Here is a 56,297-nt window from a genome sequence, read left to right as displayed (position 1 = left end):
GCGACCGCGCGGATGTGGCGCGCTTGCGGGCGCACGTCGTGTACGTATCGCCGGAGGACCCGATGGCCAGGCACCTGTCGGCCCGGGACGAGGCGGCGCACGACGGGCCGCCGCTGTCGGGCGAGATCTTCCCATGGCTGGCCCAGGCGCTGCACCAGCATGCCACCGCACCCGGGCGGGACGGCCGCACGCCTATCGTCTGGCTGCGCCCGCCGATGGACCCGGCCAACCGGCTGTTCCTGTACACGCCCGTGGATATCGACGGCGTCGAGGGCACCTGGGTCGGACTGGAGGTCGGGGGCCTAGGCGCGGTGGTCGGCCGGGCAGAGTGCGCCAGCGGCGGCGCCAGCTATGCGTTGTACGACGGCAATGGCGTGATGGCGTTGCACAGCGGCAACCTGCCGGCGCACGTGGACGAGACGGCCGCGCACCTGTCGCACGACGCGTTTCGATTGCAGGGCGACGGCTGGTGGCCGCAGACGCTGGTGCTGGTGAAGTCGGTGGGCGAGGCGGGCTGGCGGCTGGCCTACTACGTGCCGATCAGCGATCTGCTGGAGGACGGCGCGCGCTCGTTCTGGACGGCGGGCGGCGTGGCGGCGCTGCTGATCGCCATCGTGCTGCTGGCGGTGCGCCATATCAGGAACCGGCTGGTCAGGCCCGCCTTGCGTCAGTACGAGGCCCTGGTCGACAGCGTGGCGCTGAACCAGAAGATCGTGGAAGTGGCGCCCGTGGGCCTGTGCCTGTTGCGGCGCGCGGATGGGGCCTTGCTGCTGTCCAACGCGGCAGCGCGGCAGTGGCTGGGTGAGCAGGACCAGTGGCGTGACACGCTGCGCCAGGCGGGCGCCGAGACCGGCGGCAAGGAATACGCGTTGGCCGACGGCCGCAGCGCCTACCTGACGTTTGCCGCCACCACGTACCAGTCCGAAGACGTGGTGCTGTGCGGCATCAGCGACATCACGGCGCAGAAAGGGGTTGAACGCGCCCTGCGCAGCGCCAAGCTGGCCACCGACCAGGCCAGCGAGTCCAAGGCCATGTTCTTTGCCACCATCAGCCACGAGATCCGCACGCCGCTGTACGGCATCCTGGGCACGCTGGAACTGCTGGCGCTGACCGGCCTGTCCGGCCAGCAGGAGCAATACCTGCGGACCATCCAGCAATCGTCGTCGACCTTGCTGCGCACCATCAACGGCACGCTGGATCTGTCGCGCATCGAGGCGGGGAGGGAAGAACTTGAGATCGGTGCGTTCTCGCCGGCGGAGGTGGTGGAGCAGGTGGTGGCCAACTACCTGGCTCGGGCGCAGGCCAAGGGGCTGGACCTGTACGCCATCACCGACGTCGGCATGCCGTTGGCGACGATGGGCGATGCGATCCGCATCCTGCAGATCCTGAACAACCTGGTCAGCAATGCCATCAAGTTCACCGAGTCGGGCCGGGTGGTGCTGCGTGCCCGCGCCGAGCCCGATGGGCCGGGGCGCGTGCGGTTGCGCTTTCAGGTGGCCGACACCGGGCCGGGCATCCGCGAGAGCCATCGCGCGCGGCTGTTCGAACCGTATTTTCGGGCGCCAGCGGGCCAGGATGGCGATGTCGCGGGCACGGGCCTGGGCTTGACGATATGTCGACGCCTGTCGGACCTGATGGGCGGCACCCTGTCCGTGATCAGCGAGGAAGGCTTGGGCACCAGCATTTCGTTTTGCCTGACGTTGCCGACAGCGACGGGCGGTGCCCCGGCCGCCGTTCCGGTCATGCTGCAGCCGCGCGCGGTCTATGTGGATGGCGCGGTGCCCGAGGTGGTGGCCAATGTGTGCAGCTGGCTGAATGCCTGCGGCGCGATCGCGCTGCCCTATCGCAAGCAGGTGGATGCGGCCGACCTGGCGGGCGCCGTGCTGGTGCAGGCGTGGCCACCCGCCGCGGCGCAGCCGCGCTGGCGCCTGCCGCGGGTGTGCGTGTCGGCGCCGGGGGCGGGTCAGGATGCGTTCCTGGCCTCGACGGGTCGCCTGGGCCTGGCCAGCGCCTGCAATCCGGCCAGCATCTGCCGCGCGGTGCGGATGGCGCAGGATGGCGAGGAAAGCGGCGAGCAGGATCAGGACGGCGCCCGCCCGCGGCATCTGGGGCTGCGGGTGCTGGTCGTTGAAGACAACGCCATCAACCAGCTGATTCTGCAGGAACAACTGGAACACCTGGGCTGCACGGTCACGCTGGCCTCCGATGGCGGTGAGGCGCTGCGGCGCTGGGACGCCGAGCGCTTCGACCTGGTGCTGACCGATCTGAACATGCCCATCGTCAATGGCTTCGAACTGGCGCGGTCGCTGCGGGACGGCGGCTATGGCGGCCCGCTCATCGGCCTGACGTCGAGTTCGGCGGCCGAGGTCGCCCAGCGCGCGCTGGCGGCGGGCATGACGCTGGTGTTGTCCAAGCCGCTGCCGTTCATGGCATTGGCGCAAACCTTGCATGGCATCGCAAAGGAATTGAAGTGAACAGGCTGTCCGATTACAAAGTGCTGGTCCTGGACGATCATGCCTTGCACTGCATGCAGTTGAAAGACCTGCTGCAAGACGCCGGCTTTGGCCGGGTGGATACCCTGGAGAGCGCGCCCGACGCGCTGGTGCGGATACGCGACGAGGGCTATCACCTGGTGGTGATGGACGTGAGCATGCCCGGGATGGACGGGGCCCAGTTCATCCACGAACTGGCCCGCCTGAACCTGCGGCCCATCCTGGCGATTGCCACGGCATGTTCCCGCCGGATCGCCAACAGCATCGGCCTGATGGCCAAGGAAAACGGCTTTGCGATGCTGGGGGCGTTCGTCAAGCCCGTGACCCGCGAGCAGATCGCCGGCCTGGCAGACCGCCTGCGGCACCGGCCGCTTGAAGCGGCGCCAACCCCGCCGGGCGATGAGGACGACGCGAGCAGCCTGCTGGACCGCCAGAGTGTGGTGGCCGCTCTGCGCGACGGCAGCATCCAGGCCTGGTTCCAGCCCAAGAAATCGCTCGCCACGGGCACCATCGTCGGGGCCGAGGCGCTGGTGCGCTGGCGCCACCGCGGGCTGGGGCTGATGATGCCCGGATCGTTCCTGCGCACCGTGCGCGACTATGGGCTGGACCTGGAACTGCTGATGCGCATGCTCGAGGACAGCCTGGCGGCCAGCCGCGCCTGGCGCCGCCTGGGGCATCGCATTCCGGTGTCGGTGAATCTGCCGGTCAGCCTGCTGGACCGGCCGCAGTTGCCGGACGAACTGTACGAGCAGGTCACCCATAGCGGCATCCCGGCCGAAGACGTAACATTCGAGCTTCTCGAGGACGACATGACCGTGACGCCCGGCAACTACTATATGGGCGCCAGCCGCTTGCGGTTGAAGGGGTTTGGCCTGTCGCAAGACGACTTCGGCAAGGGATATAGTTCGATGTACAGCCTGATCTCGACCCCATTCACCGAGCTGAAGATAGATCGCGCCTTTGTCCATGGCGCCGCGGGCGACGAGGTCCGCGCGGCCGCGCTGGTGTCGTCCGTGCAACTGGGCCGACAGCTGGGCCTGCAAGTCACGGCGGAAGGCGTCGAAACGCTCGAAGACCTGCAATTCCTGCGCCGCATCGGCTGCGATTGCGTCCAAGGCTTCCTGATCTCGGCGGCGGTCGACCTGGCGGCATTCAATGCCCTGCTGGCCCATGAACCCGGCCACGAGGCGGCGCCCGCACCGGGGCTGCCGCAGGCGATACCCTATTAGGCAAGGCCGCCCATGAAACTGGATACGCCGCTCATCAAGGTCATACGCGCGTCGCGCCGGCTCAATATCGCGCTGTTCGGCGTGTTGCCGCTGCTGCTGGTGCTGGGGGGGGTGCTGTATTGGGGCGGCCAGCGCATCCTGCAGCAGGAAGAGGAAAAGCTGCGGATCGATTTCTCGATCCTGACGGGCTACATCCGCGCCCATGAAGCCATTCTGCAGGGCCTGCTTGCGCAGGGCCAGAATCCGGATGGCCACCGGCTCGTGTCCACGACGCCGGTCAGCGAGACCTCGGGTTTCGAGCGGGCGTCTTGGGAATTTTTCGATGGCCAGCATGCGATCGCGGCCATGCCTTTTACGCTGCTGTGCCAAAGCCCGGATGCCTGTCCGGTGGTCAAGGGCGTGTTCACCGGCATCGGCGGCTACATGTCGGATTTCTATTCCACCCGCTGGGCGGCGTCGGTGTATCCGGCGGCGCCGCTGTTCGTCATTTCGCCGGGCCAGCAACTGAGCCTGAGTGTGCCGGCGATTTCGGCCGTCTCCGGCTACGAGCCGCTGACGCGGGCGACCTTCCTGTCGGTGGTGGATGCGGTGCAGGCGGCATCCGGCGGCACTGATCCCGACGATCGCGCCATTGGCGACGGCGCCAATGTGACCTGGCTGCGCGATCCGGATCTGCCGCATGCCATGATCGCCATGCTGCCGGTGATGCTGCCGCTCAATGCCAGGGACGGCACGGTGACCCAGCGGCGTAACGTCTATGCCGTGTCCTTGCTCAACCGCAGCCGCGTCAGCGTGGCCGAACAGGTGTTGAATGTGCCGCTATACGACCAGTTCTGGTTGCAGCGCCAGGACGGTACGGTGCTGATCGGCGATGGCTCGCCGCCGCCCGTGGCAAAGGCCGGGTTCCATTTCACGACGCAAGGCCTGATCCTGCGTATCGCGGACCGCACCGCAACCTGGACCGCCTACTACCGCGTGGGCTATGGCGGTTTCTTTCGCGCCAACATGTGGCTGCCGGTGGCGGTGCTGCTGATGTTCGGCGTGGGCCTGGCCGCGGGCGCCGGCTATCTGTTCTGGTACAACCGGCGCGTGATCCAGCCCGCCGAGCTCGCGCACCTGGACATGGTCGAAAGCGAGGAATTCAGCCGCACCGTGCTGGATACGGCGCCGGTCGCCTTATGCGTGCTGTCGCGCCCCGAGGGGCGGGTGGTGTTCGGCAATGCGCTGGCGGCGCAATGGCTGGGCATCGGCGTGGGCGAACAGCTGCACGATTCGCCGGATGCCGACAAGCTGCTGCGCCAGGTGCTGGGGGCGACGGGGCCGGGCACGATCGAAACCTTTCGCACGCATGAAGACCGGCCCCTGTTCGTTGCCTTCGCGCCCACCCGCTACAAGAAGCAGGACGTTGTGCTGTGCGCGTTTGCCGATATCAGCGCCCGCGCTGAAATGGAACACACGCTGGCCCGGGCCAAGCAGCAGGCCGACCGCGCCAACGAGGCCAAGTCGACCTTCCTGGCCACGATGAGCCATGAAATCCGTACGCCGCTCTATGGCGTACTGGGCACGCTGGAAGTGCTGTCCCTGACGCAGCTGGACGACGCGCAGCGCCGCCACGTGGATCGCATCCAGGATTCGTCGGTGATCCTGCAGCAGTTGATCAGCGACATCCTGGACATCACCAAGATCGAATCGGGCCAGTTGGCGCTGGAAATGGACCGTTTCGATCCGCGCGAGCTGGTGCAGGCCTGCGTGGCCTCGTACGCCGGCATGGCCGAACAGAAGGGCCTGGTGATCTACAGTTGCGTCGATACGGCGGTGCCGGCCTGCGTCATGGGCGACGGCGGACGCGTCAGGCAGATCCTGAACAACCTGGTCAACAACGCGATCAAGTTCACCGATTCCGGCCATGTCGTGACGCGGCTGCGGGCCGAAGACCTGCCGGGCGGCCGGGTGCGGCTGCACATGCAGGTGGTCGATAGCGGCGTGGGCATCAGCGCCGAAAACCAGGTCCGCCTGTTCGAGCCGTTCTATCAGATCGACAGTGGTTCGCATCTGGTGCGCGGCGCCGGCATCGGCTTGTCGATCTGCGCCCGCCTGGCCGAGCTGATGGACAGCAACATCCAGGTCACCAGCGAACCCGGCCTGGGCAGCAGCTTTTCGCTGGCCATCGACCTGGACGTGGCCGAGGCGCGGCCGGCGCCCGCGCCGCAACTGGCGGGCGTTCGCGCCTATGTGCGCAGTTCGCGCAAGGAACTTAGCGAGAACATCTGCCTGTGGTTGGCGCACTGGGGCGCCTCAGCCTGCCTGGCGCCGGCGGAGGCGCCTCGCGACGACGCGCGCGACGGCGTGCTGGTCGACGTGCATATCGCCGGCGACGTGACGCCCGCCATGCCGTGGCCCGGGCCGGTGGTGTCGGCAGGGGGCGGCGATGCCCGGGCCGAAACGCCTTACCCGGCGGACCGGCACGACCTGTTCAGCATCGGCTTCGCCGTGGCCCGCTGTGCGGCAGGCGATGCCGACGTGGCCCGCGAAACTGTCGCGGTACGTTATGCGCCGCTGAACCTGCGGGTGCTGGTCGCCGAAGACAATCCGATCAACCAGGTCACCATGCGCGACCAGCTCGAGCAGCTGGGCTGCCAGGTGACGGTGGCGCCCGACGGCGCCGAGGCGCTGTCACAGTGGCACATCGCGCCCTTCGACGTGGTGTTGACCGACGTGAACATGCCCCGCATGAACGGCTACGAACTGGCGGCCGCCTTGCGCGCGCTGGACGCGGCGGTGCCCATCATCGGCGTGACGGCCAACGCCTTGAAAGACGAAGAGACCCGCTGCAAGGCGGCGGGCATGAACCACTGGCTGGTCAAGCCGATCAAGCTGAGCCTGTTGTGGCATCAGTTGCGGGTCTATCGAGGCGTGGCCGATGCGGCCCAGGCAGGCATGGCCGACAGCAGTCAGTCGCCGGCCGCTTCCTTGCCCACGGCGCCCGCCGTGCCGACGATACCCGCCAAGTACCGCGAGGTCTTCCTGCAGACCATGGGCCAGGACCTGGCCCGGCTCGAGCGCGCGCTGGCCGCGGGCGATGCGCCGGATCTGCGCAAAGTGCTGCACCGCATGCGGGGCGGCTTCGCGGCGGTGCTGGCGCGTGATCTGCAGCAACTGACCCAGCATGCCGAAGACCAACTGGTGGCGGGTGGGATCAATGATGCCACCCGCACGAGCCTGGCCACCCTGACGGCGGCGCTGGGCAAAGCGCTTGCCGAGGTATGACCCCGGCACGGCGCCACCCCGGCGCCTACCAGCGGTAGCTGACATTGAACATGCCGCCGTAGCCGCGCTGGTCGTGGTTGCCGGCCTGGCCGAACACGTGGCCGGACACCTGCACCTGCTTGCCGATGCGGCCTTCGGCGCCCAACTTCAGTTCCAGCGCGTTGCGGGCGGGCAGGGCCGCCAGCGTGTTCTCGCCCATGCGCACCTTGGGGTTGCCGCCGTTATGCAGCCAGTTGGTCTCGAGGAACGGGCGCACCGCCGGCTTGTCGGCCTGGGGCGCGGCGCGCGGATATACGCGCACGCCCACGCGGGAATTCCAGGCGTTGTCGCTGTCGCTGCGCATGCGGGTGCCTTGCAGCGTGGCGTCCTTGGCGTCGTAGCGGGTGTGGATCACCTGCGCATTCGGTTCGACCACGAGCGCTTGCAACGCCGTGCCGCCCGCGAAGGGCTGTATCGCGTAGCCGGCTTCGAGCGAGGCGCTCCAGACGTTGGAGCGGTAGCGGACATCCCCCAGTTCGCTGCTGATCTGGTTGGTGTAGCGGCCATACTGCAGCCAGGTATCGACATAGGCGCCCAGGCGGGTGAGATCGTTTTCATAGTAGGTGCCATAAATGCCCACGGCGTAGCCAGAGACCTTGCCGCGTGCGCGGGCACGGGTCTGCGCCGTGGCGCCGGGCAGCATCAGCGTGGACATGGCGCGCGAGCGTGCATCGCCGTAGCCGCCCATCAGGCCCGCGTAGGCGGCGCCGTCCTGGCCGACGGCCGCCTTGATCACGTCGCCACCCAGCTGCACCATGGCGCTGTCGGTATCGACATCGACGCGGCCTTCGGACATGCGCAAGCCGCTGTCATGGCGGCCCTGCACGCGGGCCCACAGGCCGCGGCCGGTCGCGGCCGTCGTGTCGCCATCGGCATAGGCCGGCACGCGGTCGTGCAGGCTGTGCGTGAACAGGCGCGTGCTGGCCAGGCGGTTGCCGGCATAGGCGCCGCTTTCAGGCGATACGTTCTTCCCGCCATTGCCGGGCAGCACCGGATCGGGCGGTGCAATGGGCGGGGCGGGCGTACCGGGGTCGATCGGGTCGGTCGGGTCCGTGGGGCCCGGCGGCGCCGTGGGCGGGGTGTAGTCGGACGTCAGGTACCAGTCGGGCGCCACGCCGCCGTTGCCGCCGCGCACCAGGCTGTAGTCGTAGCCGTTCAGTGACACCGTGGCGGCGCTGGCGCGGTAGCCGGTCGACCCGCTGTCCAGGCGGAACGCGTCGGCGGTGGTGGTGCCGCCGTTGACGGTCTCGACGACCCGGATGCCGTATTGGGTCTGGCCGCCATTGCCGCCCGCGTTGACGACGCGCAGCGACGTATTGCCCGACGTGGTGCCGCCATCGATGACGAGCTTGTCGGTGGGCGAGGCGTCATCACCCAGCTGCGTGTTGAGCACCAGGGTGCCGCCGCCGATGTAGTTGTTGACCGTCAGCGTCTTGAAGCCCGTGCCGCCCGCCGGCGCGGCGAAGGCGACGGTGCCGCCGTTGTTCAGCGTGCCCAGGCTGGAATCATTGCGCACGGTCCAGGCGCTGGCGTTGTCCAGCGTCAGGCTGTCGATGCGGCCGGGGCCGCGCTGCACCAGGGCGCCGGTCAGGGTCGAGCCATTCTTGAGCGATACGTCCACGGTGCCGCTGTCGGCCAGCACGTCGCCGATCAGCACGGCGTTGGAGGCGTCCAGGCTGACCTGTTCGCTTTCGATCACGGTCGACACGCCGCCGCTGGTCACGGTGACCGAGCGCGAATGCAGCAACACGCCGCTATCGATATCGCCGCCCGTGCGCGTCGTGATGTTCGAATCCGACACCAGGAAGGTATGGCCGCCGCCCGAAGCAAGCAGGCCCACGCCGTCGTGGGTGCTGATCTGGCTGCCGTTGCGCAGGACCACGCTGTTGCTCAGCCCGGCCCCGGTCAGGTAGCTCCAGATGCCGTTGGCGCCCGCGCCTTGCATCGTGAAGCGGGTGTTGTCCAGCGTGACCGCCGCGCGGTTGCTCATCGACAGGCCGGAGGCGTTGGCGCCGGACGTGTTGACGACGGTGTTGCGCGCCGACAGGCTGGCGCCGGTGCCGCTGGCAAACAGGCCGTAGGCGCTGGCGCCGCGGGTGGTGATGTTGACATCTTCCAGGGTGACGGCGGCGCCGCCCACGCGGGCCAGCGCGCCGACGGCACCGTCGCCCTGGGTGTCGATGTTGACCCGGGTGGCCTGGATGGTGGCCGAGCTGCCGTATTCGCGCGAGACATACAGGCCATGGGCGTTGTTGCCCAGGGTCTTGACGGTGCCGTCGGTCAGTGTGGCCACGCCGGCGCGGTTGTCGATGCCCACGTGCGACGATGCGATGTCGAAGCGCGTGGCGGTGAAGGCCGTGCCGGTGGACGGCAGCCACACGCCGGTGCCCAGGTAGCCCAGCGCCGAGATAGAGACGTTGTCCACGGTGGCGGACGTGTCCTTGGCATTGATGTTGATGCCGTAGCTGACGTCGCCGGTGGACGTCAGCGTGGCGTTGCGGATGTCGGCGACGGCGGCCGGGCCGGTGCCCGAGCTGAGCATGACCGCGGCGCCGCTCGACGTGATACTGCCGCCGTCCATCTCGAAGCGGCCGCCTTGTACGCTGGCGCCGGCGCCGTTGGCCGCGTTGACCACGGTGCCGCGCAAGGTCACGAGGGAATTCTGGCCATTCACGTTCACACCAGGCGCAATATTGCCGGTGACGGTGATGGCGCCGCCTTCCATGGCGATGCGGCCGCCGCTGTCGACGTAGGCGCCGCCCGCGTTGTACAGCGACGTGGCGATGGTGACGTCCTTGGCGGTGATGATGGCGTTGGCACCTTCGGCGCGCAGGGCGCTGCTGCCGCCGCCCGACGTGGTGACGCTGCCGCCGTCCAGGTCGACGTGGCCGCCGTTCTGCGCGTAGACGCCATGGGAATATGAGCCCAGCGTGGAAACATCGGTTTGCCCGGCGGTGATCAGGCTGCCGGCGCCGATCGCGGCCAGGCCATGGGCGCCCTGGCCGTCGCCCAGCGTCTTGACCGTGCTGCCTGTCAAGGTGACGCTGCCGCCCGCGCTGGCGCGCACGCCCAGGGTGGTCCGGGCCGAAGCCGAGCCGGCGCTGACGGTCACGCCGTCGCCGCGCACGGCATTGCCGGCAACGGAAACATCGATGGCGGCGCCGGTGCCGGCATGCGTGACGGTGTCGCCGTTGTTCAGCGTGACCTGGGTGCTGCCGGTGGCGTCATTGACGAAGACCTGGCCCAGGTCCGCGGCAGAGGTCGCGGCGGGAAAAACGGGCAGCGTGGCGGCCAGCAGGCCGAGCATGATGGGGTTCAGAGGGGTGCGCATGAAGGGCTCCTTGGCCCTTGGCCTTGGCGCACCCATACACATCAAACAGGACCTGGTCGGAGAACCCCCGCGTCGTTCAAGCGTACTGGCACGTCTCGGACAAAGGCGATGACGTAGCGGTAGCCTTCATGTTGCGTTGCGGCAGGACACTAAAAAACAGGACGATTCTTAAAAGCGCCGCATTGATTTGCAGGACTGGTAAGCGAGTGAAAACCAGAAAATTCTCACCCCCGCGCCGGCGATTCCATGCCTGGGCGAAGCCCCGTCCGCCACCGGGCCGCGCGTTCAGCCCAGTGTGTCGAGCAGGGCGCGCGCTTGCGTCACGACGTCGGCGTCGTTGGGCCGGAAGACCCACGGCAAGGCCTGCGCAAGCTGCGTGAAATGGGCGTGGCTGCTGCGCGCGTAGGTGGGGTCGTAGTGACGTTCGATCAGCTCGTGCGCGAGCTCGGTGCGGCGGCCTTCGTCGATCATGCGATGCCATGCCGCAATGGTGTCGCGGCTGTGCAGGCCGACCAGGCGTTGCAGCTGGGATTTGAACCAATCGGGATGGGCGAACAGCTGTGCGTAGTCCTGTTGCAGAAAGGCCGCACGGTCAGCGCCGCTGGCGGTGACCGCGATGCAGGCGCCCTGATGCATGGCCGCCAACAGGGCGGCCGGCAGCGCCACCGCGCCGATCTTGCGGCTTTCGGCTTCGACGAATACGGGCCGGGCGGCGTCCAGTTGACGCAGACGGGCGGCCAGATGGGTGTCGAAGCCCTTTTGCGTGGGCTGCGCCATGCCGGGCCAGGCGCCGAGCAACGAGCCGCGGTGCGCCGCCAGCGCTTCCAGGTCCAGCGTTTGCGCGCCGGCTTGCGTCAAGGCGTCCAGCAGCCGCGTCTTGCCGCTGCCGGTGGGGCCGGTCAGCACGATGAGGCGCAGCGTGGGCGGCAGCGTGTCCAGCAGGTCGAGCGTGGCGCGCCGATAGGTCTTGTAGCCGCCGTCCAGTTGCCGCGCGCGCCAGCCGATCATGTTGAACATCACCGTCATCGAACCCGACCGCTTGCCGCCGCGCCAGCAGTAGATCAGCGGGCGCCAGCCTTGCGGACGGTCGGCAAAGGTGGTGTCCAGGTGGGCGGCAATGTTGCGCGCCGCCAGCGCGGCACCCAGGCGGGTCGCGTCGAACGGCGACTGGCGATACAGCGTACCCACGCGGGCGCGTTCGTCGTTGCTGAACACCGGCGCATTCACGGCGCCGGGGATGTGGTCGTCGGCGAATTCCAGCGGCGAGCGCACGTCGATGATTTCGTCGAAATCATCCAGTCTGTCCAGGCCGGCGAGCAGGTGTTTCAAGGGGGCACCATCCAGTGGGGGATGGCGAATTCTCGCACGGCCATGGAAGACCGATCATTCGATCGTCTCTTCTGCCGGCTGTTCGCGGCGCCTAATTGCCCCAGGGGCTACCGCGTTTGGTTCCAGGCTGGCCCGTATACGGATTGGTGTTGCCCTTGGTGGACCAGTTGTTGTTCAAGGAACTGTCGGGCGTGGAGCGCTGGTGTGGTGCGACGTAGGTGCCGTTGTTGTTGGTGTAGCCATGCACGCCGGTGCTGCTTGATTTGGATCCGGTGCCGTAGCTGGGCATGGTTGACCGGGGCGCGGACGGTGCATGGTAGCTTTGCGATGAACCATGGCTGCTGCTGTAGCCGCTACCGCGTGCTGCGGATGTCTGAGGAACGCTGATGAGCGTGAGCCCCAGCAGTGCACCCGCACAGAGCGGCACGCAGGAGCGTGGGATGAGTCGAAGGAACGAGCGGCGCTGGGGGTTGTTCATTTTTCTTTGCGAACGCCTTTGAATGGGGTTTTGTCTGACTTCACGTCCATGAAGCGCCCGGTGTTGGTGTCGCGCTTCACGTAGTTGCCAGAAGGCGTTTGGGTCTGGCTGCGTTCTCGTACCTGGCCTTTGCGTTGACCATCGCCTACAGGGGGGTTCTTCGCCATGTCCGCTCCTGATGCGTTGAAGAGACAAAACAATTCTCAATGTATCTGGTAGTGACGATAACGAGCGGCGGCAAAGAATGGGAATTGGTGATTTCCCGAGGCAGGCCCACTGGGATTGGAATGTGCTGAGTTGACCGCCATGCAAGACGGCCGATATTGACGTCGCAATGCATGCGTCGGCGTCAGCGGCGAACGATGCCGTTGACGCCTGCGCTTGCAACCTTACGCGCTGAACGTCAGCGCGTTGGTCAGGTCGCCCATGGGCTGCTGGCCGCGTGCCTTCATGGCGTCGTCGCGGGCCTTCAGGCCGTCAAGCGTGGGCAGGTCGAACAGGCGCGTGGCCAGGCGCAGGATCGAGCCGGTGTCGTAGAGGGTGTGGTCCACGGTGCCCTTCTTGGCGAAGGGCGACACGACGATGGCCGGAATGCGCGTGCCGGGGCCCCAGCGGTCGCCCTGGGGCGGCGCCACGTGATCCCACCAGCCGCCGTTTTCGTCGACGGTGATGACCACCACCATGTTCTGCCATTGCGCGCTCTTGCGCAGGCTGTCGACGATGTGGGCGATGTGGCGGTCGCCCGAGTCCACATCGGCGTAGCCCGCGTGCATGTTCAGGTTGCCTTGCGGCTTGTAGAACGTCAGCGGGGGCAGCGTGCCAGCTTCGGCGTCGGCCAGGAACTTGTTGGTCGACGACAGGTCGCCCAGGCCGCCGTCGCGCAGGTGCGACGAGCGGGCGGCTGTGCCGGGGCCGGTGGTCTTGAAGTAGTTGAACGGCTGGTGGTGCGCCTGGAAGTTGGGCGACGACGGAAAGCCGGTGTTGGCCGTCGAGTCGACCGCCGCTTGCCAGCCGCCCGCGTACCAGGCCCAGTCAAGGCCCTTGGCCGTCATCAGGTCGCCGATGTTGTTGTGATCCTGCGGCACCATGGTCTGCGGGCTGGTGGCGTCGGCCAGCTCGGGGTGCGTGGCATCGCGGGAGAACGACGGCCAGTAGGGCGGGGCCATGGTGTTGACGCCATAGCCGTCCGGGGTCAGCGCGCTGGCGCCGAATTGCGGAATGCCGGTAAGCGCGCTGGCAGGCGAGGTGGGCTTGGGCTGCAGGCGCGGATCGGTGGGGTCGCTGCTTTGCAGCTGCGCGATCTGGGTGCTGGCGGGCGAGGTCGTGGCGTTGGGATAGAACGGCGGACGGCCGGCCACCAGGTACTGGTGGTTCAGGAACGAACCGCCGAACGCGCCCTGGAAGAAGTTGTCGCACAGCACGAATTCCTGGGCCAGCTTCCACAGGCGCAGGTTGTAGGCGGAATCGCTGTAGTGGCCCATGACGAGCGCACCCGAGTCGGCCCAGGCGACGAAGCGGTCGTTCTTGCCGCCATTGATCTGCATCTGGTTCTGGTAGAACACGTGCCAGAGGTCGCGCGTGACCACGCCTTGCGGCAGCGGCTCGCCCTGCGGTCCGCGCAGGTCGAACGGCGCGTTGGCCAGGTTGTTCATGTAGGGCGCGGCCTGGTCGACCTGATAGGTCACGTGGTTGGCCTGTTGCGAGGTCGGCACCATGCCGCCCCACACGGGCGGCAGCACCGACAGCGGCGTGCCGTCGCGGTCGTTCTGCGTGTAGTCGGCAGCGGTCAGCGCGGACAGCGGCTTTTCCACGCCGGGGAAATTGGCGAACAGGTTGTTGAAGCTGCGGTTCTCCGCGAAGATCACGACCACCGTCTTGACGTTCTTGCGCAGCAGCGTGGTGACGTCGGGTGCGGCGGGAGGCGGTGCGGGCGGGGCTGGCGTGTCATTGTTGTCGTCATCGCTATCGCTCGAACACCCGGCCAGCGCGCCCAGGGTGGCGGCGCTGGCGCCGAGCGCGGCGATGCCGGTCAGGAAGCCCCGGCGGGTGGCGCGGATCGGCGAATCGGCGCCCACGGGATCGGCGGCCGTCGGCGTCGTGGCAGCCTGCGCGTTCGCGCTCTTTTCTTTTTCAGACATGGTTGTAGACCTTGCGGAGAGGGCGGCGCCCTGTCATTGCGCCACGGGATCGCCGGATGACAGCCGGCATCGTTAACGGGCGCTAGGCTAGAGACGCAAGGTTCTATCGATGTGACGTTCTGCTGTCAGCAAGCTGTACGCCGGGGAGCGCCGCGCAGATTTCCCTTAGACTGGTGGAATTGGTGAAACCCGAGTGAAAGCAATGACCGACAATTCCGCAGCCGAATCGGCACGCAAGGCGGCGCCGTCCCGCACCAAGCCGCCGGAAGTGCGGCTGGAAGAACTGATGGGCGCGGCCGAAGCGCTGTTCCTGGAAAAGGGCGTGGACGCCACCACCATCAGCGAGATCACGGAAGCAGCCGGCGTGGCCAAGGGCACGTTCTACGTCTATTTCCTGTCCAAGCAGGAAATGCTGGACGCGCTGGCGGAGCGTTATGTGGGGCAGTTCGTTCAGGCGCTGGACGAGGCCATTGGCGCCTGCGCCGACGACGATTGGGTGGGGCGGCTGCGCGCCTGGATCCACGCCAACGTGACGACGTATCTGCGCACCTATCGGGTGCACGACATTGTGTTCACGCACACGCATCACCATGCGCGCGAAGGCCACACCGAAAACGCCGTGATCCGGCAACTGATCGGTATCCTGCAGGCCGGCATGCAGGCCGGCGCCTGGAAGCTCGACAACCCCCGCATGACCGCGCTGTTGATCTATGCCGGCGTGCATTGCGCAACGGACGACGCCATCCTGGCCAAGCTGCCGGATGCCACGGATTTCGCGGATGGCATTGCCGATGCGTACTTGCGCATGCTGGGCGTGCCGCTGCGGGGGTGACGAGTCTGACGGGGCGCGCCGCCTGATCTGGCGCCGTTGCCGGTTGGTCGTTCGGATCACCCTGCGTGGGGAGTCAAGGCGGCGCAGACGTCATGTCGATACGGCGCGCCCGCAGCGGGTCGCGCAGCTCATCGGGCGTACCGATGGCCACCAGGCGCCCCTGCCGCAGCACCAACAGCTTGTCGGCGGCCTGCGTCAGGCCCACCTGTTCGAGACTGGCGCCGACCGCCTGGATTTCATGCGCGCCCACGGCCCAGCGATCGCCTTGCTTATGCGCCAATAGCAGCGCTATATTTCATGACTGACCGTCAGTCAATAAAAATGAGACGTGTTGTCGATACCCGATGTGGAGGCTTGGGGGGCGACGCCTCGGGGGCCATGCGGAGGGGGGCTGCGAGCGGTGGGGCAGGGTGCGGACAACGTGGCGCCGTCTGTCGCTGTCATCCGCCCCCGACTTGCACGCTTTGCGAAACAACGCTATGATTCAAGGCTTGCTTTTGCACGCGCCCGTAGCTCAGCTGGATAGAGTACCTGGCTACGAACCAGGGGGTCGTAGGTTCGAATCCTGCCGGGCGCACCATTGAAATCAATACGTTGAATTCAATGAAAAAATAGTGGAAAAGCAGATTGCAGTGCAGCGGTAAAATTATTCTGATATAATTTTGCCTCTTTGCCGGAGCGCCCGTAGCTCAGCTGGATAGAGTACCTGGCTACGAACCAGGGGGTCGTAGGTTCGAATCCTGCCGGGCGCGCCAAAAAACCGCAAAGAAAGCAGCAGTAAAAATGGAAAGGCCTTTGATCTCGCATCGAAGGCCTTTTTGTTTTGCGTGTTGGTTTTGCGCGTTAAGTGCGATCAATGCAGCGTGCGATCAATGCAGCGATGATCTATCCATCCTGCAATGATCAGTCCAGCAACAATCCATCTAGCGATGACCCATCAGGCAGCCCCATCAAGCTGCGCGGGTCTGCGCCACGGTCTCTTCTTCGCTGTCATCCAGGCCCCAGTTTCCGACGGTGTACCAATCGTCGCCCAGCAGTTCGGCGGGATGCATGGTGCGGTCCGAGCCATTGCCACAGGCCAATGCGTCGGTCGCGCAGTAGCGGTCGCAACCCCAGCAGACGCGCTCGGGGTGTTTGGGATGCAATGGAAATTTCTTGGCCATGTCAGTCGCTTCGTGACGGCGTGCGAGCCGTTCAGTCCAGCGTACTGCGGCGTGCCCGCGCGCAATTTGATGTTGCGCAACCCTGCATGCCGACGCCCATCGCAGGATGGGCCCGGCTGATTTGCGGACCCTTCCGGCTTCATGTTATAAACACGCCTCTTTAGCGCGCCCGTAGCTCAGCTGGATAGAGTACCTGGCTACGAACCAGGGGGTCGTAGGTTCGAATCCTGCCGGGCGCGCCACCTTATTTGAACGGCCTGACGGTTTTCCGTCAGGCCGTTTGCTTTGGTGGCGATGTATCTATCGGCAATGCCTATTTCTGGATGTCCTGTCGCTGGCGCTGGTAGGTGTCGTAGGACGTAGACGCCGAGCCCATGCAGCGCTGGCGCTCTTGCATGTCGGGAATCTTGCCGCATTCGTTCTGCTGCCATGCTTGCCCCGTGCCATAGGCTTGCCGTGACGAGCAGGCGGAGGACAGGGCGGCGGCGGCCAGGCACGTCAGGATCAGGGCGTTGCGCATGCGGTTCTCCCGGAAGAGCGAAAAGTGTACATTTTTCTCTTTACACCGCTACCGCGATTTTCGCTTTCAAGGCGTCGTCTGCATTGACCTTGCGCGGCCCCTGGCAGGCATCGATCTCCACCCCGTCACTTCGCGACGTGCGGCTTACCAGACCCGGTACGTCTGGCCCGTCTGGACGCCTTCGACACTGCGGCTGTACGCCAGCGCCACGCGCTTGGCGGGGGCCGCTTCGAAGCCCGGGAAGTAGGGGCCATAGCCTTCCCACGATTCCTGCAGCACCGTCGGGCTGACCGAGTTGATGCGCGCGCCGGCCAGTTCCACGGCGGCGCCGCGCACGAAACCATCGATGGCCGAATTGACTGCCGACGCGTTGGCGCCGAAGCGGATCGGTTCGTCGCTGACGATGCCGCTGGTCAACGTGATCGAGCCGCCCTGGTTCAGGTAGTGCTGGCCGATCAGGGCCAGGTCGACCTGGCCCAGCAACTTGTCGTGCAGGCCGATCTTGAATTGTTCGGCGCTCATTTCCGCCAGCGGGCCGAAGTGCAGGGCGCCGGCGGTGGAGACGATGGCGTCCACTTTACCCACTCGTTCGAACAGGGCGCGGATGCTGTCGCTGCGGGTGATGTCCACCTGGTGTTGGCCCTGGGTCTTGCCTACGGTGATGATCTCGTGGCGCTGGCCGAGTTCTTGAGCGACCGCGCGGCCGATGGTGCCGGTGGCGCCGATAAGGATGATTTTCATGAGGGTTTCCTGATAAGCCGTGAATGGGGCGCGGCGGACGGTCCGCCAGCGCATGAAAGCATTCTGCCGGTTGCATTCCTATGGAAAAATCCAGGAATGGTTGGAACACTTCACACTCAGGGTGCGTAATTCATGGATCGTCTGCTCAGCATGGAGATCTTCGTGGCGGTGGTCGAGCTGGGCAGCCTGACGGCTGCCGCCGCCCGCTACGAGATGTCGCCCGCCATGGCGGCCAAGCACATCAAGGCGCTGGAGGCGCGGCTGGGGCTGCGCCTGATGAACCGCACCACTCGCCGCCAGAGCCTGACCGAGGCGGGCCAGGCCTACTATGCGCGCAGCAAGGCCATCCTGGCCGACATCCGCGATGCGGAGCAGGGCGCCGAAGCGCTGCGCGTCGCGCCGCGCGGCACGCTGCGGATCACGTCGACGGTGTCGTTCGGGTCGGTGGCCCTGGCGCCGGCCGTGGCCGACTACCTGGACCTTTATCCGGACGTCAGCGTCGAACTGGCATTGAGCGACGTCGTCGAGGACATGGTGGCCTCGCGCTACGACCTGGCCGTGCGCATTGGCGAACCCCAAGATTCCGGCCTGGTGGCACGGCGCATCGGCAGCTACCAGATGATCATTTGCGCCGCGCCGGCCTACCTGGCGCGCCATGGCACCCCGGATACGCCCGCCGACCTGGCGCGGCACCAATGCCTGGACTTTTCCTATTGGGGACGCCGCACGGGCTGGCGCCTGGCCGACGGCATGGGGGGCGATGCCGACTATCCGCCGACCAGCCGCTTCATTTCCAATAACGGCCAGGCGCTGCGCCAGGCTGCCCTGGCCGGCTTCGGCATCGTGCTGCAACCGGAAATCCTGTTGGCCGAGGACGTGCGCGCGGGCAGGCTGACGCCGATCCTGCAGCCCCATTGGCCCGCTGCCCGACCGATCACCTTGCTGTACGCAAAAGACAGGCAGGCGCTGCCCAAGCTCACGACGTTCGTGGACTTTGTCGTGGCCCGTTTCACGGGGAAGGCGGGCGCACGCGCCCGGGGCGGATAGGGGCTTGCGGGCATCAGCCGCGTCGTCGGTCGACCGCCGTCAGGCAGGTGCCGTTCTTGATCAGCTGATAGACCTGTCCGCCCAGCCACGAGACCTTCTCGCCTGAACTGGTGCGGCAGACGCAGTGCGTCTTGGGATCGAAGCGGGACGTGCCCAGCGCCGAATAGGCGTCCGGGTCCGACACGAAGCGCTCGATGCGGTAAAGCGTGCCGTCCGGCGCGGTGGCCAGGACGTCGGTCAATCGTCTTGCGGTTCCGAGCATTTGAAATACCTCCGATGCGCGGGCCGTCTTTCACGCGGCGCCAAGGTTGCTCGAACAGTGTCATCAAGCCAGGCAGAAAGGTCACGATGCCCCCGGCCTGGCGTCAATGAACATGTCCTCCTAACGATGAATCATCGAGTTGGTCGGGTGATACGCCCAACGCTTCCGAAATGCGGTCCAGGATGATCTGGCGGGGACGCGGGCGGGGCCTTTCCAATTCGATGTATATGGAGTGATCAACGCCCAGTCGAGCAGCCATGTCAGCGGTGCTGATGTTCAGGTGCTCGCGCCACGCGCGTATCAGGCTCCAATCGTTGCCGGTTTTTAGACTTGCTACAGCGGATGGTACGACGCTTTGCCGCGCAACGGGAGGTTTGTGCACGGCGGCGGGGCGGCAGGCGTCCCGCAGGGTGTTTCGGGCCTTGGCGCTTTTGCGCGCGTCGGCGGGCCGCGGCGCGGCGCCAGGCTCGGCGGTGAAGATCGTGCCGCCGTTGACCTGGCGATAGAGATTCTCGCCGATCCAGGACAGGGCTTCGCCGTTGTCGAGCATGCATTCGCAATCCAGGTGGTAGTTGCTGGGAATGCTCTCGAGTTTGGCGATGGTTTCCGTGGTCGTGGCATGGCGTACCACGCGGTGCAAGACACCGTCGGGCGAGCGCACGAACACGTCGGGAAGTCTCCAGGAAAACGGAATGATGATCTCCAGGGCGGCAAGGATTTTGTGCCACTGTATCGCTCTGCGCGTATGGTGAGACGTGGGGTTTCCCCTGCATCACCACCGCGTCTTCATCGTAGTCCTCTCGTCACCAAACATCTTCACAAATCTTCACGCGGCAACAGGCTGTGCGCAGCCTGTTGCCAGCAAGATTGCGAGTTGTTCAGCAGCGTCCGACCGGGTTTGCCGTGATGTCTTCGCTTGTGATCGACACCTCGCACGGCTTGCCCGCGCCGCGCGTGCGCAGGTTTGCCTGGTGGGCGGCAGGGACCGTATGCGGCCTGCATGCGCTGCTTGCGTGGTGCTTGTGGCGCGAGGCGGGTGAACGGCCCGCGATGTCCCTGCCGCCGCGGCAGGAAACGGAATTCTTCGTGGACTTGTTGCCGGTCGAGCCGACGCGGCGCGGGGCAACCTTGCCCGAGGCGCTGCCGCCACCGCAGGCGGGTGGATCACGGGAGCCGGTCACAGCCGGGCAGCCCGACAGATCGCCGGAACCGGCCAGGCCTTCGACGCCCGCCACGCGACCGGCGCCTTCAACGCCGCCGCGTCCTGCATCGCGCGCCGCCCCGCAAGCGCCGCAAACGGCGCCGAAGACCTCGACATCGCCGACCGCTGCGCCGTCAACGGTCAAGCCTGCCTCGGCGCCCGCCGGCCCACCCCCGCATGATTTCCGCTGGCGCGAGGAAGACGCAGCAAAGCAAGGGGCACCGCGCGCGCGGGGCGAGGCCCGCGTGGACCTGGCGCCCAAGCCGCGGGCCGAGCCGTCGGCGCTGGCCAAGGGCATCGCCCAAAGCGCCAGGCCGCCTTGCCGTGACGCGCATGCCCACCTGGGCTTGCTGGCCTTGCCCTTCCTGCTGGCCGATACCGTGCGCGATGACGGGTGCAAATGGTAGGGCGCGAGGTAGGACGCAACTCAGAACCCGGCCGCCTCCAGCAGCCGCGGCATGACTTCTGCGGCGGCGCCGCGCAGGTTGTAGTGGGCCTGCCCATCGAGTGGCGTCGCGGCAGGATTGACCTGCACCACCGTCGCGCCTGCCCGCAACGCGTGCAGCGGCAATTGCGCGGCGGGGTACACCAGCGCCGACGTGCCGATGCAAAGGAACAGATCGCAGTGTTCGGCGGCCGCTTGCGCGGCCTGCCAGGCATCGGTCGGCAAGCTTTCGCCAAACCACACGACCCCGGGCCGTATCGGCGCGCCGCAATGCGCGCATGCCGGCGGCGCGATGGCACGGCCTTCATGTGCAATGGCGCGCGCGTCTTCCGCAGGAAACGCCGCGGGGCGCGCACAGCGCGAGCAACGCGGCGCATGCAGGCTGCCATGCAGATGCACCACATTGGCGCTGCCCGCACGTTCGTGCAGATTGTCCACGTTCTGCGTGATCAGCGTCAGCGCCGGCACGTGCCCGGCCAACGCCGCGATGGCGCGATGCGCGGCATTGGGTTCGGTGCCATCGACCTGCGCACGACGCCATTCATACCAGCCCCAGACAATGTCGGGTTGCGCGGCAAACGCTTCGGGCGTTGCCAGCGCGCTGGCATCAAAGCGCGACCACAGCCCCGTCAGCGCATCGCGAAATGTCGCGATGCCGCTTTCGGCCGACACGCCGGCGCCCGTGAAGACGACGACGTTCACCGCCCGCGCCAGCGTGTCGGCCAGTGCGGGCGGAATGGAAAGTGGGGCAGGGGTCATCGCAAAACCATCTCAAGTGAACAGCCCGCTACGCTGCACGCGCCGGCAGGGCCCTGTCAAGCCTTGCGCCCTTCCGGCTGGCATCGGGCATTGCCCCCAACGTCCCGAATCATGGATACTGGACAGCCTAATTGGGATTGTTCAACAGCATGGCCCGGACGCGGCCTTGCCCGATCCGGAGACACCAGCATGTCCGAAGCACCCGCCGGCCTGGACCGGTTGCGCCACTTCATTGCCACCGCCACCCGCCTGGCCACGCCCGCCGGATTGGCGCAATCCGCCGAACTCGAAGCCGAATTCGCCGCGCTCGTTCGTCACGACGACTGGCTGCCCGACGCCTGTACCGTGCCGCACCCGCAGTACTACCAGCAATACCTGCTGCATTGCGATCCCCTCGAACGCTTCAGCCTCGTCAGCTTCGTCTGGGGCCCCGGCCAGCAGACGCCCGTGCATGATCACGAAGTCTGGGGCTACGTCGGCATGCTGCGTGGCGCCGAAGTCAACCAGCGCTACACCCGCGCCGCCGACGGCCGCCTGTCCACTCTCGGCGAACCCGACACCCTGCACCCCGGCGACGTCGAACGCCTGTCGCCGCAAGAAGGCGACATCCACCGCGTCTCCAACGCTTTTGCCGACCAGGTCTCCATCAGCGTGCATATGTACGGCGGCAACATCGGCGCCGTCTCGCGCCACGTCTACGACCCCGCCACCGGCGAGGCCAAACCCTTCGTTTCCGGATATTCCGCGGCCAGCATCCCCAACCTGTGGGACCGCTCCGCCGCCGTACGCGCCGCGCTGCCCGTCCAGTAAGACCTGTTCGCGGGCCGGCGCCCGTGCTATGTTCGCGTCCTAAATATTGGGAAATACCAGAACAATGGACAAGACACTGCTCAAGGGGCTGATGGTGCTGGAGGCCGTCACCGACGTAGACAACCCGCCCCGCACCATCGATGCGCTCGCGGCCCGCGTCGGCCTCACACGCAGCAACACCCACCGCACTCTGCAAACCCTCATCCACGCCGGCTATGTCATCAAAGACGAAGACGGCGGCGGCTACCGCGGCGCCGTCCGCCTGTTCGAACTCGCCGCCCGCCAGCTCGGCCAACTCGACATCCGCAAACTCGCCGCGCCCTACATGCGCACCCTGGCCGACCAGACCGGCGAGACGGTGCACCTGTCCGTCCTGGACGGCTTTGACGTCGTCTACGTCGACAAGATCGACAGCCCGCAACCCATCCGCGCCTACTCCATGATCGGCGGCCGCGCCCCCGCCTACGCGGTGGCCACCGGCAAAGCCCTGCTCGCCTACCAGCCCGACGGCTACGTCGAACGCTACGCCGAAAAACTGGCCCGCCACACCCCCGCCACCATCGTCTCCATGCCCCTCCTGAAAGACGAGCTGCACAAAGTCGTCCGCGCCGGCTACGCCGTCAACCGCGGCGAATGGCGCGAAGGCGTGGGCGGCCTGGCCGTCACCCTCTTCAACAGCCTGGACCAACCCGTCGCCGCCATCGGCATCTCCGGCCCCCTGGACCGCCTGAGCGCCGCCCGCATGAAACAACTGGCCCCCGACGTCGCCGCCTGTGCCCAATCCATCTCCCAAGGCATGGGCTACCGCCGAGGCTTCCTGGGCCAGTAAAAAGCGGATCAACGCCAGCCTCAATCCCCACCGCCACACCCGACGCGGTAGTCAATTCGCCAACAGCATTCAACGCTTGACCCTGACCGGGCCGAACAAGCGCAAACCGGCGGCACACCCCCAACGCCAGCGCTTGGCGCCGTCGGCGGGCGTAGGGCGGGGCGTGTAGATGCGCCCGAGGGAATCGGAAGGGAAGGCCGAAGGCCTGTACGACGATGACGACGGGGCAGTCCGGAGCGAAGGCTCCGGACCGCAATCGTAGCCCCGCCCTACGCCCGCCGGCGGCGCCAAGCGCGACTTAAGAACTCCACCCCCCGCGCACCCACACCCCCAAACGCCACAATAAAAAAAAACTACCGCCCCCCCGACAACCTGACTACCTCCCCCCACCGAGCAACTTCCTGCCTCACCACCAAATCCGTATCCGCAGGCGTACTACCCACCGCATCCGCCCCCAGCTTCAACGCCGCCTCCCGCACCGCAGGCAACGCAGCCGCTCGCTGCATCCCCGCCGACAAGCGCTCCACGATCGCCGCGGGCGTCCCCGCCGGCGCCAGCAACGCATAAGCCGTCGCCACCGAATAGTCCTTCACGCCTTGCTCCATCAGCGTGGGCAGATCAGGCAACGCCGTCGCCCGCTTCGCCGTCGTCACCCCCAGCAGCCGGATCTTCCCGCTGGCCACCTGCGGCAGCAACGCCGGCATTGTCTCGAACACCATATCGATCTGCCCCCCCAGCAGATCCGTAATTGCCGGCCCGCTGCCCCGATAAGGCACATGCATCAGCCGCGTTCCCGTCAGCGCCTGGAACAGCTCGCCCGCCATATGCTGCGACGTCCCCGGCCCCGCCGACCCGAACGTCAACGTTCCTGGCTGGCGCTTGGCCAACGCAATCAGCGCCTGCACATTGTTCGCCGCAATCTTGCTGTTCACCGCCAACGCCATCGGCATGCTCGTTGCCATCGACACCCCTACGAATGCCGTGCCGAAGTCATACCCCGGCTTGTCCGGCAGCGCCGCGTGGATCGCATGGCTGCCCAGGGCCCCCATCAGCAGCGTATAGCCATCGGGCGCCGACTTCGCCACGTATTCCGCCCCGATCTCGCCGCCCGCGCCCGCCTTGTTTTCCACCACCACGCTTTGCCCAAGAAAATCGCCCAGCTGCTGCGCATAGATGCGCGCCGCCGCGTCGGTCGCGCCGCCTGGCGGAAACGGCACCACCATGCGTACGGGCTTGTTCGGCCAGGACTGTGCCAGGACAGGTGCTGCGACCGTCAGCGACAGCGTCGCCGCCGCCGCAATGCGCCAAAAACGTTTCATCCGAGTCTCCTTGGTGGGGCAGGGCCGTCACGCGTGGCGCGGATGCGCGATGAAACGCCGCGGTCCTTTTATATATCCTAAATAATAGGATTTGATTTTCAATAAATGGTTTACCAAGAATTCCACACGGTGCTATGCTGGTCAACAATTAAGCACCGTACCTAGGGATTGCTCTAGGAAATGTCGCTTGGTGGCGCCATCACGCCGGGTAGCATGCCAGGCACCCGGGTGCCGCTATATAATTTTTTTCCAATCCTAAATATTGAATTCTTATAACGAGAGGTCGACATGACTCCTAGCTCGGCATTGGCCGGCATTACCGTGCTTGAGATCTGCAACGTGGCGGCGGGGCCGTTCTGCGGCATGCTGCTGGCGGACATGGGCGCCGACGTGATCAAGCTGGAAAATCCCGAAGGCGGCGATACCTTGCGCAGCTGGCCGCCGCTCAGCCAGGGCTACAGCGAGAACTTCGCTTCGCTCAACCGCAACAAGCGGTCCGTCACCCTCAACCTGAAAGACCCCGCCGACCTGGCGCTGGCTCGCGAACTGGCCCTGAGCGTCGACGTGCTCATCGAAAACAACCGCCCCGGTGTCATGGACCGCCTGGGCCTGGGCTACGCCGCGCTGCGCGAAGCCAACCCGCGCCTGGTGTATTGCTCGATCTCGGCCTACGGCCAGTCTGGCCCGCGCGCGCAGGAAGGCGGCTTCGACCTGACCATCCAGGCCATGAGCGGCCTGATGAGCGTCACCGGCGAAGCCGGCGGCGAACCCGTCAAGTGCGGCGTGCCGGTAGCCGATTTCTCGGCCGGCCTGTATGGCGCCTTCGCCATCGCCTCAGCCTTGCGCGCCGCCCAGGCCAGCGGCCAGGGCACCCACATCGACGTGCCGATGCTGGGCGCCACGCTCGGCATCGCCGCCCTGCAAACGTCCGAGTTCTTCGGCAGCGGACGCGATCCGGTCAAGCTGGGCTCGGCCCATCCGCGCAATGCGCCCTACCAGGCGTTTCGCTGCAAGGGCGGCTACTTCGGCATGGCGGCCGGCAACAACGCCTTGTGGAAGGGCGTCTGCGTCACCGTAGGTCGTGAAGACCTGCTGGCCGATCCGCGCTTCACCGACACCAGCGCCCGCGCCCGCAACCAGGATGCCCTGCGCGACATCCTCGAAGCGCTCTTCGCCGCCGACGACGCCCCCACCTGGCTGGCGCGTTTTCGCGCCGCCGGCGTGCCGTGTGCCCCCATCAACACCTATTCCGAAGTGCTGGCCGATCCGCAGGTCGAACACATGGGCTGGGTGCAGCCGGTGGACCTGCCCAATGGCGTGCGTACCCGTACCTTTGGCCTGCCGGTGCGCTTTGACGGCCAGACCACCGCGCTGCGGCGTGCGCCGCCTGCGCTGGGCGAACACAACGACGAAGTGCTGGGCGCGCTGCGCAAGAAAGGGGTGGCGGCATGAGCGCGGCGCTGCGCATCGAGGCCCGCGGCGCGGTGCACGTGCTGACGCTGGCCCGCCCTGAAAAAATGAATGCCCTGTCGGCAGATCTGGTCGAGGCGCTGATAGCGGCCGTGGATGATGCCGCCGCGCAAGGCGCCCAGGTGATCGTGCTGCGCGGCGAAGGCCGCAACTTTAGCGCCGGCTTTGATTTCGGCGACTGGGAAAGCCAGAGCGAAGGCGACCTGCTGCTGCGCTTCGTGCGGATCGAAACCTTGCTGCAGCGCGTGGCCGCCTCGCCTTGCCTGACGGTGGGCCTGGCGCACGGGCGCAACTTCGGCGCGGGCGTGGACCTGTTCGGCGCCTGCAAATGGCGCGTCAGCGCACCCGACGCCAGCTTTCGCATGCCGGGCCTGAAATTCGGGCTGGTGCTGGGCACGCGCCGCTTTGGCGCGCTGGTCGGCGCCGAACGCGCCCGCGCGATCCTGGAGCAGGCCAGCACGTTCAGCGCCGACGAAGCGCTGCGCGATGGCTTCGCCAGCCGCCTGGCGGCCCAGGACGAATGGCCCGAGGTCGAGCGCGAGGCCGAAGACACGGCCAAGGCGCTTACCGCTGCCAGCCGCACGCAACTTTACGCTGCGCTATCGGCCGAGCAGCCCGATACCGACCTGGCCCGGTTGGTGCGGTCCGCGGCCGAGCCGGGCCTGAAGGCGCGAGTCGCGGCCTACCTGCAGGCGCGTTAGCGAGCCAGCAAGCAAGCCCCCGGCGCCACCATAAAAAATTCGAGGAGACAGCATGGGTTCGGGATTCAACCAGAAAGACAAGCAGCGCACGCTGGCGGAGCTGGCGGCGCTGGTGCCGGACGGGGCGTCCATTGCCCTGGGCGGCAGCTTCCTGCACCGCGGCCCGTTCGCGTTCGTGCGTGAACTGATCCGCCAGGGGCGGCGCGACCTGGAACTGGTCAAGCAGTCGCCCGGGTACGACGTGGACATCCTGTGCCGCGCCGGGGCCCTGAAGAAAGTGCGGGCGGGCATCGTGGCCATGGAAGGCAATTTCGGCCTGGCGCCCTGGTATCGCAAGGCGATCGAACAGGGCGAGGTCGAACTCGAAGAGCACGCCTGCGCCAGCCTGACCGCGGGGTTGCGGGCGGCGGCCTTTGGCGTGCCGTTCCAGCCTTGCGGCGGCCTGCACGGCAGCGACCTGCCGCAGCTAAATGGGTGGCACTGCCTGGACGACCCCTACGGCAGCGGCCAGAAGACCTGGGTGGTGCCGGCGGTGCGGCCGGACTTCGCGGTGATCCAGGCGTCCGAAGTGGATGCGCTGGGCAACGTGCGCGTGCATGGCACCGCGCACTGGGATCGCATCATGTCGCGCGCCGCGGGCAGCGTGCTGGTGGTGGCCGAAAAGCTCGTCGACAGCGCCGTGTTCGAGGCGCAGCCCGAGGCCACGCTGGTGCCGTACTTCATGGTGCAGGCGTTTACGGTGCTGCCGCGTTCGGCGTGGCCGGGCTCTTGTTGGCCGGACTACGCCATCGATTATCCGGCAGTGCAAGCCTACATGGACAAGCAGGGCGACCTGGCGGCCCACCTGGCCGCGGCGCCCGAAGCGGGAGCGGCGCATGGCTGAGCAATGGTCTGGTTTTTCGTATGTGGTGACGAACCTGGCGCGTTTCATCCGCCCCGACGAGATCACCTTCAGCGGCGTCAATTCCACGATGCCGATGCTGGCCTGCCTGCTGGCAAAGCGCGCCTACGACTGGGACTTCGTCTACATCAACGTCGCCGGCGGCGTGAACCCGCGGCCGTCGCACATTCCGCTATCCAGCTCCGATCCGGTGCTGGCGGAACATACCGCATCGATCTTCGCCAATGAAGATTTCTACGACCTGTGCACGCGCGGCCGTATGGACCTGACGTTTCTGGGCGCGGCGCAGATCGATGGCGCGGGCTGCGCCAACAATTCCTGCATCGGCGACTGGCATGCGCCCAAGGTGCGTCTGCCCGGCGGGGGCGGCGGCGCAGTGATGCTGCCGACCGCGAGGCGGGCCTGCACCTGGCGCACCGAGCATTCGCGTCGCGCCTTTGTCGAAAAGCTGGACTTCATGACGTCGTGGGGCGGTTTCCATGGCGTGGTGACGCCGATTGCGGTGTTCGTCAAACGCGACGGCCGGCTGGCGTTGCAGTCGTGGCATCCCGAATCCAGCCTGTCGGAAGTGCGGGAACGCACCGGGTTCGTGTTCGACGCGACCGGCGCCGGGCCCACGCCGCTACCGACCGAGGCCGAGGCTCGCGCGTTGCGTGAGCTGGATGCCGATGGCCAATTCGAACGCGATGCGGCGGTGACGCTGCGCTGAAGCGGGGCGCCCGTCGCCCGGCGTCGCGGCTTGCGGCGGCGCCAGGCCTCACTGAAAGGAACGTTGATGCTGAGCGATACCGACACCACCGTGACGGCAGCCGGCGCGCGCCTGTGGGCGCAGCCTGACTGGGCAACGCGCCCCGCCATCCTGGCGGCCGACGATGTGCTGACCTACGGCGAACTGCACCGGCGGGTCGGCGTGGCTGCCGCGGCCTTGCACGCGGCGGGCGTGCAGCCTGGCGACTATGTCGCCGTGGCGATGGAACGGTCGCCCGCCCAACTGGTGGCGATACTCGGCGTGATGGCGGCAGGGGCTTGTCCCTGCCCGCTGGAGCCGCGCCTGGCGCACGCAGAAACCGCGCGGCGCGTGGCGGCGGTGGGGCTGACGTGGATGCTGTTCGATGACGACCATGCCGCGACCGCACACGCTTGCGGCCTGGCGCCAGCGCGGTGCTTGCCGGCGCGGGAACTGGCGCGTGGCGATTCCGCCTGGCCGCGCCTGCCGCGCGGTACGCGCGACCCGGGCCTGTTGCTGTTCACCTCGGGCAGCACCGGCCATCCCAAGGGCGTGCTGCTCAGCCACGGCGGCTTGATGAACAACGCGCGCGGCGTGCTGGCGCATACGGGGCTGACGCCAGCCGACCGTTTGCTGCACGTGATGCCGCTGCACCATACCAACGCGCTGAACAACCAGGTGTTCGCGCCCTTGCTGGCCGGGGCCTGCGTGGTCCTGGCGGGGCGCTTTCGGGCCGAGGACATGCCGGCCTTGCTGCGCACGTGGCGGCCCACGATCATCACGGGCGTGCCCACCATGTATGCCCGCATGCTGGACCTGGCGTTCGAACCGGACAGCCTGGCCGGATTGCGTTTCGCGCGTTGCGGCTCGGCGCCGATTACCGAGGCGCTGCACCGGCGCATCGAGGCGTTCCTGGGGTGTCCGCTGATCGTGTCGTACGGGTTGTCGGAAGCCACCTGCACGTCCACCATGAATCCGCCGGATGCGCGCCGCGTGGGGACGGTGGGCACCGTGCTGGCGGGCCAGCGCGTGACGCTGCGCCTGCCGGATGGGCGCGAGGCGCCGGCCGGGGGCGAAGGGGAGATCTGCATCGAAGGCGACAGCCTGATGCTGGGCTACCTGGGCCTGGAAGCCGGGCCGGCCGGGTTGGCGTCCGCGCGGCTGGCAACGGGTGACCTGGGCCGGTTCGATGCCGAGGGCTATCTCACCATCACCGGCCGCATCAAGGATGTGATCATCCGGGGCGGCGAGAATATCTCGCCCGCGCTGATCGAAGGCGTGGTGACGGCGATGCCCGGCGTGGCCGCTTGCTGCGTGGTCGGCGCGCCGGACGAGGACCTGGGCGAGGTGCCGGTGGCCTTCGTGCAGCGGGCGGTGGCCGTGGACGCACCGCAAGACGCCGCCGTGCGCGCCGAGGTGCTGGCGCGGTTGGGCCGCATCTACGTACCCAAGGACGTGTGGTGGGTGGACCGGCTGCCCGAGAATGCGGTGGGCAAGGTGGATCGCAAGGCGCTGGCCCGGCAGGTGGCGGGGCAGGTCGGGCGCGTCTGAACGGCGGATCTTGTCAGCGCGGCGAGGAGTCGGCGCGCAGTCGCGCCAGTTCGGCGGAAAGCTCGGCCACCAGGGCTTCGGCGCGGGCCAGCGGGTCGGGCGTTGCACCAGGCGTCGGCGGGGTGGCTGACCCCGCACGGGCGGCCCCCGCATGGGCGCCCCCTGCATGGAGGGACCCGATAGGGTCGGACCCTTCCTGCAACCGCGGTTGTACGCTTTCGTGGGCCACGCTCACGTCCACGTCGAACACCAGCTTTTCGGCCCGATGCCAGGTGGTGAACCATTCCAGCGGCTGGCCGTGCTGGTCCATGCCCTGGCCTTCCAGCATGAGCAGCGGCGTGCCGGACTGGGTGTCCAGCAGCTTGGCCAAGGTCGCGTCGGCGGCGACGGCGCGGATCTGGTTGCGGCCCGCGCCGGGGCGCAGGCCGAAGCGCTGGGTCAGCACACCATGCAGCGAGGCATCGGCCAGGTCTTGTCCGCGCAGGCCAGGCACGGCGGCGGCGGGCAGCCAGGTGCGCACATAGGCCAGTGGCGCCTCGGCCACGTGGCGCAGCCGTTCCAGCAGCAGCAGGTCGGCCGTGCCGAAGAAATCGGCCACGGCCTTGGGCGGCTCACCCGCGCCGAACGCCAGCACGCGGGTCTTGAGCGCCACGCCGGACTGGGCGAATTGCTCGTACAGGCCGGTGGACCGCTGCACCAGCCGGCGATGTTCCTGCGGCGCCGCCACCACGGCGGGGCGGCCGGCTTCGCGCTGGATCAGGCCTTCGGCCGCCAGCGCCGACAAGGCCTGCCGCACCACGCTGCGCGCCACGCCAAAACGCTCGCACAACGCGGCCTCGCTGGGTAGCAGGGCGCCGGCGTCGAGCTTGCGGGTGCGGATGTCGCCGCGCAGCAGCGCGGCCATCTGGGCATGCAGCGGCACGTCGCCCGAGCGGTCGAGCGTGGGCAAATCGTCAGCGGTGGCGGGCGCCATGGAATCAACCTCCTGTTTGAGCCCGCGCAGTTTCCCATACATGCGTCCAGCCCGGGGCCAGATGCGCGGCGCGCTCGGCGGCCAGGATCAGACTGTCTTCGCGGGCAATGCCCTGGCCCGCGATGTCGAACGCGGTGCCGTGGTCCACGGACACTCGCACCACCGGCAGGCCGACGGTGATGTTAACGCCGTCATCGCCATACACGGCCTTGAAGGGCGCATGGCCCTGGTCGTGGTAACAGGCGATCACGAACTGCCATTTGCCGCGCACGGCCTGCGGGAACAGGGCGTCGGCCGGAATCGGGCCGGCGGCCAGGATGCCGGCGGCGTTGGCTTCGGCCACGGCGGGGGCCAGGATGTCGGCGTCTTCGCTGCCGAAGATGCCGTTTTCACCGGCGTGCGGGTTCAGGCCGGAGACGGCCACGGGCTTGTCGCCGCGCCCCAGGGCCTTGGCGAACGAACCGGCCAGGCGCAGCACCGCGCGCATGCGGGCCGGCGTCAGGTCGTCGATGGCCTGGCGCAGCGACACGTGGGTGGTGGCGTGGAAAATGTAGAGGTCGCCGGCCGACAGCACCAGCGAGAAGGTCTTGACGCCGAATTCATGGGCCAGCAACTCGGTGTGGCCAGGCCACTTGTGGCCGGCGGCGTGCATGGCGGCCTTGTTCAGCGGCGCGGTGACGATGCCGTCGACCTCGCCGGCCCGTGCCAGCGCGCAGGCGGTGGTGACAAAGCGCACCGAACCGTCGCCGGCCGCGGCGCTGATCTCGCCCAGCTTCACGTCGGCCAGCGACGGGCCGGCTTGCAGCACTTCGATCGTGCCCGGCGTGTTGGTGGCGTCCGCGGGGCGTTCCACGCGGCGTACGATGGCGGGGTCACCGCCCAGGCGGCGCACGGCGTTGGCCATCACGTCCACGTCGCCGACCACCACCAGGCGCGCCTTCTGGCGCAGCGCGTCATGGCCCATCAGCATCTTGGCCGTGATCTCGGGCCCGATGCCCGCCACGTCGCCCAGGGTCACGGCCAGCAGCGGCGGATTGCGGGGAGGGGTTTGTGTCATCGCGAAAATCTCCTGTCGCGGATCGCGCGGACGGCGCGAACCAGTACGTCTTCGGTGCCAAAGCCGCCGGCCTTGGTCACCACGGGCAGGCCTGCGGCCGTGCCCCCGGTCAGCGTGCCCAGGGGCACGCCGCCCATCACTTCATCCACCAGGGCGATGCCGCTGGCGCCCAGCGCCAGCAACACCTGGCGCGCGCCGTCGCCGCCGGTGGCAACCACGCCCGCGGCGCGCGAGGCGCCGATGGCCTGGGCGGCCAGCGCGCCCAGGCGCTCGGCCACGGTTTCGGAATCGAGCCCGTCGCGCTGGCCTTCAGGGGCCAGCAGCAACAGGGTGCCGGCCTGGCGCGCGCCGTCCTGGGCGTGGGCGTCCAGCAGCGGTTGGCTCCAGGCCTGCCAGGCGGCGTCGTCGGCAAGCGCCGCCAAGCCAGGCGCCCAGGTGTGTGCACCGGCCGCCTGCAACGCGGCCGCCTGGGCGCGCGCGGCGCTGTGTTGCGAGGTCACCACCACGACCACCGCGGCGCTCTGGTCGGCGCCGGCCCAGACGCGGGCCAGCGGCACGGCCAGGCCGCCCGCGCCCACGGGCAGCGCGCGGTCGCCCAGCAAAGCAATGGCGCGGGCCAGGCGTTCCAGGTCAGCGTCGTCGCGAGCATCCACCACCACGGTGTGGCCGGCCTGTTCGATGCGGGCGGCCAACGATTCGGGCGTTTCATCGCCTTTTGCCGCGACGTGGGCGCAACCCAGCAGCGTGGGCACATGGCTTTCGGTGACGGGGGTGACCGGGTCGGTGGCGGCAGACGTTTCGGTGACCGGCTTGCCGTTGACCTTGAGCACGCCGTCTTCCAGCGTGCGGCCGGTGGCGGGAAACGCCGGGCAGATCACCGCGATGGCGTCGTCGCGCCAGGCGCCGCGGGCCGCGTCGATCTCGGCCTTGAATGCGCCGCGCAGCGTGGAATCCACTTTCTTGTACAGCCGCGTCACGCCCGCGGCGCGCAGCCGCTGGACGTCGTGGCGGATCACGTCGCCGGCTTGGGTGGCGGGCAGGGCGCGGCTGTGCGTGGTGACGGCCAGCACCTCGACATCATCCGAGGCCGGCCCGGCCAGGGCCGCGTCGGCGCCGTCGATCGACAGGTGCGTGTTCCAGCCGGCGCGCACGAACTGCACGGCGGTATCGCCCGAACCGGTCAGGTCGTCGGCGACGATGGCGATCGTGGGTTTCACAAAGCCTCTCCGCGCGCTTCGCGCAAGCCCGGGGCCGGCGCGGCGGCGCCTTCATCTTCGGACTTGAGTTCACCGGCGCGCTTCAGGAAGTACGAAGCGAGGATCGGCGCCAGGATCGAACTGATCAGCACGCAGGCGGCGACCTGCGCGGTGGCGGTCGACACGTACTGCTGGAAGTTGGGGTCCGCCGCCGCGACCACGGCGGGCGTGGCGATGGCGTTTCCGGCGGTGGTGCCGGCCGCGAAACCCAGGCCGCTTTTGCCGCCGCGGCGCAGGATCAGGCGATAGCCCAGGTAGACCAGGCCGCCGGTGATGGGGCTGATGATCAGGCCCAGGATCAGGCCGCTGATGCCGCCGCTGACCACGGCGCCCAGGTTGATGCCGGTACCCAGCGCGAAGGCGAAGAACGGGATCACGATGTTGGGCACGGGCTTGAGCACGTCGCGCCACTTGGGGTCCAGGTTGCCGACCACCACGCCCAGCAGGAAGGGCACCAGCGCCGCCACCAGGGCGATCATCGGAATGTCGGCCAGGCCCGAGGCACCCAGGAACAGCAGGCTGAAGAAGGGGCCGTCATTGACCGCGCTGGCCACATAGGCGCCGCGATCGCGGGCATCGCCGTACTGGCCCGTGTAGGCCAGCCACAAGCCGCCGTTGCTGTTGTCGAACGCGGCCAGCATTGCCAGGATGGACACGCCCAGTACACCGTCCAGGCCCACGTAGCTGCCCAGGATGATGATGAGGGTGGCGGGCACCAGCGTCTTCATCAGCAGGATGGTGCCGGCGGTGGCCAGGATCGGGCCGCCGGTGCGGGTGTTGACCTGGGTGCCGGTGGCGAAGATCAACAGGGCGATCAGGGGCAGGGCGCTGTTCTTGAACAGCGCGGTGGTGAAGCCGCCGATGGCCAGCGCGTCGGGCGCGAAGGTGCCGATCAGCGAGCCCAGGATCAGCGGCACCAGCATCAGGCCGCCGGGGATTTTCTGCATCGTGCCAAAGAAAGGCGAGCGGGTGGATTCGGTCGTCACAATCGGAGTCTCCAGGAGGGATATTCTGGGGCGCAGACGTTCGTACGCGCGTCTGTCGGGGTTGAAAACCGACAGTGTACACCTGTACGTACATGCTGTACGTACAGGTTATCCCCAAGGCCTCGGCCCTGCGCGGCCCTGGCCGGGCAGGTTCAATCCAGCCCCACGAAGCCGCCTGTCTGGTGGCTCCAGAGCCGTGCGTACAGCCCGCCCTCGGCGACCAGGCCGGCGTGGGTGCCGGATTCGACGATCTTGCCGTGGTCCAGCACCACCAGCCGGTCCATGCGGGCAATGGTGGACAGGCGGTGCGCGATGGCGATGACGGTCTTGCCCCGCATCAGCGTTTCCAGGCTTTCCTGGATGGCGGCTTCGACCTCGGAATCCAGCGCCGAGGTGGCCTCGTCCAGGATCAGGATGGGCGCATCCTTGAGCAGCACGCGGGCAATGGCGATGCGCTGGCGCTGGCCGCCCGACAGCTTCACGCCCCGTTCGCCGACGTGCGCGTCCAGGCCGCGGCGGCCATCGCCGTCGACCAGGGCGCCAATGAATTCGTCGGCGCGGGCGCGGCGGATGGCGTCCCGCAACTGGGCTTCGGTGGCGTCGGGCCGGCCATACAGCAGGTTGTCGCGGATGGATCGGTGCAGCAATGAGGTGTCCTGCGTGACCACGCCGATCTGCGAGCGCAGGCTGGCCTGGGTGACGCGGGCGATGTCCTGGCCGTCGATCAGGATGCGGCCGCCTTCCAGGTCATACAGGCGCAGCAGCACGTTGACCAGGGTGGACTTGCCGGCGCCGGACGGACCGATCAGGCCGATCTTCTCGCCCGCGCGCACCGTCAGGTCTAGATGCGAAATGATCTCGCGGCCGCTGCCGTAGTGGAACGACATGTCGTCAAAGCGCACCTCACCCTGCGTGATGCGCAGCGGCTGTGCATCGGGCGCGTCCAGCACCTGGCGCGGCTGCGAGATGGTGGCCAGGCCGTCCTGCACCATGCCGACGTTTTCGGAAATGCCGTTGACCTCCCACATGATCCAGGCCGACATGTTGTTGATGCGGATCACCAGGCCCAGGGCCAGCGTGATGGCGCCCAGGCTGATGCTGCCTATGCTCCAGAGCCACAGCGCCAGCCCGGCGGTGCTGACGATCAGTACGCCGTTGAGCGTATTGATGGACACGTCCATCGCCGTGATGACGCGGGTCGACAGGCGCTGCTTTTCCGTCTGCTCGGTCATGGCCTGGCGAGCGTAGTCCTCTTCCTGGCGAGTATGCGCGAACAGCTTGAGGGTGGAAATATTGGTGTAGCCATCGACGATGCGGCCCATCAGCTTGGAACGGGCTTCCGAGGCGATCACCGCGCGCGCCTGCATGCGCGGCACGAAGTAGGCCAGCATGCAGCAGTAGATGGCGATCCACAGCACCAGCGGAACCACCAGGCGCCAGTCGGCCTCGGCGAACAGGTACAGCGCGCTGGCCGCGTACAGGATCACGTGCCACAGGGCGTCCACCGACTGCACGGCGGAATCGCGCAGCGAATAGCCGGTTTGCAGCACCCGGTTGGCGACGCGGCCGGCGAAGTCGTTGTGAAAGAAGGCCAGGCCCTGGTTCAGCACGTAGCGGTGGTTCTGCCAGCGCACCAGCGTGGTCAGGCTGGGCGAGATCGTCTGGTGCGACAGCAGGTCGTGCAGTCCGATGGACAGGGGCCGCAGCACCATCACCACGAAGGCCATCCACGCCAGCGTGTAGGCATGTTCGCGGAAGAAGTCGGCCGGCGCCGTGTGCTGCGCCATGTCCACCAGGTCGGCCAGGAAGCTGAACAGCGCCACTTCCACCAGGGCGCCGCCCAGGCCCACCAGCAGCAGTACGGCAAAGATCGGCCAGACCTGCAGCAGGTAATAGGCATAGAACCGCAGCACCCGCCCCGGGGGCGTGACGTCGGGCGCGTCGCGGAAAGGGTCGACCAGGTTCTCGAAATAGCGGAAAACGGGATTCGGTTTGTCGCCGGGCATGGCAGGTCCGTAAGAGACAGGCCGGCCAAGCGTATCAAGGAAACCCCTAAAAAATAAAGGCGCCCCGCGCCGTCAGGTGTATTGCGCGCGCCGCGTTCCGCCTTCGCGCCGGCTGGCCTTCTCGGCCACGATGTTGTCTTGCGCCATGCGGCGGCCGCGCTGCTCGATGCGGGCGAGCAGGTCGCGCAATTGCGCGACTTCGGCGGCGTCCAGGTCCTGCACCAGCAGGTCGTTCAAATGCAGCACCTCGGGCAGCAGGGCGCGGTAGCGGTTCAGGCCGTGTTCGGTGGCCTCGATGCGCACCACGCGGCGGTCGGCGCTGTCGGGCAGCCGCCGCAGCCAGCCTTTTTCGCACAGCGCACCCAGCGTGCGCGAGGTGCGCGCCAGGTCCAGCTTGGCGGCGGCCGCCAGCTCAGCCGACGTCATGATGCCGCCTTCCACCGCACAGGCCAACAGGCGCCATTCGCGCCGGGTGATGCCGAAGCGGCCCTCGCACAGGCGCACGAAAACAGGGTTCGATTGCGACCAGGCCTGGTAGAGCCGGTACATCAGCATCTCGGCCAGTGGGTGTTCGACGGGTTCTCGAGGGGTCATATCGTTATGCCAGGTACTGGATTAGATCAAGCAATCGTCACGGCGCTACAGTCGTCTCGCCTGTCTACGGGCCGGCTGACACTACAAGAACCATAACCGACAGCGGGGCCGCTGTCGTCAAGGAGATTACCGTGCGTAAATGGATATCCGGCGCCGCGTTCGCGGCGTTTGCGGCGGTTGCCGCCGCTCCGGCCTGTGCCCAGTCCGCGCCGCTGGACGGCGCCCTGACCATCGTGGTGGGCTACCCGCCCGGCGGCAGTTCCGACCGCATCGCGCGGCTGGTGGCCGACCGCCTGAAAGACCGCCTGGGCGTGACGGTGGTGGTGGAAAACAAGACCGGCGCCGGCGGGCGCATCGCGGCCCAGGGGCTGCATGCCCTGGCAGCCCGCCAGAATGTGCTGATGCTGGCCAATCCCGCGGTGATGGTGGTGGCGCCGCTGGTCTACGCCGAACCCGGCTACGACGCGCGCCGTGATTTCAAGCCCGTGTCGCTGGTCAGCCGCTACAAGTTCGCGCTGGCGGTGCCGGCCAGCTCGTCCATCCGCGACGTGGCGGGATTGCGCCAGTGGCTGCAGGAACATCCGCGCCAGTTCACGGTGGGCGTGCCGGCCACCGGCAGCCTGCCGCATTTCTTTGCACTGATGCTGGGCCGCGAGATCGGGCAAGAGCCCGAGGTGGTCGGCTACCGGGGCTCCGCGCCGCTGATTTCCGAGTTGATCGGCGGCATCCTGCCGCAGGCGGTCGACACGCTGGATACGCTGCTGCCGCAGCATCGCGCCGGCAAGATCCGCATCCTGGCGACCTCGGGCGACGCGCGCGACGCCGACCTGGCCGACGTGCCGACCTTTCGTGAAGCGGGGGTGAACCTGGCGGCCGACGGCTGGAATGCGTTCTTCGCGTCGTCGTCAATGGCGCCGGCCAAGGCCGAGCGCCTGGGCGTGGATATCGCCGCGCTGATGCGCGAACCGGCCATGCAGCAAGCGGTGCGCGAGTCGTACCTGGAACCCGTGTCCGCCGATGTCGCCGCCACCACGGGCGAACTGGACGCCTACCGCAAGCAATGGGAGCCGGTGGTGCGGGCTTCCGGCTTCACGGCCACCCAATAGGAGCGGACCCCGATGAGCACGGTGCAGAATGTGTTGTTCATCATGGCCGACCAGCTGCGGGCAGACCACCTGAGCTGTTATGGCCATCCCTACCTGCAAACCCCCAGCCTGGATGCGCTGGCGGCGCGCGGCGCGCGCTTTGATCGGGCATTCGTCAATTCCGGCGTGTGCGGGCCGTCGCGGATGAGTTACTACACGGGCCGCTACCCGTCGCGCCATGGCGCCACCTGGAACCGGGTGCCGCTGTCCATCAACGAGATCACGCTGGGCGAGTACCTGAACGGCCAGGGGCGTGACCTGGTGCTGGCGGGCAAGACTCACGTCATTGCCGACCGGGCCGGCATGGAGCGCCTGTCCATCGACGGCGGTTCGGAACTGGGCGCGCTGCTGTCGCGCGGCGGCTTCATCGAAGCGGACCGCTACGACGGCCATCACGAACCTGGCAAGGAAAGCGGCTACCCCGCCTTCCTGCGTGGCCTGGGCTACGACAGCCCCGACCCCTGGACGGACTACGTCATCGCCGGGGTCGACGCCCAGGGCCGCGTGGCCAGCGGCTGGAACATGCGCAACGTGCATCTGCCGGCGCGTGTGGCCGAGCCGCATTCCGAAACGGCCTACATGACCGACCAGGCGCTGGATTTCATGAAGGGCCGTGGCGACCGGCCCTGGGTGCTGCATCTGAGCTACGTGAAGCCGCATTGGCCCTACATGGCGCCGGCGCCTTACCATGCGCGCTACACGGCGGACCAATGCCTGCCGGTACGCCGCAACCGTGAGGAACGGGTCAACGCGCATCCCGTGGTGGCGGCCTATCGCCAGCACGAGGAAAGCGTCAGTTTTTCGACCGACGAGTGCGTGCGGGTGGTGCGGCCCGCCTACCAGGGCTTGATCCGCCAGCTGGACGATCACCTGGGCCGGCTGTTCGACTACATGGAAGGCGCCGGGTTGATGCAGAACACGCTGATCGTGTTCACGGCCGACCACGGCGATTTCCTGGGCGACCATTGGCTGGGCGAAAAGGAACTGTTCTACGACACCGTGCAGCGGGTGCCGTTCATCGTGATGGACCCGTCGGCCGCGGCCGATGCCACCCGCGGCCAGGCGCTGGCCGACATGGTGGAAAGCGTGGACCTGGTGCCGACGGTGCTGCGCGCGCTGGACGTGGAACGGCCCTGGCACCGCCTGGAAGGGCGCGAATTGCAGTCCGTGCTGCACGGCCGTGCGGCCGACGAGCCGTGGCGCGACTGCGTGTTCTCGGAACTGGACTACAGCTTTCGCCAGGCACGGCTGCTGCGCGGCAAGACGCCGCAGAACGCGCGCGCCTGGTCCGTGCGCACGGACCGCTGGCGCTACGTGCATTGGCTGGACGAGCCGGAGCAACTGTACGACCTGCACGCGGACCCCGATGAGTTCCAGGACCTGGGCACCAGCAGCGCCCACGCCGCCGTGCGCGCGCAATTGCGCCAGCGCCTGCTGGACTGGATGCTGCGCGGCAAGCGCCGCACCACGATGGCCGACGACGCGGTCGAACGCGGCACCAACGCGCACAAGCGCGCCGGAGTGTTCTTCGGGCAGTGGTGACAGGGCCGTCGCCAGGCCGCGGCCTGGCGACGGCACCCGCGCCGGCGGCTAGGCGCCGGCCGTGTCCTTCTGCGGCTGGGCGGCCGGCTTGAGCTCGCGCCGCAGGATCTTGCCCACGTTGGTGCGCGGCAAGTCGTCGCGAAACTCGATGTAGCGCGGCACCTTGTAGCCGGTCAGCTGGCTGCGGCAATGCGCGATCAGCGTCTCGGCGTCCAGGCTGGGGTCCTTGCGGATCACGTACAGCTTGACGGCCTCGCCCGAGCGTTCGTCGGGCACGCCGATGGCCGCCACCTCGCGCACGCCGGGGTGCAGCGCGGCCACGTCCTCGACTTCGTTGGGATAGACGTTGAAGCCCGACACCAGGATCATGTCTTTCTTGCGGTCGATCAGGTAGACGTAGCCGGTTTCGTCGACATAGCCGATGTCGCCGGTACGCAGGAAGCCGTCGGGGGTCATCACCAGCGCGGTCTCGTCGGGCCGGTTCCAGTAGCCCTGCGTGACCTGCGGGCCGCGCACGCAGATCTCGCCCGTTTCGCCCACCGCCAGTTCCTGGCCGTCGTCGTTGCGGATGGAAAGATCGGTGGACGGCACCGGCAGGCCGATGGACCCGGTGAACACCTGCACGTCCAGCGGGTTGATGGTGACGGCCGGGGAGGTTTCGGTCAGGCCATAGGCCTGCGCCAGTGACTTGCCGGTGACGGCCAGCCAGCGGTCTGCCACGGCGCGCTGCACGGCCATGCCACCGCCCATTGTCAGGCGCAGCCGTGAAAAATCCAGCTTGGCGAATTCAGGGTTGTTCAGCAGCGCGTTGAACAGCGTGTTCACGCCCGTGAAGGCGCTGAACGGCACCTTGGCCATTTCCTTGACCAGCCCGGGAATGTCGCGCGGATTGATGATGAGCAGGTTGCTGGCGCCGATCTTCATGAAGGTCAGGCAGTTCGCCGTCAACGCGAAGATATGGTAGAGCGGCAGCGCGGTGACGATGCATTCCTGCCCTTCCTTGACCAGCGGGCGTACCCACGTATAGGCCTGGGTGACGTTGGCCGCCAGGTTGCCGTGCGTGAGCATGGCCGCCTTGGCCACGCCGGTGGTGCCGCCCGTGTATTGCAGGCAGGCCAGGTCGTCCTGCGTCAAGGCCACTTCGCTGAACGGCGCATCGTGGCCGGCGCGCAGCGCGTCGCCCAGCCGCAGCGCGTTGGGGATGGACCAGGCGGGCACCATGCGTTTCACACGGCGCACCACGAAGTCGACCAGCCGGCCCTTGACGGGGCCCAGCAGTTCGCCGATGGAGGTGACCAATACGCGTTCGATCGCGGTGTTGGGCAAGGCCTTTTGCAGCGTGGCGGCGAAGTTGTCGGCCACCACGATGGCGCGCGCGCCCGAGTCGGCCAGTTGATGCTCCAGTTCATGCGCCGTGTACAGCGGGTTGCAATTGACCACGATGCAGCCGGCGCGCAGCGCGCCGAACAGGCAGACCGGATACTGCAGCAGGTTGGGCATCATCAACGCCACGCGGTCGCCCTTGCGCAAGCCATTGGCATGCAGCCAGGCGGCGAAGTCGCGGGCCAGTCGGTCCAGTTCGGCATAGGACAGCGACTTGCCCATGCTGAGGTACGCGGTCTTGTCGGCGAACCGCCGGCAGCTGTCACGGGCGATCGACACCAGCGTGGTCGTCGGGTCCAGGTCGATCTCCGCGGGCACGCCGGGCGGGTAGCTCTTTTGCCAGATTCGTTCCATCTTTACGGAGTCCCCAGTAGGGCTTTCTTCAGGGAAGACTGCGCCGGGTTGTCGCCCAGCCAGACTCGCAGCAGCGCGCGGGCGAAAGCGGGGTCATCGATGCGGCCGCGTTGCTTGCCGTTGTCGGTGACCGTGACGCCGCGCGCATCGAAATCCAGGTCGATGACATCGCCTTCACGGGCCGAGCCGATCTCGGCCATCAGCGCCGACAGGCGGTCGGCGTGCACCTGCAGGGCGGCGCGTTCCGCTTTGTGGGTATTGTCATTCAATCCGTCCTGCAATGCGGCGTCCAGGCTCTTGCTGTCGACATCGCGCAAGAGTTGCAGCCGCATGCGGCGCGGTTCGTTGCTGTTGATCAAGGTCGCGGCGTCCTGGCTCTTGGCGCTGGCGTACAGCGCCGCTACGTAGACCTTGACCACGAACTTGGTGCGTAGACCCGCGCCGTTCAGCACCAGCGTGTGGCCGCCGTCGGACAGTTGCTCCGGCACGCGCACGCCGGCCACTTCCATGTCGGCGGCCAGCGCCGGGGCGCCTGCCAGGCAGGCGGCCAGGATAAGGCTCAGGGCGGTGGCTCGCCCTCCAGGGATGCAACGCATGTGTCTCCTCCAGTCGTTTTCTGCTTGTAGTACTTCTTGTCGGCGATGTAGATCGTGCGTTCCACGACGGCGTAGACGACGCCGTCCTTGTCCTTCAATTCCACGGTGTACGTCCGGGTGGTCTCGTGGTCCTGCGCAAGAATCCTGCGTATGTCCGCGATTTCTCCCGGTGGCAGCCGGAAGTCCACGTACAGCGTGGTGTAGGCGGGCTTGCGGTAGCGGATGGACGCCGCCTTGTCCCACACGATGTGGTCCGCGCCCAGCGCGGCCATCAGCATGGTGGGATGGGCGCCGTCGGTCACCGCGAACAGCGAGCCGCCGTACATGGAGCCCACGATGTTGCGCGTGCGCCGCAGCAGCGGCAGCTTGATGCGGATGTGCTGGAAATCCGGCGACACGTGCAACACCCGGCCGCCAGTGGCGCGAAACGCCGGATGCAGGTTGAATCCCACTCGCATCAGGCGCGCGCGCCAGGCTGGCGATAGCCGTTTGAACCAATAGGGCTTCACCGGCTTACAGGGCCTCGAACAGCCCGGCCGCGCCCATGCCGGTGCCGATGCACATGGTCACCAGCCCGTACTTGCCGCCGGTGCGGCGCAGGCCGTGGGTCAACGTGGCGGTGCGGATCGCGCCGGTGGCGCCCAGCGGATGGCCCAGCGCGATGGCGCCGCCCAGCGGGTTGACCTTGGCCGGGTCGAGCTTGAGTTCGCGGATCACCGCCAGCGACTGCGCGGCGAAGGCTTCGTTCAGTTCGATCCAGTCCAGGTCTTCCTGGCGGATGCCGGCGCGGGTCAGCACCTTGGGGATGGCGGCCATGGGGCCGATGCCCATCACTTCGGGCGGCACGCCGGCCACGGCGAAGCCGACAAAGCGCGCCAGCGGGCTGAGGTTGAACTCGCGCAGCACGCGCTCGGATACCAGCACCACGGCCGCGGCGCCGTCGGACATCTGCGAGCTGTTGCCGGCCGTGACGCTGCCGCGCGCGGCAAACACCGGCTTCAGGCGCGCCAGCGCCTCGGCGGTGCTGTCCGGGCGCGGGCCTTCGTCCACTTCGACCAGGCGGCGGGTTTCGCGCACGTTGCCGTCGGCCCCGCCCGGCAGGCGGGTCACGACTTCAAACGGCGTGGTCTCGGCGCGGAAGTGGCCGGCGGCGATGGCGGCGCTGGCCTTCTGCTGCGAGGCCAGGGCGAAGGTGTCCTGGTCTTCGCGCGACACCTTCCATTGCTCGGCGACCTTTTCGCCGGTCAGGCCCATGCCGAAGGCCATGCCGATGTTCTCGGGGTGCGAGAAGATGGCCGGGTTCAGCGACACCTTGTTGCCCATGATCTGCGGCATGGCGCTCATGGACTCGGTGCCCGAGCCGATCATGATGTCGGCTTCGCCGGTGCGGATGCGGGCGGCGGCATCAGCCACCGCTTGCAGGCCGGACGCGCAGAAGCGGTTGACGGTGACGCCGGCCACGCTTTGCGGCAGCCCCGCCAGCAGCAGCCCGATGCGCGCCACGTTCATACCTTGCTCGGCTTCCGGCATGGCGCAGCCGGTGATGACGTCGTCGATCCTGGTGGCGTCCAGCCACGGCGTCTGGGCCAGCACGCCTTGCAGGGCGGCGGCCAGCAGGTCGTCCGGCCGGGTGGTGGCGTAGGCGCCGTTGCGCTTGCCCACCGGCAGGCGCGTCGCGGCGACGATGTAGGCCTCTTGAATCTGCTTGCTCATGTCAATTCCTCAATTTCGCAGGGGCTTGCCGGTGTCCAGCGTGTGGCGGATGCGCGCCTGGGTTTCAGGCGTGCGCAGCAGCGCCACGAATTCCTTGCGCTCGACCGCCAGCAGCCACTCTTCGTCCACCTTCGCGCCGGTCTCGACTTCGCCGCCGCACAGGGCCACGGCCGCGCTGCGCGCCACGCGGTAGTCATGCGCGCTGATCATGCCGCCTTCGCGCATGTTGACCAGCACCATCTCGAAGTTGGCGATGCCGTTGCGGCCGGCCACGGGGATGTCCTTCAGGCGCGGCGGCGGCACGTAGCCGGCGGTGGCCGCGGCGCGGGCCTGGCCGATGGCCACGAACAGCAGTTCGCCGGGGTGGAACAGCACGATGTCGTGTTCGCGGGCAAAGCCGGCGTCGACGGCCTCGCGCGCGCTTTTGGCGACCTGTGCCATGGCGATGGTCTGGAACACCGGTTGCAGGTAGGGGAAGACCTCGCCGGGCGTGGCTGTCCTGGCGGCCAGGGCGGCTGCGCGGCCGGCGAATTCCTTGCTGCCGCCGCCGGCCGGGATCAGGCCCACGCCGGCCTCGACCAGGCCGATGTAGCTTTCCAGCGCCAGCACGCGGTGCGAGGCGTGCATCAGGAATTCGCAACCGCCGCCGAGCGCCATGCCCTGCACGGCCGCCACGGTGGGGATTTGCGCGTACTTGAACGATTGCGAGGTGCGCTGGAATTTCTCGACGGTGGCTTCCAGCATGTCCCATTGGCCCGCGGCGCAGGCTTCGGACACCTGTTGCAGGTTGGCGCCCACGGCGAAGGGGGCGTCATGCCAGATCACCAGGCCGTCGAAGTCGCGTTCGGCCCGGGCGACCGATTGCAGGATGCCTTCGAGCACCTCGGCGCCCAGCGTGTGGTTCTTGGACGTGACCGACAGGATGGCGATGCCGGCATCCACCTCGGGCAGGTTCCACAAGCGCACGCCTTCGTTTTCCCAGACGGTGACGCCGCGATCGTCGGCCCCTTCGCCGAACACGCGTTCGGGGAACAGCTGACGCTGGTACACCGGCAGCGTCGAGCGCGGATGCAGCGTGCCGCTGCGCGCGGAATACGAGCCTTCAGGCGTGTGCACGCCCTTGCGGTCGGGTTCGAGGGCCCAGGCCGGCAGCGGTGCGTCGCTCATGGCATGGCCGGCCTTGATGTCGTCGGCCACGGCGCGGGCGATGTCCTGCCAGCCGGCGGCCTGCCAGGTTTCGAACGGGCCCTGGGCCCAGCCGAAGCCCCAGCGCATCGCCAGGTCCACGTCGCGTGCATTGTCGGCCACCTGGCCCAGCTGCACGGCGCTGTAGTGGAAGATGTCGCGGAACAGGCTCCAGAGGAACTGGGCCTGCGGGTGGCTGCTGGCGCGCAGCGCGGCAAAGCGCTTGGCCGGATCGCGTTCCTTGAGCAGGGCCGCGACTTCGTCGGCCAGCTTGCCGGCGCTGGGCCGGTAGTCTTGCGCTTTCAGGTCCAGCACCAGGATGTCGCGGCCCGCCTTGCGGTAGACGCCGGCGCCGCTCTTCTGGCCCAGCGCACCCTTGGAAATCAGCGCGGACAGCCAGGCGGGCGGGGTGAAATAGCGGTGCCACGGGTCGTCGGGCAGGCCCTTGTCCATGGTGCCGATCACGTGGGCCAGCGTGTCCAGGCCCACCACGTCGGCGGTGCGGTAGGTGGCGCTCTTGGGGCGGCCGATCCTGGGGCCGGTCAGGGCGTCGACTTCGTCAAAGCCCAGGCCCAGGCGCTGCGTATGGTGGATGGCAGCCAGGATCGAGAACACGCCGATCCGGTTGGCCACGAAGTTGGGCGTGTCCAGCGCGCGGATGACGCCCTTGCCCAGCGTGGACGTGAGCCACGTTTCCAGCTCGTCCAGCACGGCGGGCTGGGTGTGCGAGGTGGCAATGATTTCCACCAGCCGCATGTAGCGGGGCGGATTGAAGAAATGGATGCCGCAGAAGCGTTCGCGCAGCGTGGCGGGCAAGGCGTTGGCCAGCGCGTCGATCGACAGGCCGGACGTGTTGGACGCGATGATGGCGCCGGGGGCGACGTGGGACGCGATGCGCTCGTACAGCGCGGTTTTCCAGTCCATGCGCTCGGCGATCGCTTCGATGATCAGGTCGCAGTCGCGCAGGCGCTCGATGTGGTCGTCGTAGTTGGCCGGCGTGATGAGGGCCAGGCGGGCGGCGCCGGCCAGCGGTGCGGGCTCGAGTTTCTTCAGGCCGGCCAGCGCTTTCTTGACGATGCCGTTGCGGTCGCCTTCGGGCGCGGCCAGGTCGAACAGCGTGACGGGCACGCCGGCATTGGCCAGGTGGGCGGCGATCTGCGCGCCCATGACGCCGGCACCCAGCACGGCGACGTGTTTGACGACGAACTTGCTCAAGGAAGTCTCCTGAAAATGCAGGCGGCAGGCGGGACCGGCCCGCCCGCCGCCCTAGGCAAGGCTAGAAGCGGGACGACAGTTGCAGGCCGAAGATATGGCCGCTGCTGTCATAGGTGCCCGCGACGCGGCCCTTGGTCAGCTGGTTGCCGGACGTGGTGTCGATGTCCGTCTTGCGCAGGTACAGATAGGTGTAGCCCAGGTCGATCGTCGTGCTCTTGGTGGCAGCCCACTGCACGCCCGTCGAGAACCAGTAGCGGTCGTTGTCGGGCAGCGAGGTCGGGCGGTCTTCGGCCTTGTGGACCGGCGACTGGTCGTAGGCCAGGCCGAATTTCCACTTCCAGTCGGGCGCGAACTTGTACGACGTACCCACGGCGATGCGCCAGGTGTCGCGGAAGTTCAGCGGCAGGTCGTCATCGCGCGCGCCGGTGCCCGAGTTGCGGATCTTCAGGTCGGGAATGCTGCTCCAGCCCGTCCACGAGATGTCGCCCAGCAATTCCCATTTCTCGTTGAGCTGGTGGGTGGCGCTGAGGATCAGGGTGTCGGGCAGGTCGACCGAGGCCTTGGCGTCGAACGATACCGACTGGCCGGTGGGGCCGATGTTGTCGATGTCGGTGTCGCCCTTGGCGGTGTGCTTGATCTTGGAACGGTACGACAGGCCGATGCGGGTGTCTTCGGTGGGTTGCAGCATGAAGCCCACGTTCCAGCCCCACGCGTCGCCCTTCAGGTTCAGGTCGGCATCACCGTTGGTGAAGACCGTGCGGCCGCCGGGCAGGGCCACGGGCACGACCGTCTTCTTCTTGTAGGTGGCGTCGATGTGCTGCCAGTTCACGCCGAAGCCCATCGAGAACTTGTCGTTGACCTTGTAGGCGACCGACGGATTGATGTTGATCGTCTTGATCTCGAACTTGTTCGAGTGGTATTGGCCGTCCCAGCCCTTGTCGTATTCGGTCATCAGGCCGAAGGGGGCGCCGACGCCCAGACCGACGAACCACTTTTCGCTCAGTTGCCACGAGCCGTACAGGTTGGGCACGACGCCCAGGTTGCCGGCATCGCCGCCGTCGCCGCCGGTGGGGCGGGTGCCGCCCAGCGCCGTGGGGTTGCGGCTGTTGCCGTTGTCCGAGAACTTGAACGAGGGCTTGATCAGGTTGACCCCGCCCGAGACGTTGATGCCGGGCAGGTAGGTCATGCCTGCCGGGTTGTAGTAGATGATGCTGGCGTTTTCCGGATTTGCCGCCGAGCCCGCGTAGGCGTTGCCCAGGCCGCTGGCATTCTGCTCAAGGAGCTGAAAGCCGGCGCCGTGGGCGGCGCTGGTCGCGCCCAGACCGACCACAATGGCCGACAGGGTGCTCAGGGACAATGAACGTCTGCTCATGGTACTGCCTCCTCGTGTTGGATGAGTGTGTCTCTATGGCACTGCCGGTCTCGTGTCCCGGTCTATTCGGCTCAGGGGTAAAGGGTCCTTGGCCGGTTGTCTGCTGTGCTACGTACTGCGACTGCTCCGGTAATGCAGGGGTCCGCCCGTGAACGGTGCGAACCCGGTTCCAAAAATCACGCCCGCGTCGGCCAGGTCGGCATCGGCCACCACGCCGGAATCGACCCGTTCGCGGGTGGCGTCGATCAGCGGCTGGATCAGGCGTTCGGCCAGGCCTGCCGGTGCGGGCGGGCCGCCGGCCTTGTCCTTGACCGGCTTGCCGTCGCGCCATTCATAGAAGCCGCGGCCGCTTTTCTTGCCCAGGTCGCCGCGCGCCAGCCGTTCGGCCAGGCAGCGCGGCGGCTCGGCCCCGCCAGCCAGTTCCTGCCCCGCCGCGCGGGCGATGTCCAGGCCCACGGTGTCGGCCAGTTCCAGCGGCCCCATCGGCATGCCGAACGCGACCATGGCCGCGTCGACCGTCGCGGGCGACAGGCCTTCGTCGACGCTGCGCATGGCTTGCAGCATATACGGCGCCAGCACGGCGTTGACCAGGAAACCGGGCGCGCTCTTGACGGGCAGCGCCAGCTTGCCGATCTGACCGACAAAGGCGCAGGCACGGGCCAGCGTGGCGGCGGCGATGCCATCGGCGTGCACCACTTCCACCAGCGGCATCTTGGCCACGGGGTTGAAGAAGTGGATGCCCACCAGGCGTTCGGGATGGGAGAGGCCGACGCGCAGCGTTTCAAGCGACAGGCTGGACGTGTTGGTGGCCAGCAGCGCGTCGGCCTTCATGCGCGGTTCCAGCGTCTGGTAGAGGCCGCGCTTGGCCTCGGGCTGTTCGCTGATGGCCTCGATGACCAGGTCGGCCAGCGGCACGCCGCCGCCCGCGGGGTCGGGCACGAGCCGGTCGAAGGCGGCGCGGGCCGCGCGCGGGTCTTTCAGGCGGCGCGAGAACAGCGTCGCGGCGCGCTTGATGGCGGGGGCGATGCGGGCCAGGTCCTGGTCCTGCAACGTGACGGTCATGCCTTTCAGGGCGCACCAGGCGGCGATGTCGCCGCCCATCACGCCGGCACCCACCACGTGGACGTGGCGCACGGGCGCCACGCCGGGCTGGCGGCCATTGGCCTTCAGGCGTTCCTGCAGGCGGAACACGCGCAGCAGGTTGCGGGCGGTGTCGGACGCGATGATGCCGTCGATGAGTTGCGGCGCCTGCAAGGCGTTGCCGCCCTGTTTTTCCCAGATGTCGACGATGGCTGGTGCGGCCGGGTAGTGGCGCTGCGGATCCTTGGCGGCGATCTGCTTGCGGGCGCGGTTGGCGGCCACGGCCTTGAGCGGCCAGCGGTTCAGCCAGGCGCCCAGGCCGCGCGCGCGGCGCGGCGGCTTGCCCGACAGCACGGTGGCGCGCGCCGCGGCCAGCAGCAGACGCGGCGGCACGCGGGCATCGACCAGGCCCAGCGCGGCCGCGCGGCGCGCGTCGGCGCCGCGGCCGGTCAGCATCATGTCCAGCGCGGCGGGCGCGCCGATGACTTCGGCCAGGCGCAGCATGCCGCCCCAGCCGGGGAAGATGCCCAGCATCACTTCGGGCAGTGCCAGCGAGGCGCCGGGCGCGTCCTCGACCAGCCGGTAGCGGCAGGCCAGCGCCAGTTCCAGGCCGCCGCCCAGGCAGTGGCCCTGGATCAGGGCCAGCGTCGGGTAGCGCACCGCGGCCAGGCGGTTGAACAGGTTCCAGCCGCGCGCCACCAGCGCCCGGCCTTGTTCCGGGGTGGTGAGTTCGGCGAATTCATTGACGTCGGCGCCCACGATGAAGCCCGACGACTTGCCCGAGCGGATCACCAGGCCCTTGGGCGGCTGGGCGTCCAGCGCGTCCAGCACCGTGGCCAGCTCGGCCATGGTGTCGGCCGACAAGGCATTGACCGCGCTGCCGGCGCGGTCGAAGATCAGCCACGCCAGGCCGTCGGCGTCGCGCTCCAGGCGCCAGTGCGAAAGCGATTCCAGAGCGGTCATTGGCGGTCCCCATTCAGTGTTTCGACCAGCATCGCGCCGCCCATGCCACCGCCGATGCAGATCGCGGCCATGCCGCGTTTGGCGCCGCGGCGCTTGAGCGCGTCCAGCAGGTGCAGCACGATGCGGGCGCCGGATGCGCCCACCGGGTGGCCGATGGCGATGGCGCCCCCGTCCACGTTCAGGCGGGCAGGGTCCAGTGCGCCCCAGGCGGGGGTGCCGAAGTGTTCCTGGCAGTAGGCGTCGTCTTGCCAGGCCGCCAGGCAGCCTAGCACCTGGGCGGCGAAGGCCTCGTTGATTTCCCACAAGTCCAGGTCATTCAGGCCCAATCCGTGGCGTTGCAGGATGGGCGTGGCCGCGTGCACCGGGCCCAGGCCCATCTGCGCGGGGTCCAGGCCGGCCCACTGGCTGTCCAGAATGCGGCCCAGCGGTTGCAGGTTCCAGCGCTGCACGGCTTCTTCGGACGCCAGCACCAGCATCGCGGCGCCGTCGGTCACCTGCGAGCTGTTGCCGGCGGTGATGTTGCCCCAGGGCTTGTCGAACACAGGCTTGAGCTTGGCGAGTTTTTCGGGCGTGGAGTCTTCGCGCACGCCGTCATCGTCGGGGTAGGCCTTGCCCTGGGTGTCGATCAGCGGCGCGATCTCGGCGAAGGCGCCATGGGCGCGGCCGGCCAGCGCGCGGGCGTGGCTTTGCGCCGAATAGGCGTCCATGGCCTGGCGGCTGATGCCGAAGCGGGTGGCGACATTCTCGGCGGTCTGGCCCATGGACAGGCCCACCACCGGGTCCGTCAGCCCCTTGAGCAGGCCGATCACCGGCGCCAGGTCGCGCAGGCGCAGGCGGCGCAGCGCGGCCAGCTTGGCGCCCATGCCACGCGCCGCATACCAGCCCGCCAGCCAGCGCGCCATGTTGTCGGAAAACAGCAACGGCGCGCGCGACAGGGCGTCGACGCCGCCGGCCAGCACCAGTTGCGAGCGGCCGGTCTGGATGTTGGCGATGGCCGAATCCAGCGCCTGCATGCCCGAGGCGCAGTTGCGCATCACGGTCCAGCCGGGCACCTTGTCCCCGCAGCCCAGCCGCAGCGCGATGACGCGGCCGATGTTGATTTCGTCGGGCGAAGGCGCGGCGCAACCCACGATGACCTCGTCCAGGTCCGTGGGCGCGTAGGGTTGGCGCAGCAGCAGGCCGCGGCCGGCCTGCACGGCCAGGTCGCCGGCCGAAAACGGGCCGGGGCCCGTGCGCGCCTTCAGGAAGGGCGTGCGGGCGCCGTCGACCACGTATACCGGTTTGAATGCCATCCGATCCCTCCCTGGTTCAGGCCGCTTTGCGTTCGGCGGCGGGCTTGACCGCGCCAGTGATGCCGAAGTCAAAGGGGAAATCATCCACTTTCACCACGGTATCGCGCAAGGTGTTGCGGCGCTTGACCACCGCATATTCTTCGGCGGTGATGCCGCCGGCGGCAAATGCGGCGTCGGCCAGGTCGCGCACATTGGCCTGCGGATTGCCTTCCAGCGCGCCGCTTTTCTCGAAGGCGCGGATCTTCGATTCGATGGGTTCGGCCTCCAGCGTGGCGGCCAGCGCCAGTTCGATGGCGCCTACCGGTTCGTCGGCGGTGGCGGGCAGGTGGCAGCCCGCGGTCAGGCGGTCGCGGGCGGCGCCCGGGTTGATCAGCAGCTGCGCCACGTCCTGGCCCAACTGGTCGGACGGCAGCGATTGCGCATGGCCCCACGGGAAGACGATGCGGCGCAGGCTCCAGGCCACCAGGCGGTTCGGGTAGTTTTCCAGCACGCCTTCAAAGGCATCCTGCAGCCGGAACAGCGCGTCCTGGATCGACCAGTGAGCCAGCGGCGCGTCGCTGGCCTGACGGCCTTCGTCTTCGAAGCGCTTGAGCGTGGCGCTGATCAGGTACATCTGCGACAGGATGTCGCCCAGGCGCGCTGACAGGCGCTCGCGGCGCTTCAGGCTGCCGCCCAGCACCAGCATCGAGGTGTCGGCCAGCAGGGCGAAGGCGGCGGAATAACGGCTGAGCAACTGGTAGTAGCGCTTCATCTCGGGCGCCACGTCGGCATTGACGCCGACCCAGCGGCCGCCGGTCAGGGACGTGCCCAGCGCGCGCAGTTTGTTGCGTGTCACGAAACCGACATGGCCCCAGAAGGCGCGGTCGAAGTCGTGCAGGCCCTGCTTGCGGTCAGGCAACTGGGCCGCCTGCATCTCGGCCAGCACATAGGGATGGCAGCGGATCGCGCCCTGGCCGAAGATGATCAGGCTGCGGGTCAGGATGTTGGCGCCTTCGACGGTGATGCCAATGGGAATCTGCTGATAGGCGCGGCCCAGGAAGTTGGACGGCCCCAGGCAGATGCCCTTGCCGCCGATCACGTCCATGCCGTCGTTGACGACCTGGCGCGCGCGTTCGGTGACGTGGTATTTGACGATGGCCGATACGACCGACGGCTTTTCGCCCAGATCCACCGCGCCCGCCGTCATGCTGCGGGCGGCGTCCATCATGTAGGTGTGGCCGCCGATGCGGGCCAGCGCTTCTTCCACGCCTTCGAACTTGCCCACCGGGGTGCGGAACTGGCTGCGCACGCGGGCATAGGCGCCCACGGCGCGCGCCGTCAGCTTGGACATGCCGGTGTTGGACGACGGCAGCGAGATCGAGCGACCGGCGGCCAGGCATTCCATCAGCATGCGCCAGCCCTGGCCGGCCATGGCCGGGCCGCCGATGATGAAGTCCAGCGGCATGAACACGTCCTGGCCGCGGGTGGGGCCGTTCATGAACATGGCGTTCAGCGGGAAGTGGCGGCGGCCGGTGTCCACGCCGGGATGGTCGTGCGGCACCAGCGCGCAGGTGATGCCCAGGTCTTTCTTGTTGCCCAGCAGGCCGTCCGGGTCATACAGGCGGAACGCCAGGCCCAGCAGCGTGCAGACCGGCGCCAGCGTGATGTAGCGCTTGTCCCAGCTGACCCGCATGCCGATGACTTCGCGGCCCTGCCATTCGCCCTTGCAGACGATGCCGCTGTCGGGGATGGCGGCGGCATCGGACCCGGCCCAGGGGCTGGTCAGCGCGAAGGCGGGCACGTCGTCGCCGCGCGCCAGGCGCGGCAGGTAGTGGTTCTTCTGTTCGTCGGTGCCGTAGTGCAGCAGCAGCTCGGCCGGGCCGAGCGAGTTGGGCACCATGACGGACACGGCCAGCGCCGACGAGCGCGTCGACAGCTTGGTGACGATTTCGGAATGGGCATAGGCCGAGAACGCCAGACCGCCGTATTCCTTGGGGATGATCATGCCCAAAAAGCCGCTGCGCTTCAGGTAGGTCCAGACGTCGGCGGGCAGGTCGAAACGCTCTTGCGTGACGCTCCAGTCGTTGACCATGCGGCAGGCCTCTTCGGCCTGGTTGTCCAGGAAGCTCTGTTCTTCCGCCGTCAGCCGCGGACGCGGATAGGCCAGCAGGCGGCTCCAGTCGGGGCGGCCGCGGAACAGTTCGCCTTCCCACCAGACCGTGCCGGCTTCCAGCGCATCGCGTTCGGTGTCCGACATCTGCGGCAGCACCTTGCGGTAGAGATTGAAGATGGGGGCCGACAGCAAGGCCCGCCTGATCGGGCGCACGCCCAACAGGACGGCAACCAGGAGCGCGATGACGACCAGCGCGACGATGACTGCGTTCATTTCCTTGTCTCCTTTCTCTATGTTCTGGTGGACCTGCCGCGCGCGTCAGACCTGGGTGGCGCAGTGCGGCGGCAAGGGCGCGCGCAGCCCGCCGAGCAGAAAGCTCATCAGGCGGGGCAGCAGCAGGCCGGGGTTGTCGGGTTGCTCGGCTTCGTCCAGCGTCCAGCCCGTTACCGACCGCAGCAGGTCGGTGCCGATGATGGCGTAGGAGGTTGCGCCCAGCATGAATTGAAAGCGCCACACGATTTCGGCGCGCGGCACGTCGGGCAGAGCGGCGAACAGCGCGTTGCGGTAGCGCTCGAGCACGTCGGCGTATTCCTCGGCGAACAGCGCACGAATGAAGTCGGACGGGTCCGTCATGGTGCGTTCGAGCAGCGGCAGGAAAGTGCTGCCGGCCTGGCCGGGGTCGGCCGCCAGGCGCAGCAGCGTGCCGAAGAAGGCGTCGACGATCTGCGAAGGCTTGAGCGGCTTGCCGTCGGCCTGGGCCTCGAGTTCATCGAGCAGGCGCAGCCGTTCGCGGTTCAGGATTTCCAGGCGTCGCTTGAGCACGGCCTGCACCAGGGATTCCTTGGAGCCGAAGTGGTAATTCACGGACGCCAGGTTGACGCCCGCCGCGCCGGTGATCTGGCGCATGGACGTGCCGTCGTGGCCTTGCTGCGCGAACAGGGCTTCGGCGGTGTCCAGGATGGATTCGCGGGTAGTGGAGGATCTGAGTTCTTGCATCGGGTTGAATTCAAACGTTCGTTTGAAAGGAGTATGCGCGTCCCGGTGCAGGGATGCGATCCCGGCAATCCCGAATAGGGTTTACCCCTAACGTTCGAGAAGCTCATCCGAATGGTGCTGTGGGATCCGCCCCTCAACCGAATGGCAGCCGGCCATTTGTCCTCGGACGCCCGCCCTAGGATGAAAGCCGTCTGGAAGCCTTCGCCGAAACGCCTCAGTATCAGCGCGAGGACTTGAAAGCGTTGCACCGCGTATGCACCTGGCGAGCCCGATCGCCGTTCCGGTGCAGAGAGGCCATTTCGCCCTGACACAGGAGCAGGAGACATGAAGACCTACAGAGTGGGGCTGTTGCTGGACGGGACGGACCAGCCCGGGTGGATCCACGACATGGCTGAGTGGCTCGCGCGCAGCCAGGATTTCGAGTTGGCTGCGCTGCTGGTGATGCAGAAGGCGCCGGTGGATCGCAAACCCCGGCTGGGCGCCAAGGCCCTGTTCGGTACGTTGTCGCGCCTGGAATCCCGCCTGCTTCCTGCCAGGCAGCGCCAGATGCTGACGTGCCGCGACATGCGCGCCAGCGTGCCCGCATCCACGGCGGTGCTGGCGTTGGCGCATGATGCGCCCGATGACGATGGCGTGGCCGCGCTGGGACTGGACCTGGTGATTCTGCTGGGCGCTTTGCCGCCGGTGCGCACGCGCATGGCCGGCTGGGCGCGGCTGGGGTTATGGCGCCTGAGCTATTCCGACATCGCCGTTGCTACCAGCCGCTATGCGGGTTTCTGGGAGGTCTACCAACGCGAGGACCACACCACCGTGAAGCTGTGGCGCGTGGGCCTGGATGCGGATGCGGATACGTTGCTGGACCAGCGCAGTTTCAATACCGAAGTGTTCTGGCTCAAGAACCAGACACGCGCCTTCAGCCTGGGCAACTTCATGATCTACGACGCCTTGCAGGCGCTGGCGCGCGCGCGGCCCGGTGTCACGCCGCCCGGCATGCAGATCATGAGCGGGCAGCGCCGCGACGATCCGGCCGAGTGGGACAGCGCGGCCTACATTGCCCGCCAGGCCTGGTTAATGACCGATTTGATTGTGCGGCGCATCATGAAACGCAATGTGCGCTGGCGGATTGGTATGTTTCCGTCGGCCAGGCAACAAGCGGTGGTATCCGAGGCAATGGTATTGCAGCCCCCCAAGGGACGGTTTTTCGCGGATCCGTTTGTATATACCAAAGATCAACATCCTTATATATTTTTCGAAGATTACGATTTCACCTCCCGCAAGGGCACTATCTCCGTGGCGACCTTTGAGGACGGGGCTTTCCGCTTTCTGGGGACGGCCTTGAACCTGCCTTACCATTTATCCTTTCCCTATATATTCGAATATGAGGGCGAGACCTACATGGTGCCGGAAACGTGTGGAAATCGCAGCATAGAGTTATGGAAATGCTCGGAATTTCCGTTGAAATGGGAATTGGATTTAACCTTGATGACCAATATTTCTGCCGTCGACACCATTATTTTCAAACGCGGTGAATACTGGTGGCTATTAACCAATATCGACCGCACGGATGGCCAGAATCATTGCGATGAATTGTTCGCCTTCTTTGCCGACTCGCCGCGTTCCACCCACTGGACGCCACACGCCAGCAACCCCATCGTGCGCAACCCCATGCGGGCCCGCAACGCCGGCATCGTTGTCTCTCCTGGCGGAGAGGTCATCCGCTGTGCGCAGTACCAAGGCTTCTGCCACTATGGCAAGGGTGTGTCGCTGAACCGCATCGAAGAACTCTCGCCGTCCACCTACGTCGAGACGGACGGCGAAATTCACTACGCCAGCTTCCTGAGGAAGCGTCATGCTTCAATGCACCATTGGCACCATCAGGGGGGTCACACGGTATTTGACTTCGCCTATATGGAGTAAATGACGCGGCGTAATTGAAAATAAAAATGTTACCTATATTTCGATTGCCGCCGGCGCACCCGGGCTTAATGTGTCCGCGGAAACATATAGACAGACCTGCCGGCAAATTCGACCGATTCTTGCCATCGCCACGGCGGGCGCCGCTGGCGCTTGCAGCCGTCTTTCACACGCCTGAATGCGGCCTGCACACCCATTCCTTATGGCTGTTCCCCAGAGGGAGACGGCTCCCTTGCCCATGGGCAAGGGGGGTGGAAACCCTAGCGGATGAAAGGATGATGGCCCCGCCTCATCCTGATTTACGAGGCTGATTAAGGCTAACGAATGATTTCTGTTTTTGTCGGATTATATCGAGTCGAAGCGTCTTGATTTTGCCAATTCCGAACCATAAGATTGGTTTCATGCCATCCGTTATGTTGGCTACGAAAGTCTCCCAGCCCAAACGACCCGGTGCGGTGTCATTAGATATTCCGGGATACGCGGACCACCCCCGCGGGGTTGGAAAAAAAACAAGTCTTCAGCACAGCGAAGATCCCTTCTAGGCCTGTTGAACAACCAGGAGGACACCATGGCCAAGATGGTCCTGATTGAAGCCCACCCGCTCTTGCGGCTGGGGTTATGGCAGATTCTGAGCAAGTTGGACGATGTGTGGGAAATCGAAGGGATGGGGCTCGCCGACGTCTCCAAGGCGGATGGCGCGCATGCCGGCGCAGACCTGTTGATCTACGGCTTGCCGGTGGACAACGAAGAAGCCTGGAGCACGTTGCACGAGATCCAGCGGGTGCTTGGCCCGAAACGGATCCTGCTGCTGACGGATGTCATGCCGTTGCCGATGCCGGTGCAGGGTTTGCCGGGCGCCAGCGTCTATGGCTGCCTGATGAAGACGGCCTCGGTCGAGATCCTGGAAGCGGCCATCCGCCTGGTCATGGCGGGCGGTCAGTGCTTTCCCAGCGAACAGGCGCTGCAAACGCCGGCGCAGGCGGCCTGCGCATTGCCCACGCG

47 protein-coding genes and 3 tRNA genes (2 of these 50 only partly in view) are annotated in these 56,297 nt (G+C 67.3%); 20 read left to right on the top strand and 30 right to left on the bottom strand.

The genetic code is table 11. The features are described from left to right. The 3 genes in view from AC3WMR_RS20560 to AC3WMR_RS20550 are tightly spaced (at most 53 nt apart) and all read left to right on the top strand, a layout consistent with a single transcriptional unit that may run on beyond the window. Positions 1-2,474: the 3' portion of an ATP-binding protein gene (locus AC3WMR_RS20560; RefSeq protein ID WP_492264553.1), read on the top strand. Its footprint begins 316 nt before the window's first position; 2,474 of the gene's 2,790 nt are visible here — the last part of the coding sequence; its start codon lies off the left edge, out of view; its stop codon occupies positions 2,472-2,474. A 53-nt stretch (positions 2,475-2,527) separates the two neighbouring features. Next, entirely contained in the window at positions 2,528-3,721 is a 1,194-nt protein-coding gene (locus AC3WMR_RS20555; protein ID WP_492264757.1) for an EAL domain-containing response regulator, read from the top strand. Positions 3,722-3,733: 12 nt separating this feature from the next. Next, the gene (locus AC3WMR_RS20550; RefSeq protein ID WP_492264554.1) at positions 3,734-6,988 is read left to right on the top strand and encodes a hybrid sensor histidine kinase/response regulator; all 3,255 of its coding nucleotides are present in this window, start codon (positions 3,734-3,736) and stop codon (positions 6,986-6,988) included. A gap of 25 nt (positions 6,989-7,013) precedes the next feature. On the opposite strand, the gene AC3WMR_RS20545 is transcribed toward AC3WMR_RS20550, so the two are convergent. From AC3WMR_RS20545 to acpA, 5 genes are all read right to left on the bottom strand, one after another. Beyond that, positions 7,014-10,358, bottom strand: a complete 3,345-nt coding sequence (locus AC3WMR_RS20545; protein WP_492264555.1) for an autotransporter outer membrane beta-barrel domain-containing protein — start codon at positions 10,356-10,358, stop codon at positions 7,014-7,016. Between the two features lie 285 nt (positions 10,359-10,643). Beyond that, complete coding sequence (mnmH, locus tag AC3WMR_RS20540; protein ID WP_492264556.1) at positions 10,644-11,687, bottom strand: tRNA 2-selenouridine(34) synthase MnmH; 1,044 nt, start codon at positions 11,685-11,687, stop codon at positions 10,644-10,646. A gap of 91 nt (positions 11,688-11,778) precedes the next feature. After that, entirely contained in the window at positions 11,779-12,165 is a 387-nt protein-coding gene (locus AC3WMR_RS20535) for a hypothetical protein (RefSeq protein ID WP_492264557.1), read from the bottom strand. Next, complete coding sequence (locus AC3WMR_RS20530; protein WP_198529726.1) at positions 12,162-12,332, bottom strand: hypothetical protein; 171 nt, start codon at positions 12,330-12,332, stop codon at positions 12,162-12,164. The genes AC3WMR_RS20535 and AC3WMR_RS20530 overlap by 4 nt, the downstream gene beginning before the upstream one ends. A 222-nt stretch (positions 12,333-12,554) precedes the next feature. Further along, positions 12,555-14,303 carry an acid phosphatase gene (acpA, locus tag AC3WMR_RS20525; RefSeq protein ID WP_492264558.1) on the bottom strand — a complete coding sequence of 583 codons (1,749 nt, stop codon included), beginning with the start codon at positions 14,301-14,303 and terminating at the stop codon, positions 12,555-12,557. A gap of 202 nt (positions 14,304-14,505) precedes the next feature. Between acpA and AC3WMR_RS20520 the strand changes: the two genes are divergently transcribed. Next, positions 14,506-15,135, top strand: a complete 630-nt coding sequence (locus AC3WMR_RS20520; protein ID WP_492264559.1) for a TetR/AcrR family transcriptional regulator — start codon at positions 14,506-14,508, stop codon at positions 15,133-15,135. Between the two features lie 73 nt (positions 15,136-15,208). Here AC3WMR_RS20520 and AC3WMR_RS20515 read toward each other — a convergent pair whose 3' ends face one another. Then, the gene (locus AC3WMR_RS20515) at positions 15,209-15,415 is read right to left on the bottom strand and encodes a hypothetical protein (RefSeq protein ID WP_492264560.1); all 207 of its coding nucleotides are present in this window, start codon (positions 15,413-15,415) and stop codon (positions 15,209-15,211) included. 223 nt (positions 15,416-15,638) lie between these two features. Here AC3WMR_RS20515 and AC3WMR_RS20510 point away from each other — a divergent pair. Together AC3WMR_RS20510 and AC3WMR_RS20505 are read left to right on the top strand one after the other, a co-directional pair. Beyond that, positions 15,639-15,715, top strand: a tRNA-Arg gene (locus AC3WMR_RS20510). A 98-nt stretch (positions 15,716-15,813) separates the two neighbouring features. Next, positions 15,814-15,890, top strand: a tRNA-Arg gene (locus tag AC3WMR_RS20505). A 195-nt stretch (positions 15,891-16,085) separates the two neighbouring features. Here the strand turns inward: AC3WMR_RS20505 and AC3WMR_RS20500 are convergent. After that, positions 16,086-16,298, bottom strand: coding sequence for a DUF3079 domain-containing protein (locus AC3WMR_RS20500; RefSeq protein ID WP_025137973.1), 213 nt, complete (start codon positions 16,296-16,298; stop codon positions 16,086-16,088). Between the two features lie 165 nt (positions 16,299-16,463). On the opposite strand from AC3WMR_RS20500, the gene AC3WMR_RS20495 reads away from it, so the two are divergent. Further along, positions 16,464-16,540, top strand: a tRNA-Arg gene (locus AC3WMR_RS20495). A gap of 71 nt (positions 16,541-16,611) precedes the next feature. Here AC3WMR_RS20495 and AC3WMR_RS20490 read toward each other — a convergent pair. Both AC3WMR_RS20490 and AC3WMR_RS20485 read right to left on the bottom strand, forming a co-directional pair. Then, positions 16,612-16,818, bottom strand: coding sequence for a hypothetical protein (locus AC3WMR_RS20490; protein ID WP_492264561.1), 207 nt, complete (start codon positions 16,816-16,818; stop codon positions 16,612-16,614). Positions 16,819-16,962: 144 nt separating this feature from the next. Next, positions 16,963-17,559 carry a short chain dehydrogenase gene (locus tag AC3WMR_RS20485; protein ID WP_492264562.1) on the bottom strand — a complete coding sequence of 199 codons (597 nt, stop codon included), beginning with the start codon at positions 17,557-17,559 and terminating at the stop codon, positions 16,963-16,965. Between the two features lie 132 nt (positions 17,560-17,691). Here AC3WMR_RS20485 and AC3WMR_RS20480 point away from each other — a divergent pair, with 132 nt between their 5' ends. After that, on the top strand, positions 17,692-18,606 hold the full coding sequence (locus AC3WMR_RS20480) for a LysR family transcriptional regulator (protein ID WP_492264563.1): 915 nt from the start codon (positions 17,692-17,694) through the stop codon (positions 18,604-18,606). A gap of 13 nt (positions 18,607-18,619) precedes the next feature. On the opposite strand, the gene AC3WMR_RS20475 is transcribed toward AC3WMR_RS20480, so the two are convergent. From AC3WMR_RS20475 to AC3WMR_RS20465, 3 genes are all read right to left on the bottom strand, one after another. After that, positions 18,620-18,868, bottom strand: coding sequence for a hypothetical protein (locus AC3WMR_RS20475; protein ID WP_025137969.1), 249 nt, complete (start codon positions 18,866-18,868; stop codon positions 18,620-18,622). A gap of 103 nt (positions 18,869-18,971) precedes the next feature. Further along, entirely contained in the window at positions 18,972-19,574 is a 603-nt protein-coding gene (locus tag AC3WMR_RS20470; RefSeq protein WP_492264758.1) for a helix-turn-helix domain-containing protein, read from the bottom strand. Positions 19,575-19,746: 172 nt separating this feature from the next. Further along, positions 19,747-20,214, bottom strand: coding sequence for a hypothetical protein (locus AC3WMR_RS20465; RefSeq protein ID WP_492264564.1), 468 nt, complete (start codon positions 20,212-20,214; stop codon positions 19,747-19,749). A 100-nt stretch (positions 20,215-20,314) separates the two neighbouring features. Here AC3WMR_RS20465 and AC3WMR_RS20460 point away from each other — a divergent pair, with 100 nt between their 5' ends. Then, positions 20,315-20,476, top strand: coding sequence for a hypothetical protein (locus AC3WMR_RS20460; RefSeq protein ID WP_175192709.1), 162 nt, complete (start codon positions 20,315-20,317; stop codon positions 20,474-20,476). A 20-nt stretch (positions 20,477-20,496) separates the two neighbouring features. Here AC3WMR_RS20460 and AC3WMR_RS20455 read toward each other — a convergent pair whose 3' ends face one another. Then, positions 20,497-21,273, bottom strand: a complete 777-nt coding sequence (locus AC3WMR_RS20455) for an SIR2 family NAD-dependent protein deacylase (RefSeq protein WP_492264565.1) — start codon at positions 21,271-21,273, stop codon at positions 20,497-20,499. Positions 21,274-21,462: 189 nt separating this feature from the next. On the opposite strand from AC3WMR_RS20455, the gene AC3WMR_RS20450 reads away from it, so the two are divergent. Next, positions 21,463-22,083: a cysteine dioxygenase family protein gene (locus AC3WMR_RS20450; protein WP_492264566.1), complete on the top strand. Its 621-nt coding sequence runs from the start codon at positions 21,463-21,465 to the stop codon at positions 22,081-22,083. Positions 22,084-22,147: 64 nt separating this feature from the next. After that, positions 22,148-22,912, top strand: coding sequence for an IclR family transcriptional regulator (locus tag AC3WMR_RS20445; RefSeq protein ID WP_025137963.1), 765 nt, complete (start codon positions 22,148-22,150; stop codon positions 22,910-22,912). A gap of 353 nt (positions 22,913-23,265) precedes the next feature. Here the strand turns inward: AC3WMR_RS20445 and AC3WMR_RS20440 are convergent, their stop codons facing one another. Continuing rightward, complete coding sequence (locus AC3WMR_RS20440) at positions 23,266-24,231, bottom strand: Bug family tripartite tricarboxylate transporter substrate binding protein (protein WP_492264567.1); 966 nt, start codon at positions 24,229-24,231, stop codon at positions 23,266-23,268. A gap of 288 nt (positions 24,232-24,519) precedes the next feature. Between AC3WMR_RS20440 and AC3WMR_RS20435 the strand changes: the two genes are divergently transcribed. From AC3WMR_RS20435 to AC3WMR_RS20415, 5 genes are all read left to right on the top strand, one after another. Beyond that, positions 24,520-25,683, top strand: a complete 1,164-nt coding sequence (locus AC3WMR_RS20435) for a CaiB/BaiF CoA transferase family protein (protein WP_175220701.1) — start codon at positions 24,520-24,522, stop codon at positions 25,681-25,683. Then, positions 25,680-26,402 carry an enoyl-CoA hydratase/isomerase family protein gene (locus AC3WMR_RS20430; protein ID WP_492264568.1) on the top strand — a complete coding sequence of 241 codons (723 nt, stop codon included), beginning with the start codon at positions 25,680-25,682 and terminating at the stop codon, positions 26,400-26,402. The genes AC3WMR_RS20435 and AC3WMR_RS20430 overlap by 4 nt, the downstream gene beginning before the upstream one ends. Before the next feature lie 52 nt (positions 26,403-26,454). Then, a complete protein-coding gene (locus tag AC3WMR_RS20425; protein WP_175192702.1) occupies positions 26,455-27,285 on the top strand; it encodes a CoA transferase subunit A in 831 nt (276 codons plus the stop codon). Further along, complete coding sequence (locus AC3WMR_RS20420) at positions 27,278-28,012, top strand: CoA-transferase subunit beta (RefSeq protein ID WP_492264569.1); 735 nt, start codon at positions 27,278-27,280, stop codon at positions 28,010-28,012. The genes AC3WMR_RS20425 and AC3WMR_RS20420 overlap by 8 nt, the downstream gene beginning before the upstream one ends. A 66-nt stretch (positions 28,013-28,078) precedes the next feature. After that, positions 28,079-29,581: a class I adenylate-forming enzyme family protein gene (locus AC3WMR_RS20415; protein WP_492264570.1), complete on the top strand. Its 1,503-nt coding sequence runs from the start codon at positions 28,079-28,081 to the stop codon at positions 29,579-29,581. Between the two features lie 13 nt (positions 29,582-29,594). On the opposite strand, the gene AC3WMR_RS20410 is transcribed toward AC3WMR_RS20415, so the two are convergent. The 6 genes from AC3WMR_RS20410 to AC3WMR_RS20385 all read right to left on the bottom strand — a co-directional run bounded on the left by AC3WMR_RS20410 (position 29,595) and on the right by AC3WMR_RS20385 (position 36,453). After that, on the bottom strand, positions 29,595-30,554 hold the full coding sequence (locus AC3WMR_RS20410; RefSeq protein ID WP_492264571.1) for a GntR family transcriptional regulator: 960 nt from the start codon (positions 30,552-30,554) through the stop codon (positions 29,595-29,597). 4 nt (positions 30,555-30,558) lie between these two features. Further along, positions 30,559-31,611, bottom strand: coding sequence for a 4-hydroxythreonine-4-phosphate dehydrogenase PdxA (gene pdxA, locus AC3WMR_RS20405; protein ID WP_492264572.1), 1,053 nt, complete (start codon positions 31,609-31,611; stop codon positions 30,559-30,561). Continuing rightward, entirely contained in the window at positions 31,608-32,828 is a 1,221-nt protein-coding gene (gene dtnK / locus AC3WMR_RS20400) for a D-threonate kinase (RefSeq protein ID WP_492264573.1), read from the bottom strand. The genes pdxA and dtnK overlap by 4 nt, the downstream gene beginning before the upstream one ends. Further along, positions 32,825-33,853: a 2-keto-3-deoxygluconate permease gene (locus AC3WMR_RS20395; RefSeq protein WP_492264574.1), complete on the bottom strand. Its 1,029-nt coding sequence runs from the start codon at positions 33,851-33,853 to the stop codon at positions 32,825-32,827. The genes dtnK and AC3WMR_RS20395 overlap by 4 nt, the downstream gene beginning before the upstream one ends. 152 nt (positions 33,854-34,005) lie before the next feature. Further along, positions 34,006-35,859, bottom strand: coding sequence for an ABC transporter ATP-binding protein (locus tag AC3WMR_RS20390; RefSeq protein WP_492264575.1), 1,854 nt, complete (start codon positions 35,857-35,859; stop codon positions 34,006-34,008). 72 nt (positions 35,860-35,931) lie between these two features. Further along, positions 35,932-36,453, bottom strand: coding sequence for a MarR family winged helix-turn-helix transcriptional regulator (locus tag AC3WMR_RS20385; protein WP_175196610.1), 522 nt, complete (start codon positions 36,451-36,453; stop codon positions 35,932-35,934). A gap of 143 nt (positions 36,454-36,596) precedes the next feature. Between AC3WMR_RS20385 and AC3WMR_RS20380 the strand changes: the two genes are divergently transcribed. Then, entirely contained in the window at positions 36,597-37,559 is a 963-nt protein-coding gene (locus tag AC3WMR_RS20380) for a tripartite tricarboxylate transporter substrate-binding protein (protein WP_492264759.1), read from the top strand. Positions 37,560-37,571: 12 nt separating this feature from the next. Then, a complete protein-coding gene (locus tag AC3WMR_RS20375; RefSeq protein WP_492264576.1) occupies positions 37,572-39,140 on the top strand; it encodes a sulfatase-like hydrolase/transferase in 1,569 nt (522 codons plus the stop codon). A 48-nt stretch (positions 39,141-39,188) separates the two neighbouring features. Here AC3WMR_RS20375 and AC3WMR_RS20370 read toward each other — a convergent pair whose 3' ends face one another. From AC3WMR_RS20370 to AC3WMR_RS20325, 10 genes are all read right to left on the bottom strand, one after another. Continuing rightward, positions 39,189-40,877: an AMP-binding protein gene (locus AC3WMR_RS20370; protein ID WP_492264577.1), complete on the bottom strand. Its 1,689-nt coding sequence runs from the start codon at positions 40,875-40,877 to the stop codon at positions 39,189-39,191. A 2-nt stretch (positions 40,878-40,879) separates the two neighbouring features. Next, entirely contained in the window at positions 40,880-41,473 is a 594-nt protein-coding gene (locus AC3WMR_RS20365; protein ID WP_492264578.1) for a chalcone isomerase family protein, read from the bottom strand. Next, positions 41,437-41,982 (bottom strand): DUF4442 domain-containing protein, encoded by a 546-nt coding sequence (locus AC3WMR_RS20360; protein ID WP_025140063.1) that lies wholly within the window; start codon positions 41,980-41,982, stop codon positions 41,437-41,439. Before AC3WMR_RS20360 ends, AC3WMR_RS20365 begins: the two co-directional genes overlap by 37 nt. Before the next feature lie 4 nt (positions 41,983-41,986). Next, positions 41,987-43,186 (bottom strand): acetyl-CoA C-acyltransferase, encoded by a 1,200-nt coding sequence (locus AC3WMR_RS20355; RefSeq protein WP_492264579.1) that lies wholly within the window; start codon positions 43,184-43,186, stop codon positions 41,987-41,989. 9 nt (positions 43,187-43,195) lie between these two features. Beyond that, the gene (locus tag AC3WMR_RS20350) at positions 43,196-45,586 is read right to left on the bottom strand and encodes a 3-hydroxyacyl-CoA dehydrogenase NAD-binding domain-containing protein (RefSeq protein ID WP_492264580.1); all 2,391 of its coding nucleotides are present in this window, start codon (positions 45,584-45,586) and stop codon (positions 43,196-43,198) included. A 61-nt stretch (positions 45,587-45,647) separates the two neighbouring features. Next, a complete protein-coding gene (locus AC3WMR_RS20345; protein WP_492264581.1) occupies positions 45,648-46,958 on the bottom strand; it encodes an OmpP1/FadL family transporter in 1,311 nt (436 codons plus the stop codon). A gap of 108 nt (positions 46,959-47,066) precedes the next feature. Further along, positions 47,067-49,001 (bottom strand): 3-hydroxyacyl-CoA dehydrogenase NAD-binding domain-containing protein, encoded by a 1,935-nt coding sequence (locus tag AC3WMR_RS20340; protein WP_492264582.1) that lies wholly within the window; start codon positions 48,999-49,001, stop codon positions 47,067-47,069. Beyond that, positions 48,998-50,293: an acetyl-CoA C-acetyltransferase gene (locus AC3WMR_RS20335; protein WP_492264583.1), complete on the bottom strand. Its 1,296-nt coding sequence runs from the start codon at positions 50,291-50,293 to the stop codon at positions 48,998-49,000. Before AC3WMR_RS20335 ends, AC3WMR_RS20340 begins: the two co-directional genes overlap by 4 nt. Before the next feature lie 16 nt (positions 50,294-50,309). Then, the gene (locus tag AC3WMR_RS20330; protein WP_492264584.1) at positions 50,310-52,658 is read right to left on the bottom strand and encodes an acyl-CoA dehydrogenase; all 2,349 of its coding nucleotides are present in this window, start codon (positions 52,656-52,658) and stop codon (positions 50,310-50,312) included. Between the two features lie 45 nt (positions 52,659-52,703). Then, a complete protein-coding gene (locus AC3WMR_RS20325; protein ID WP_492264585.1) occupies positions 52,704-53,381 on the bottom strand; it encodes a TetR/AcrR family transcriptional regulator in 678 nt (225 codons plus the stop codon). A gap of 324 nt (positions 53,382-53,705) precedes the next feature. On the opposite strand from AC3WMR_RS20325, the gene AC3WMR_RS20320 reads away from it, so the two are divergent. Beyond that, entirely contained in the window at positions 53,706-55,298 is a 1,593-nt protein-coding gene (locus AC3WMR_RS20320; RefSeq protein ID WP_492264586.1) for a glucosamine inositolphosphorylceramide transferase family protein, read from the top strand. Between the two features lie 565 nt (positions 55,299-55,863). Next, positions 55,864-56,297, top strand: the 5' portion of a protein-coding gene (locus AC3WMR_RS20315; RefSeq protein ID WP_492264587.1) for a response regulator transcription factor. 316 nt of this gene lie beyond the right edge of the window; 434 of the gene's 750 nt are visible here — the first part of the coding sequence; the start codon lies at positions 55,864-55,866; its stop codon lies off the right edge, out of view.

The sequence above is a fragment of the Achromobacter sp. FW305-C-28 genome (genome assembly GCF_058783235.1).
The sequence above is the reverse complement of the archived record's forward strand: the minus strand, read 5'-3'. Positions and strand labels throughout refer to the sequence as shown.

What these genes read in the sequence shown, in the direction of transcription:
- AC3WMR_RS20440 (WP_492264567.1), bottom strand. Translation starts at nt 24,231, where the DNA reads ATGAAACGTTTTTGGCGCATTGCGGCGGCGGCGACGCTGTCGCTGACG.
- AC3WMR_RS20450 (WP_492264566.1), top strand. Translation starts at nt 21,463, where the DNA reads ATGTCCGAAGCACCCGCCGGCCTGGACCGGTTGCGCCACTTCATTGCC.
- AC3WMR_RS20410 (WP_492264571.1), bottom strand. Translation starts at nt 30,554, where the DNA reads ATGGCGCCCGCCACCGCTGACGATTTGCCCACGCTCGACCGCTCGGGC.
- AC3WMR_RS20530 (WP_198529726.1), bottom strand. Translation starts at nt 12,332, where the DNA reads ATGGCGAAGAACCCCCCTGTAGGCGATGGTCAACGCAAAGGCCAGGTA.
- AC3WMR_RS20340 (WP_492264582.1), bottom strand. Translation starts at nt 49,001, where the DNA reads ATGACCGCTCTGGAATCGCTTTCGCACTGGCGCCTGGAGCGCGACGCC.
- AC3WMR_RS20370 (WP_492264577.1), bottom strand. Translation starts at nt 40,877, where the DNA reads ATGGAACGAATCTGGCAAAAGAGCTACCCGCCCGGCGTGCCCGCGGAG.
- AC3WMR_RS20390 (WP_492264575.1), bottom strand. Translation starts at nt 35,859, where the DNA reads ATGCCCGGCGACAAACCGAATCCCGTTTTCCGCTATTTCGAGAACCTG.
- AC3WMR_RS20430 (WP_492264568.1), top strand. Translation starts at nt 25,680, where the DNA reads ATGAGCGCGGCGCTGCGCATCGAGGCCCGCGGCGCGGTGCACGTGCTG.
- AC3WMR_RS20500 (WP_025137973.1), bottom strand. Translation starts at nt 16,298, where the DNA reads ATGGCCAAGAAATTTCCATTGCATCCCAAACACCCCGAGCGCGTCTGC.
- AC3WMR_RS20535 (WP_492264557.1), bottom strand. Translation starts at nt 12,165, where the DNA reads ATGAACAACCCCCAGCGCCGCTCGTTCCTTCGACTCATCCCACGCTCC.
- AC3WMR_RS20420 (WP_492264569.1), top strand. Translation starts at nt 27,278, where the DNA reads ATGGCTGAGCAATGGTCTGGTTTTTCGTATGTGGTGACGAACCTGGCG.
- AC3WMR_RS20345 (WP_492264581.1), bottom strand. Translation starts at nt 46,958, where the DNA reads ATGAGCAGACGTTCATTGTCCCTGAGCACCCTGTCGGCCATTGTGGTC.
- AC3WMR_RS20545 (WP_492264555.1), bottom strand. Translation starts at nt 10,358, where the DNA reads ATGCGCACCCCTCTGAACCCCATCATGCTCGGCCTGCTGGCCGCCACG.
- AC3WMR_RS20550 (WP_492264554.1), top strand. Translation starts at nt 3,734, where the DNA reads ATGAAACTGGATACGCCGCTCATCAAGGTCATACGCGCGTCGCGCCGG.
- AC3WMR_RS20490 (WP_492264561.1), bottom strand. Translation starts at nt 16,818, where the DNA reads ATGCGCAACGCCCTGATCCTGACGTGCCTGGCCGCCGCCGCCCTGTCC.
- AC3WMR_RS20555 (WP_492264757.1), top strand. Translation starts at nt 2,528, where the DNA reads ATGCAGTTGAAAGACCTGCTGCAAGACGCCGGCTTTGGCCGGGTGGAT.
- pdxA (WP_492264572.1), bottom strand. Translation starts at nt 31,611, where the DNA reads ATGACACAAACCCCTCCCCGCAATCCGCCGCTGCTGGCCGTGACCCTG.
- AC3WMR_RS20365 (WP_492264578.1), bottom strand. Translation starts at nt 41,473, where the DNA reads ATGCGTTGCATCCCTGGAGGGCGAGCCACCGCCCTGAGCCTTATCCTG.
- AC3WMR_RS20475 (WP_025137969.1), bottom strand. Translation starts at nt 18,868, where the DNA reads ATGCTCGGAACCGCAAGACGATTGACCGACGTCCTGGCCACCGCGCCG.
- AC3WMR_RS20415 (WP_492264570.1), top strand. Translation starts at nt 28,079, where the DNA reads ATGCTGAGCGATACCGACACCACCGTGACGGCAGCCGGCGCGCGCCTG.
- AC3WMR_RS20335 (WP_492264583.1), bottom strand. Translation starts at nt 50,293, where the DNA reads ATGGCATTCAAACCGGTATACGTGGTCGACGGCGCCCGCACGCCCTTC.
- AC3WMR_RS20325 (WP_492264585.1), bottom strand. Translation starts at nt 53,381, where the DNA reads ATGCAAGAACTCAGATCCTCCACTACCCGCGAATCCATCCTGGACACC.
- AC3WMR_RS20455 (WP_492264565.1), bottom strand. Translation starts at nt 21,273, where the DNA reads ATGACCCCTGCCCCACTTTCCATTCCGCCCGCACTGGCCGACACGCTG.
- AC3WMR_RS20445 (WP_025137963.1), top strand. Translation starts at nt 22,148, where the DNA reads ATGGACAAGACACTGCTCAAGGGGCTGATGGTGCTGGAGGCCGTCACC.
- AC3WMR_RS20425 (WP_175192702.1), top strand. Translation starts at nt 26,455, where the DNA reads ATGGGTTCGGGATTCAACCAGAAAGACAAGCAGCGCACGCTGGCGGAG.
- AC3WMR_RS20435 (WP_175220701.1), top strand. Translation starts at nt 24,520, where the DNA reads ATGACTCCTAGCTCGGCATTGGCCGGCATTACCGTGCTTGAGATCTGC.
- AC3WMR_RS20330 (WP_492264584.1), bottom strand. Translation starts at nt 52,658, where the DNA reads ATGAACGCAGTCATCGTCGCGCTGGTCGTCATCGCGCTCCTGGTTGCC.
- AC3WMR_RS20355 (WP_492264579.1), bottom strand. Translation starts at nt 43,186, where the DNA reads ATGAGCAAGCAGATTCAAGAGGCCTACATCGTCGCCGCGACGCGCCTG.
- acpA (WP_492264558.1), bottom strand. Translation starts at nt 14,303, where the DNA reads ATGTCTGAAAAAGAAAAGAGCGCGAACGCGCAGGCTGCCACGACGCCG.
- AC3WMR_RS20375 (WP_492264576.1), top strand. Translation starts at nt 37,572, where the DNA reads ATGAGCACGGTGCAGAATGTGTTGTTCATCATGGCCGACCAGCTGCGG.
- AC3WMR_RS20320 (WP_492264586.1), top strand. Translation starts at nt 53,706, where the DNA reads ATGAAGACCTACAGAGTGGGGCTGTTGCTGGACGGGACGGACCAGCCC.
- AC3WMR_RS20485 (WP_492264562.1), bottom strand. Translation starts at nt 17,559, where the DNA reads ATGAAAATCATCCTTATCGGCGCCACCGGCACCATCGGCCGCGCGGTC.
- AC3WMR_RS20385 (WP_175196610.1), bottom strand. Translation starts at nt 36,453, where the DNA reads ATGACCCCTCGAGAACCCGTCGAACACCCACTGGCCGAGATGCTGATG.
- AC3WMR_RS20480 (WP_492264563.1), top strand. Translation starts at nt 17,692, where the DNA reads ATGGATCGTCTGCTCAGCATGGAGATCTTCGTGGCGGTGGTCGAGCTG.
- AC3WMR_RS20520 (WP_492264559.1), top strand. Translation starts at nt 14,506, where the DNA reads ATGACCGACAATTCCGCAGCCGAATCGGCACGCAAGGCGGCGCCGTCC.